We start from the raw sequence: 57671 nt of genomic DNA, 5'->3' as shown, positions 1-57671 counted from the left end.
AAGGCATGCAGTGGTCAGTGTCAGGTGAGCTGGCCGGTAGTGCCGAGATCTGGCTGGAGCCGTGGCGTGATGGTGTCGTCGTCCACTGGTTCTTGCGTGCCGATCCGGTAGCGGGCACGCGCCGCTGGTTCGGGCTCCGCCGTCCGGATCCGGCACGGATACGCCGTGCGTATGTGACGTCGTTCAAACGGCATATCCATGCCCTGAAAGACGAGGTGGAACGCGACCGTGCTCCGGGCACCTCGCGCGCGGCAGCGGCGGAGCGCGGCAGCGGCGAGTCCATCATCTAGGGTTGGCCTCATGGCTGCACAGACCACGTCGAGCATCACGATCGCCGCGCCGGCGGCCGACGTGATGGAGGTGATCGCCGACCTGGAGGCATACCCGGAGTGGACGACGTCGATGCGCTCGGTCGAGGTGTTGAGCGTGGGTGACGACGGCCGTCCGGAGCGGGCGAGGTTCGTGCTGGACGCGGGCCCCATCAAGGACACGTACATCCTGTCCTACGAATGGGATGGTGACGACGAGGTTCGGTGGAGTCTGGTCGAAGGCTCCTTGATCAAGGCGATGGAAGGCTCGTACCGGCTGGTCGAGTCAGATTCCACGACAGACGTTACCTACCAGCTAACCGTGGATGTGGCCATTCCCATGCTCGGGATGATGAAACGCAAAGCCGAGAAGGTCATCATCGACACGGCACTGAAAGAGCTGAAGAAGCGGGTGGAGAGCGGGTCGGCCGAGTGAGCAACAGCATAGGCGTAGACGTTGGCGGAACCAAGATCGCGGCCGGTGTCGTCGACCAGAAGGGTGACATCGTCGCCCGTACGCGGCGGGATACGCCATCCCAGGATGTCTCCGGCATCGTCGGCGCGATCATCGACGTGACCCGGGAGCTGGCGGCAGAACACGAGATCGGCGTCGTTGGCGTCGGGTCGGCGGGGTTCGTCGACGCCGGGCGTTCGCGCGTGATGTTCGCGCCGAACCTGGCCTGGCGTGATCTGGATCTCAGGGATCGCGTGGAGGATGCGACCGGGTTGCCGGTCGTCGTGGAGAACGACGCGAATTCCGCCGCATGGGGGGAGTTCCGCTTTGGCGCGGCCTCCGATGTCGAGGACATGGTGTTGCTCACCATCGGTACCGGTGTCGGTGGGGCCGTGGTCAAGGATGGCGCGCTCTACCGCGGGGCGAACGGAATCGCTGGCGAGCTGGGCCACCTGCGCATGGTGCCGGATGGCCAGCTGTGCGGATGCGGGTTACGCGGCTGCCTGGAGGCCTACGCCAGTGGCACGGCGTTGGTGCGCAACGCCCAGTCGGCGGCTACCAGCGCGGCCGTGACCTTCTCCGGATCGGCGGAGCGTCTGCTGGAGATGGCGGCGGGTGACCCCGGCAACATCACTGGACCCATGGTCACCGCTGCCGCGAACGACGGCGACGAGCTGGCTCGTGAGCTCATCGCCGACCTCGGACGCTGGCTGGGCGAGGCCATGGGGTCGCTGATCGCCGTGTTCGATCCCGCGACCTTCGTCCTCGGGGGTGGCGTTGCCGAGGCGGGCGACATGCTGCTGGAGCCGACGAACGAGGCGATGCGGCGTAGCGTGACTGGAGGAGCGCACCGGCCACACGCCACCGTGCGCTTCGCCACGCTGGGCAACGATGCCGGAATCGTCGGTGCCGCTGACCTCGCCCGCCTCTGAGATGGAGACCGGCCTGGTGACACCCGTGCGGATCGTCACGTACAACATGCGCGGCTCGCGCGGTATCGGTATGCGCGGCTCACGCGAGGTCGCCGCCGTCGGGGCACTGTTGCGCGAGCTGGACGCCGACGTGGTGTGCCTGCAGGAGGCCCCGCGCCGGCTGGCGTGGCGGGACCGATGTGCGGCTCTCGCGCGGCGTTCGCATCTCCTCTACACCGCGGGCGGCGGGACGACCGGCGGCACGGCCATGTTGACCGCTGCGCGAATCGACGTCCGCGACGTGCGGGAGTCGCGCCTGCAACCAACGCCCGGCCTGCGCAAGCGCGGCGCGGTCCTCGCCGTGCTGAGCAAGGGCGGAATCGGCTTCTGTGTCCTGGCCATGCACCTGGGACTCGACGCCGCCGAACGAGCGCGCCATGTTACGGAGATCACCGGAATTGTGCATCGTGCCGCCGCGCCGGGCGGTGTGCTCGCGGGTATCACGGGCACGTCCCGGGAACCGGTGGCGGTGATCGCGGGTGATGTCAACGAGACCCCACACGGTTCCACCTGGTCGCGGCTGGCCACACAGTATGCCGACGCCGGGGCGGGGGATCCCACACCCACCCGTTATTCGAATGGCCGGGCGAACCGCATGGACGGGGTGTTCGTGCGCGGACCAGCGGAGCTCGTGTCCTACCGGGTCGCCGACCCGCCGCGCGGGGCCGGAGCGCACGGCCACCGTCCCGTCGTGGTGGATCTTCTCCTGCCGGGCTGACCGCATCGGCGACGTACCGACATAGACGTACCGACATACCGGGGTCGGCCTGCCCGCGTTGCCAGGACCGTCGCGTTTAGACCACGGCGCCGTCGTCGGGATCGTGCGGATTGCGGCCACGCATGCGCGCCACCAGCGTGACGAACCCGGCGATGAAGCCGCCGACGAGGACGAGCATGAGCTGGTCCGGTGGAGTCCACTGCAGGATGGCGGATAGCAGGAGCACTGACGGTGCGGCGATCAGCCCGGTCCATGCCCACCGCGATACGCGGTCACCACGGGGGAGGGGAGGTGGCGCCGGAGGAACGAAATGATCGTCGTCGCTAAGCTGGGTACCTGCGGGCTCCTGTGGCGTGGCGCGCCACGGCCGGGCTGCGGCGGGGGTGTCGTCGCCTGGCTGGCCCTCTACTGGATCGTCGGTGGCGTTCTCACCCCAGGTGTGTGACGCGCCCGGATAGGTATTCGTCGGGCCGGTGTCCACGTCATCAGGATCGAGATCCTCGGCCTCGGGCCAGCGTCGTTGGGCGTCGTCGGGGTCTGGTTCGGCGTGAAAGGCCTCGACGAGCTCGGACCAGGTTTGGTCGTCGTCGCGTCCGGTACTCATCGGCGAATGCCACCTCCTTTCCCGAGACGACGCCGCATCGGGTGCTGGTATTCCGCCGGGAACTCGCGTTCGGGCGCTGACCGGGACGTTACCCACCATGGATACACGAGGTGTTCCCTCATGGTGACCATCGTCCCATGTTTGCCGCCCATTGGCCCGGGCCCGGTGTCTTGTGCGAGCGGTGAGCGCCCGGGGTGGCGCGGCGCGGTCGCCGTCGTTGTAGTGTTCGGGCGTGCTCTATTGGCTGCTCAAGAAGGTCTTGCTCGGCCCTCTGCTGCGGGTCTACTACCGGCCGTGGGCCGAGGGTGTGGAGAACGTGCCGACGGAAGGTCCGGCCATTCTCGCTGGTAACCACCTCACCGTGGTCGACTCTTTCTTCATGCCACTCGTTCTTGACCGCAAGGTGACGTTCTGGGCGAAGAGCGACTATTTCACCGAATCCGGGGTCAAAGGGTGGTTCAAGCGTTTCTTCTTCTCCCGTACCGGCAACCTGCCCGTGGACCGATCCGGCGGTCGCGCGAGCGAGCAGGCGATGCGCAGCGCGGAGCGAGTCCTCCGGGAGGGAGAGTTGCTGGGGATCTATCCCGAAGGCACGCGCTCGCCCGACGGTCGCCTCTACCGGGGCAAGACGGGCGTCGCCCGCCTGGCGCTCGAGGCGAAGGTTCCCGTCATTCCCGTCGCGATGATCGGCACGGCCGAGATGCAGCCCGCAGGCAGGCTCATTCCCAAGCGGATGCGTCCGGGAGTCCGTTTCGGCAAGCCGCTCGACTTCAGCCGCTACGAAGGCATGGAGACCGACCGCTACGTCCTTCGTTCGGTCACCGACGAGGTGATGTATGCGCTGATGCAGCTTTCCGGCCAGGAGTACGTGGACGTCTACGCGGCCACCGTCAAGGCCAAACACGCCGCGGAACGGCGGGACCGCGGAGAGACGTGAGCCCGTGGCCGGAAGGTGCCGGCAGGTAGGGTGCGAGCTGCCGGCGCCGACGGTGCCCGCTCGAGTCGCCGGCAGCGCACCGGTTCAGCCGTGGCGGCCGGGTGTGTGCTCCGGCTCGGGCTCGGCGGGCTGAACGCTGTGGCTGGGGAAGTCTTCCAGCTTGCCGGTCGGTCCCTCGTCCCACTCGCCGAACGTGAGCGGGCTGGAGAGATAGATGGTCAGCAGTTCGGCCAGCCGGCGCAGCCCGTCGAGGTGTGTGCGCTCGTGGCCGTGGCTGGAATCCACACCGAAGCCGACCAGGGCGGCGCGGCACTCCAGCCCGGACTCGATGGCCGGTGCCGCGTCGGAACGGTAGAAGCGGTAGACGTCGCGCCGATAGGGCACCTGGTGCTGCTCGCAGAGCGAGATGAGCCGCCGGGTCAGGTGGTAGTCGAAGGGGCCGGTGGAATCGAGCATGCCGATGTTGACGGTGTCCTCCCGCGACTCCTGACCATCGCTGACGACGGCGTTGTCGACAGCGACGAGCTCGGCCACGTTCTCGTCGAGGCCGTGGGTGGCACCCATTCCGACCTCCTCGCCGATGGTGACCAGCAAGTATGCCGTGACCGGCAGGAGGGCACCGTGGTCGCGTAGCGCCTTGACGGCAGCCAGACACGCGGCCACGCCGGCCTTGTCGTCGAGATGGCGGGACTTGATGAAGCCGTTGCGGACGATCTGCGGTGCCGCGTCCAGCGCGACGAAATCGCCGACTTGGATGCCAAGGTCGATGAGGTCCTGGCGGGTGGTCACGGGCTCGTCGATCCGGATTTCCACCTGGTGCCAACCCACGCCCTGCGTGTCGACGTCGTCGCCGAAATTGTGCCCGCTGGACTTCAGCGGCAGCACGGTACCGGTATAGATCTGGGTGAGATCGTCGACGAAGACGGTGACCTGTGCGCCTTCGGCGAACCGGGCGCTGTGAGTGCCGATCGGCACGACCTCCAGCCGCCCGTTCTCCTTGAGTCGCTTGACCATGCAGCCGATGGTGTCGGCGTGAACCGCCACGGCGCGGCTGGTGTCGTCGGTCTCACCGGCGAGCGTGCTGCGCAGCACGCCGCGGCGAGTCAACCGCATCGGGACACCCAGATCGGCGAGATGATCACCGATGATCTGCATCACCGCGTCCGTACGGCCGGACGGGCTGGGAGTGCGCAGGAGCTCCAGCATGACGTCGCGCAGGTAGTCTTCGTCGATCTTGAGGCGGTCCATGGCTTCAAGGTTCGCACACCTGGTTCGCCGACCCGTCAGGCGGACTCCCGGGGGGTGCACGCGCCGCGCCGACCACGACGTTCGACACCCATCCTATCCGTGACCGGCGACGACCGGGTGATCAGCCTACTCGGCTCGCTCGGAGTGTGGCGGTGGCTGCCAGGCACTGGGGGTGGCACGCGTCTCGGGGAAGAGAAGGTCGATGAACTTGGCAGCCGTGGGCTGGGGTTCGTGGTTGGCCAGGCCGGGACGCTCGTTGGCCTCGATGAGCACGTAGTCCGGCCCGTCAACGGCAGGAACGATCATGTCGAGGCCGGTGACCGGAATGTCGATGGCCTGGCTGGCAGCGACAGCCGCATCGGCCAGATCGGGGTGCAACTCGGCCGTAACGTCGTGGATGGTGCCGCCGGTGTGCAGGTTCGCCGTGCGACGGACCTGCAACGATGTGCCTTCGGGGAGGACGTCGTCCAGCGTGTATCCCGCCGACTCGACCGTGTCGGAGGTGAGCTCGTCCAGGGGGACCGCCGACTCGCCACCCGTGGCGGCCGAGCGCCGCCGGCTGTGCCGCTCGATGAGCTGCCTGATGGTGTGCCGCCCGGTTCCGATCACCGTGGCCGGCTTGCGCACCGCCGCAGCCACGACACTGTGCCCGATGACGACGATACGCAGGTCCTCGCCCTCGACACACTCCTCGATCAGGACGTCGGGACAGAAGGCGCGGGCGAGCTCGACGGCCTGGCGCAGCGACGCGGCGTCGCGTACCCCGACGGTGATGCCCCGGCCCTGCTCACCTCGAGCCGGCTTGACGACGACCTCGCCCACCTGGCTGAGGAAGGCCTCGTTGGAGGCGTCGTCGGTGGCGTTCTTCCCCCGGGGAAGCTTCAGGCCGGCGTCGCCGAAGATGCGGCGGGTGACGCGCTTGTCGTCGCAGCGGCTCATGGCCACCGCCGTGGTCAACTCGGAAAGCGACTCCCGCGTCACGATCTTGCGCCCGCTGTGTACGAGGCGCATCTCGCCCCACGCCGGGTCAAGTACCTCGACGAGGATGCCGCGCCGGCGCGCCTCGTCGGCGATGATGGTCGCGTACGGGTTGAGATCGGAGAGGCCGGCCTCGGGCTCGGGCACGAACAGCGGTTCGTTGATGATGTTCTTCCGCTTGACCGCGAAGACCGGCACCCGCCGGAAACCCAGCTTCTTGTACAGCCGGATTGCGGGGTCGTTGTCGTGCATGACCGACAGATCCAGGTGGTCCCGTCCGCGGCCGATGTAGCGCTCGGCGAGGGCACGGACCAGGGCCTCGCCGACGCCGGGAATCGGCGTCTGCGGATCGACGGCCAGGCACCACAGGCTGGTGCCGCGGTCCGGATCGTCGAACGCCAGGACGTGATCGACGCCCGTCACGGTGCCGATCACCGCTCCGGTGTGCTCGTCTTTCGCGATCAGGTAGGTGAACGTGCGGGTGCGCTGATTCGACCACATCAGCTCCGGATCGGCGGGAACCATGTGCCGGGCCGCATAGATCCGGTTGACCTCCTCGGCGTCGCTGGCGTCGGCCATGGTGCTGACCACGACATCCGGGATGAGCTCGCGGCGCGGGCGGTAGTGGTGCAGCTCCAGCCGGTACGTCATCGACGGATCGATGAACAGCTCGTCCGGGGCCCGGGAGACGAGCACGTGCGGGTCCGGCACGTACATGGCGATGTCCCGGCGGCCCTCTTCTTCAGCACGTAGGAGGTCGATGATGTCGTCGTCGTTGTCGAAGGTCTGCGCGAGGATCAGCCGCCCCCACCCGCAATCGAGAGCGACATTGCGTCGCATATCCCGGACCAGGTGCTCCGGTGCCTCTTGCCAGGGTCTGGTCCACAGCGGGCGGCGCGGTTCGTTCCCGCCTCTGCGCCGAGCGTCGGTCACTGGGCGTTACCTGTTCTCCGGGAGGTGGGTCTGTAGCCACATCTCGAGCAAGCCGAGCTGCCACAGCCGGTTTCCCCGAAGCGGTGTCAGCTCGGAATTCGGGTTGTCCAGCAGGTAGTTGACATAGGTCTCGTTGAACAGGCCGCGCTCGCGGGCTGCTGGCGCGTGCAGGGCGTCTCGAACCCGTTCGAGGTAGGGGCCCTGGAGATACTTCAACGCCGGCACCGGGAAGTACCCCTTGGGCCGGTCGATGACCTCGTTGGGCAGCACGCGCCGGCCGGCTTCCTTGAGCACGCCCTTGCCTTCCTGGGCGAGTTTGAGCTCCGGTGGGCACTGCGCGGCCAGCTCGACGAGTTCGTGGTCGAGGAACGGGACCCGGGCTTCGAGTCCCCAAGCCATGGTCATGTTGTCGACCCGCTTCACCGGGTCGTCGACGAGCATGATCTGCGTGTCGAGCCGCAGGGCGGCGTCGACGGCGGTCTCGGCGCCGGGGCGCTTCATGTGCTCTTCCACGAACTCCAGGCTCACGGGCGAGCCGGCACGGTGTTCGGGACGCACGACGTCACGCATGCCGGCGTGATCGCGGTCGAAGAACGCCCTGGTGTAGACGTCGACGGCGTCGTCGCGGCCGGCACCGAGCAGCGGCGGATACCAGTGGTAGCCGGCGAATACCTCGTCGGCGCCCTGCCCGGACTGGACCACCTTGACATGCTTGCTGACTTCCTCGCTGAGCAGGAAGAAGGCAACGGCGTCGTGGCTGACCATCGGCTCGCTCATGGCGCGGATGGCGTCATCCAGCGCCGGGAGCATCCGCTCGGTGGGGATACGGATCTGGTGGTGTTCCGTGCCGAACTCGCGGGCGACGACATCGGAGTACTTGAACTCGTCGCCCTCCTCGCCACCGACCGCTTCGAACCCGATGCTGAACGTGTTGATCCCGTGCTGGCCTTCCTCGGCGAGCAGGCCGACGACGAGGCTGGAATCGAGCCCGCCGGAGAGCAGCACGCCCACGGGGACATCGGCGACAAGACGGCGGCGGACCGCGACCCGGAGCGATTCGAGGATGGCCTCTTCCCAGTCGGTCTCGCTCCAGCCGGCCTTCTGCGGGTCGCGTACGGCGGTGAGATCCCAGTAGGTGTGATCGTGGCTGGTTCCGTCGGGCTCGATGGTGCGCACCGTGGCCGGCGGAAGCTTGCGCACCCCCTTGAGGATCGTGTGCGGCGCCGGAACGACGGCGTGCCAGGACAGGTAGTGGTGCAGGGCCACCGGATCGATGTCGGTGTCGACCCCGCCGGCGCGCACCAGCGCCGGCAGGCTGCTGGCAAAGCGGATACGGCGCGAGTTCTCGGTGACGTAGAGCGGCTTGATGCCGAGGCGGTCCCGGGCCAGGATCAGCCGGCCCGTGTCGCGTTCGTGGATCGCGACGGCGAACATGCCCTGGAAGTGGTCGACGAAGTTCGCTCCCCACCGGTGATAGGCCTTGGCCACCACCTCGGTGTCCGACGTGGAGAAGAACCGGTACCCGGCCCGGGCCAGATCCTCGCGTAGTTCCTTGTAGTTGTAGATGCAGCCGTTGAAGGCGATGGTCAGGCCGAGCTCGGAATCGACCATGGGCTGGTGACCGTGCGAGGTGAGATCGATGATCGACAACCGGCGGTGGCCGAACGCGAGCGGCCCGTGAGCGAAGGCGCCATAATCATCCGGACCGCGTGCCACCATCGCGTCGCACATCTGCGCGACCGCCGCGAGATCGGCGTGGCGACCGTCGAACGTGTACTCACCAGAGAGTCCGCACATGTAATTCGAGCCTACACGTCGTAGACACCACGGCGGCAAGTTGTGAGGTCCGCGGCAGCTGGAGCGGTGACTTCTTGGGTCTGTGGAACGTCCAGTCGCACATCGAGGGCTCTGGACGTTCCACAGACCCAACAAGTGAGCTTGTGGCGACCCCGGCTGCCCCTCGCGCAGCCGCCTTGTCAGTGCGTACGGTGTGCATATGGATGTCACGAGCGTGGACATCCGGTTCTATGGCGACCTGGCGGAGATTGCAGCGCGTCGCGGCGGTGCCGGGCTGGTGTCCGTTCCGGTGGGCGAGCCGAGGTCGGTCAAGGACGCGATCGAATCCTGTGGTGTCCCGCACACCGAGGTGGACCTCCTGGTGGTGGACTCCACGAGCGTCGGGTTCGACTACCTGCTGTCCCCTGGCCAGCGTGTCGCCGTGTACCCGCGGTTTCACGCCATCGACGTCGCGTCCGCCACGCGTGTCCGGCCCGAACCGCCCGCGCAGCCACGCTTCGTGCTCGACGTTCACCTGGGCCGCCTGGCCGGGCTGTTACGCCTGGCTGGCTTCGACGCGACGTACAGTACGGACGCCAGCGACCACGCCCTGGCGGCGACATCGGCGGCAGAACGGCGATGGCTGCTGACCCGCGACCGGAGGCTGCTCATGCGCCGCCGCGTGGTCCACGGCTACCTCGTCCGGTCCATGCACCCGCCGGACCAGGCCGTCGAGGTGGCCCGGCGCTTCGATCTCGCCGATCGTCTCGCCCCGTTCACCAGATGTGCCCGGTGCAACGGTGTGCTGGAGCACGTGGACAAGGATGACGTCCTGCATCGGCTGCCACCGGCGACCCGCGTGGAGCGGGACACGATCGTGCGCTGTGCTGGATGCCACCAGCTCTACTGGCGAGGTTCGCACGCGTCGGCTCTTGAGAAGCTGGTCTCGATGATGCGCGGCTGACGTCGCCGGTTCCGGTGGTGCGTGCAGACCGCCCGCCCCTCCGCTGATCATGAACACTAAGCGACCTATGTGGTCGCTTAGTGTTCATGATCAGCGGGAGAGGGGGAGGCAACGTCGTCGCGTCAATGTCGCATTCGCCGGCTGATCAAGGTTTGCAGCACCAGAGAGATGATGATCACCATGCCGAAGAAGAGCTGCGTGTAGAAGCCGTCCATGCCGGCGCTGATGACACCGGCCTGGATCGAGCCCACCATGAGCGCTCCGAGGAACGACCCGAAGACGGTGCCGATTCCGCCGAACACCGAGGTGCCGCCGAGGAACACGGCGGCGATGGGTAGCAGCAGCGACCCCTCGCCAAGCGTGGGCCAGAGGTAGGACGACTGCATGCTGGCCACCAGGCCGCTGAACGCCGCGACCACGCCCAGGGTGCCGAACGCGGCGATCTTCACCCGCGCCACTCGCACCCCCATCATCCGGGCACTGTCGGCGTTGTCGCCGACGACGAACAGATGGGCGCCGAACCGGGTGCGGTTGAGGACCAGCCACAGCACGACGCCGATCACCACCATCCACACCATCTCGTTGGGTATGCCGGCCGTCTGCCCGTTCAGGGCGTTGCGCAGCCCGGTGAACTCGTCGCCGGTGAGCGCGACGCCACTGCCGTCCAGCAGGACCATCTCGATGCCGCGGAAGAAGAACATCGTCCCGAGGGTGATGACCAGGGACGGTATTCCGAGGATCGCCACGAGGAACCCGTTGAAGCATCCGCAGGCCAGCCCGACTATCAGGCACGCCAGGATCGCGAGAAAGACATTCCCGGTCCAGTCGAACACGCGGGTGAACCCGACCATGCCCAGCGCCATCACCGAGACGAACGACAGGTCCATCTCCCTGGTGATCACGACGAAGGTCAACGCCAGCGCCATCATGCCCCACAGCGGTGTCGTGGTGGCGAAGGCGTTGTAGATCGACGAACTGAGGAACACGTCCGGTGCTGCCGTGACGAAGATGGTCCACATCAGGATGGCGATGACGACCGTGCCCGTCGTCAGCGCATGGCGACGCAAGAACAGCCGGGCGCTGATGCGGGGTACTGCGTCGACGGCGGGATGTTCGTCCACCGACGGCGGGATATCGGTCTTCGCCATGTCACTCCTCCATCTGTCCGGTCCGCGCGACGGTGCGCAGGCGATCCGTCAGCTCATCGAGAGTGATCTCCGACGGTGAGAACTCGCCCGCGATGCTGCCCCGATCGAGCACGACCAGCCGGTCGACCACCGGGTAGACGTGGTTGATGTTGTGATCGATCAGTACGGCCGAGTGCCCGGCCTCCTTGATGGACCGGACGAAGTCCAGCGTCTTCTGCGTCTCGGACAGCGACAGGCCCATCGTCGGCTCGTCCAGCAGGACCAGCCGGGCGTGAAAGTGCAGCGCCCGGGTAATCGCCACGCCCTGCTTCTCGCCTCCGGACATCGTCTGTACGACGTTGTCCGGGTGGACCGCGCCGGAGGTGAATCCCATGTGCCCTTTCATGAGGGCTGCCGCTTCGCGACGCATCCGGCGGGTGTCGAGCAGGCCGAACCGGTTGACCGGCTCCCGGCCCATGAACATGTTCCGCCACACCGACTGCAGATCGGCCAGCGCGCGTTCCTGGTACACCGTCTCGATTCCCAGCGATCGAGCCTTGGCCACGGACCAGCCCCGCACCGGCTCATCGTCGAACCGGACCTCACCACCGGGATCTGGCTGGTGATATCCCATCATCATCTTGACCATGGTCGATTTGCCGGATCCGTTGTCGCCGAGCAAGCCGACGATCTCGCCCTGCCGCACGTGAAAGTTCACGTCGCGCAGTGCCTGGACCTCGCCGAACGTCTTCGAGACGTTGTGCAGCTCCATCACCACCGGCGCGGTCTCGTCCATTCAGCACCTCCCGTCCTGCGCGCTATCGGATGTCCTGCATCGCCAGATCTTCGATGGCATCGACGTTGTCCGCGTCGATGAACGAGCCCGCCGTATCGACGAACAGGCCGGAGAATCCGTATGTCTGGGTCAGGCAGATCTGCAGGATCGGCAGGTAGCCCTGCAGGAAGGGCTGCTGGTCGATCAGCAGGTCGAGATAGCCGCTCTGGATCGCATCGACCGAGGCCGGGTTCAGATCGAATCCGGCGAAGTACACATCGTCTTGGTCCAGATCCGCCGCTTCCATATAGGTCTGGGCCGTGGCGGTCAGGTCACCGTGGTCGGTCACCACGATGGAGATGTCCGGGTTCGACGCCATCACACCGGTGAACGTCGGCGTTCCGGCCGGCGCGTCGGCGTTGGTGGCCTGGTCGATTTCCTGGTACACGACCTCCAGCCCGGCGTCCTCGAAGCCGTCGACGACGCCCTCGGTCCGCTCGCCCCGGCCTTCCTGGGAGAGCAGCCCCCACACGAAGGCTTCGTCTCCGGACTCGGCTTCCGCACGTTCGACGGCCTCTTCGGCGAGGCGCCGGCCCGCGTCGTAGTTTGACGCGCCGACGTATCCGGTGCCCTGCGGCCCGTACTCCTCCTGGGACTCGGGCAATTCGACATTGACGACCGTGACCTGGATGCCCTGCTCGTAGGCCTCGTCGATGAGCGGCCCCATGGCCTCCTCGCCCGGGTGGCCCATGACCGCCATACCGTCGGGGTCCAGGGCCATGGCCTCCCGGAACTGCTGGACCATCTGCTCCTCGCTCCATTCGGAGAAGAAGTAGGTCACGTCCGCCCCCAGGTCCTCGGCGGCAGCCATGTAGCCGTTGTGGACGTTGTTGGTGAACGGCGTGCCCTGGCCCCCTCCGGGAAACGCGGCGATGCTGACGTCGGAGCACCAGCCCTGACCCATCGGTGGGCCGTCGCCGTCCTCACCGTCCTGGTCGGCCGCGTCCTCACCGTCCTCACCGTCCTGGTCGGCCGCGGCTTCACCATCCCCGTCTGGGGTGTCGTCGGTTTCGTCGGCTGGCGTACAGGCCGCCACCAGCGCGATCACCGCGGAGACGGCCAGCCCGGATCGCACACCACGGCGTGCCCCCGGTCGCCGTCCGGCCTGCATTCGTATCGTCATCATCGGCTCCTTTCACGGACCAGCGGTTATCCCCGCCGCCGGCGTCAGCGCCCGCGTTTGCGGGGCGAGAACTGGTAGATCGTGGTGGTCTCGTAGACCTCGCCGGGCCTGAGGACGGTCGAGGGGAACTCGTCCTGGTTGGGCGAGTCGGGGAAGTGTTGCGTCTCCAGCGCCAGGCCGTCGCCCTGCCGGTAGCTCTTGCCGCCGGTGCCGACCAGCGTGCCGTCCAGGAAGTTCCCCGAGTAGAACTGAATGCCGGGTTCGGTGGTGTGGACCGACAGGGTCCGCCCGCTTCGCGGGTCGTGCAGCCGTGCCGCCAGCTCCAGGCCGTCGCCGTTCCGGTCGAGCACGAAGTTGTGGTCGTAGCCGAGCCCGTATCGCAGCTGTTGATGATCGTCCCGGATCCGGTCACCGATGGCCGTGGGGGTGCGGAAATCCAGCGGGGTGCCGGCCACCGGCGCGATCTCCCCGGTGGGGATCAGCGTCTCGCTGACGGGCGTGTAGTGGCTGGCGTTCAGCTTCAGCCGGTGCCCCTCGATGCTGCCGCTGCCCTCGCCCGCCAGGTTGAAGTAGGCGTGATTGGTCAGGTTGGCCACGGTCGGTGCGTCGGTCGTCGCGTGGTAGTCGATCTGGATCTCGTTCTGGTTGGTCAGCGTGTAGGTGACCGTCGTGTCGAGCTCGCCGGGGTAGCCTTCTTCGCCGTGCGGGCTCGTATACGACAGCGCGATACCTGCGCGATCGCGTTCTTCGAACGTGTCAGTCGGCTCCCAGATCCGCTTGTCGAAGCCCACCTCGCCTCCGTGCAGGTGGTTCGGCGGGTCGTTGACGGCAAGCTCGTACTCGACGCCGTCCAGCGTGAACGTCCCATCCGCGATCCGGTTCGCGTAGCGACCGGTGATGGCACCGAAGTAGGGATCGTTGTTCTCGACGTAGTCGTCGAGATTGTCGAACCCCAGGGTCACGTTGTCGAGGTTGCCCCAGCGATCCGGGACGTTGATCGATTGCAGGATCCCGCCGTAGGTCAGGACCGTGACCTCCATGCCGAGGGAATTGGTCAGCGTGTAGATCTCGACCTCGGTACCGTCCTCCAGGGTTCCGAATACGTCGCGCTCTATCGTTGGTGCGGGCGGTTTGCCCCATCCGTGCCCACGGTCGTGGCCGTGCTCGCCGGGCTGTTCTGCTCCGGATGACGGTGCGGCGATCAATCCCGCGGCCACCACCATGGCAGCGGCCGCTCCCGTGCGAATCGCGGCGCCCGTGCGGCTCGCGATCCGGTCCCCCGTGCCTCCTTTGCGATCCTCGAACATGTCCACCGCTCCTCTCCATCGACGGTGTGCGGCCGTGGCGTTCGATATGTCGGCAATGTGTTAGCGCTAACATACGCGCTTCGAAGGGCGCGATAAAGAGTCCTGTCGCGGAGGTTACGAAATCCTGATACCGCGTACGGGCGAGGCCGGGCGAGAGGTCACCCCGGATGGTTGGTCACCAGGTGTAGACATCGGAGAAGCTCTCCCCGCCGTCGTCGGAGACGACGATCGACCGCTGGAGAGCGACATAAATCGAGCCATCCGGGGCAACGGTCATCGCTTGCGGACGCTCACCGAGGTCGGCGCGTTCCTCCCACGAATCGCCGCCGTCGGCGCTGTGATGCACCACGCCTTGGGGTCCGACACCGTACAGTTCGTCCGGACGTGGCCAGTCGATCAGCAGCAGAACGTGCGCGCCGTCAGCGACGAGTTCGAAGCTCTGGCCCGCATCCGTGCTGCGACGTGGCCCGTCCTCCGTCGTGACGAGCACGGTGTCGGGCTCGTCGGGGCTGATCGTCAAGTCCGCCATCGGAACCTGCCCGAGTGAATCCCAGTTCTCCCCGTCGTCACTCCTCATGAGCTGTGCGGTGCCGCTGTCGAAACCGAAGATGACGTCATGCTTGGCATCGAGAGCGTGGAAGTCGACCTCGCCGGACAGGGACAGCGTCTCCCACGTCTGCCCGTTGTCGGTGCTTTCGAGCAGGCCGAGGTTCGCAGGCAGATCATCCCGGCTGTTGGGATGCCCGCTGGCCAGGAACGTGGTGTCGTCGACCATGGTGAAACCCATGAAATCGTGATCGTCCTCGCTGCTCCTGGTGAGCTCGCCGTCCGCCCAGGTGAACAGCCCATGGTGGGTGGCGATGTAGAGCGTGTCGCCGTCGACACCGAGCCCGTGGACGTGGCCGAAGTCGTCGCCTCCATGGTCGTCGGCGTGATCATCGTCGTGCGCGTGCTCGCCGTCGTCGTCGTGCGTGTGCTCGTCGGCATCGCCGCCGGTCTCGCCGCTCGTATCGGCCATGTCGGTGTCGCCGGTGTCGTTGGTGTCGTCGGCACAGGACACGAGGGCCACGCCGGCGATAGCGCAGCCGGACAGAGCGGCGACGATCCGGGTCGGAAGAGCACGGGAGTACAAGCGCATGGGAATGCCTTTCGGGCGTCCGTCAAGTTCGACGGCTGTCGTGACGGGGCGCGCCGAGCTCCGTACCCTACGGCATTCGCCGCCCCAGATAGTCGAAAGATACCCCGATCCAGGGGCGGTTTTCGCATCCTTGGGTATCGAACGGCAGCGGGCAAGTCCGTGGCCAGCCATAGCGGCACCACGGAGTCATCTGAGGTGAGCGACCGCCAGTTTGGCTGCCTGAGCGATCGCGGTCTCGGCGGCGGGGAGGATCAGGCGTGCACGGGTGGACGTCGTGAACACGGCAACGGCGTAGGCCTCGCCGTTCGGGTATTCAACGACACCGGCTTCATGTCGCAAGCCGACAAAGGTCCCGGTCTTGCCTGCGACGATGACGTCGTCGAACGGGAAGCCGGCGGATATCCGCTGCGTCCAGACTTGCTGGGCCATGATCGTGCGGAGGAACTCGCACTGCTCCGGAGATGCGGCACGATCGGTCCACAGGGAGCTCAGCAAGCGGGTCATGTCGCGACACGTGCCGATGCTGTTGTGCGGATTGGCAGGATCGAACGTGGCGAGGTCGGCCAGCGAGTCCAGGTCTCGCACGTGGGTGATCGCGTCTGCCAGAGAGGTGCTGCCGCAGTCGTCGACGAGGGACGCGTAGAGATCCCGGATGCCTCCGGTGATGCGGGTGGAGGCCAGGCCCAGATCATCGAGCACATCAGCCAGCCGTGTGATACCGACGACGTCCAGCAGAGCGTCGGCGGCGGCATTGTCGCTGACGGCCATCATCGACCGAACGGCGTCTCGCCACGTGACCGTGACCGGGTCGGTCATGGCTGCAAAGCCGGTGGCGCCGTGCGTGCGAGTCTCCGGGTCGAGCATGACGGTGGCGCGCGGATCGAGCCGCCCGGCATCGACCATGCGCGCATACGCGACGGCGAGCGGGAGCTTGTAGACAGAGGCGAGCACGGCGGGTTCGTCGGAGAGCACACCGATCTCCCCGTGGTCGTGCAAGGCGATCGCGTGTACCGATCCGAGTATGCCCGCGTCGTCGAAACAGCGCTGTATCCTGTCGGCCGTGGTCCCGGTCATCGCGGCTTCCTGCCGTCCACGACGTGCTGCGCGTCGCGGTGTGCTGGGAGTTCGGAGGCGGCACGGGGCTGATGTATGTCGGCTGAGCGAACGTGACCGTTGTGGCTGGTCAACGCCGCTGCAATGGCTGCTGGCAACGCCTCGGCCGGTGGGCTGAGCGCGTCGAGCCAGGCCAGGCGAACGGCCATGGCCAGCACGTCACCCTCGATGGGGACGACATCGACTCCGCCGTACCGGCCGGGTTGCTCCGTCGTCAGGCCGACGTAGCCGCCCGAGGCCACGAGGCCCCACGCTGCCCGTTCATCGGTGACCTCGCGTACGTTTTCCGGCAGGAACCCGTGCCGCTCGCAGGTAGCGACGAGGTCGTCATGTGCCGCGGGAGCATGTTCTCGGGGTGGCGCGAGCAGGCCGCTCCCGCCGAGGTCACGGAGCCGAACGGGTACGGATCCTGCGACGGGGTGGTCACCGGGGACGACGGCGTTGAGCGGCAGGTCTATTCGGGCGCCGAAATGCAAGGTGCGCGCTACGACGGGTTCGCGTAGCAGGCCCAGGTCGGCGGTGCCGTCGGCGAGCTCCGCGACCTGTACCGGGCTGGCCTGTTCGGTGACGTCGACGTCGGCCTCCGGTGCGGCACGGTGACACGCGGCGACGAGGGCCGCATAGTGGCCCGCGCCCATGCCTGGCGTCACCCGGATGACGACGCGTGTGCGCACCGACGTGTCCTGGCGACGCGCTAGCAACCGGAGCTGTTCGACCTCGTCGAGCACGCGATGTGCCGCAGGCAGGAGTGCCTGGCCGGCATCGGTGACCGTGACCGATTGGCTGTCCCGCTCGAAGAGGCGGACTCCCAGTTCTGATTCGAGTCGTCGGAGCCCTTGGGACAGCGGTGGCTGGCGGATGCCGAGACGTTGTGCGGCAAGCCCGAAGTGCCGTTCGTGAGCGATCGCGATGAAGTACTCGAGGTGTCGAACGAGGTCCACAGCCAGTAACGATATCCAAATTGTCAGCGAGCGGCACTGATATCCGTATTGGACCGGCGAGTGCGGACATGGTTGGGTCGTGGACGTGAATCAGCGTGGAAGAGAAGTGGGCCGCCGTCGGTTCGTCCAGATGGCGGGAGTCGTGTCCCTGGCGCTCGCCGTCGCGGCATGCAGTGACGAGACGCCCGAACCGGATCCAGTGGCGGAGTCGCTGGCACGCACGCTGGAAACCGGTGCGGCCGATGTCACGTTCACGAACGCGGCTCCGGACGACGTCGAATCCGAGCTGGAGGAGGTCGTCGGCAACATGGGGGAGGTGCCGCGCTCGGTCGAGGTCACCGATCTCGAACCGGTGGAGGACGAGAACGCGTACACCGCCACGTTCGACGTCGAGTGGTCGCTGGACGGCGCGACGGAGAACGCCGGCGATTCCGAGGACGCCGAGGATTCTGGCGACATTGACGATTCTGGCGACGCCGCGGACGGCGAGAACGCGGGGGATGCCGCCGACGATCCCGATGGCTCCGACGATGCCGGAGGCGACCTCCGGTGGTCCTACACGAGCACGGCACGGCTGTCGCTCGTGGAGGATGGCGAGAACGGCGCCGGGGCATGGCAGGTCGAGTGGACTCCTGCCGTCGTCCATCCCGATCTTGAATCGGGCGATCGTCTCAGGATGGACCGCGAACAGGCGGAACGAGCCGACATCATCGGAGCCGACGGCGAGCCGCTGGTGACCGAGCGCGATGTCTATCGCATTGGCGTCGACAAGACACGGTTCGACGACGACGCCACCGAGGACGAGATGGTGAGCGTGGCACGGGAGCTGGCCGAACTCGTCGGCGTCGACGGCGAGAGGCTGGCAGAGCGTGTGCGAGCCACCGGCGAGCGCGCGTTCGTCGAGGCGATCACGTTTCGCGAGGACGACGCGGCCCCGGTGCTCGACGAAATCGATGCGATCGACGGCGCGGTGGCGCTGCCCGACATGCAACCGCTCGCTCCCACTCGCGAGTTCGCACGCCCGCTCCTGGGAACCGTGGGGAAAGCCACAGCGGAGATCATCGAAGAATCGAACGGGAACATCCAGACCGGTGATGTCGTCGGGCTCTCCGGACTGCAACAGGCCTACGACGAGCAACTGCGCGGTACGCCCGGGGTGAGCGTCGAGATCGTTTCCGAGGACGACGATGCCGAACCCTCCGTCGTGTTCGAGCAGGAACCCGAGCCGGGGGAGCCGCTGGCGATCACGCTGGATGCCGGGTTGCAACAGCGTGCCGAGTCGGTCCTCGCGGACGTGGGGCCGCCGAGCGCCATCGTCGCGGTCGAGCCGTCGACCAGCAGAATCCTGGCCGCGGCGAGTGGTCCCGGAGGCGAGGGGTACTCGACGGCCACGGCCGGTCAGTACGCGCCGGGATCGACGTTCAAGATGGTGACCGCGTTGGCACTGCTGCGCGCCGGCTTGGATGGGGAGAGCACGGTGGTGTGCCCGTCGACACTGACCGTCGACGGGCGCGAGTTCGGGAACTACAGCGGCTACCCGGACAGCGCGTTGGGAGATATCTCGCTGGAGACCGCGATTGCCGAATCGTGCAACACGGCCCTGATGGGCGAGCGTGATCAGGTGTCGCAGGAAGACTTGGTGGACGCTGGCGCCGCCCTGGGATTCGGGTTGGAACACCAGTCGCACATCGGGGCATTCGGCGGCTCGATGCCCCGTGAGGCGGAGGGCACGTCGCACGCGGCGTCGATGATCGGCCAGGGAGAGGTTCTCGCATCGCCGCTGGCCATGGCCGGGGTGGCCGCGTCCGTTGTTGCCGGGGAGGCAATCGTGCCGCACCTGCTGGATGACGACACGAGCGCGGACGCCGATTCCGAGGAGTTGGCGGCCCCGTCGGAGCCACTCTCCGGGGGCGAAGCAGCGCAGCTGCAGAAGATGATGTACGCCGCTGTGGAGTACGGGAGTGCCTCGTTCCTGCAAGACGTGCCCGGCGAGCCGGTGGGCGCCAAGACAGGGACCGCAGAGTACGGGAGCGGCGACGAAGCCGGAACCCACGGGTGGATGATCGCCTTCCAGGGCGATCTCGCCGTCGCCGTCTTCGTCGAAGAGGGCGAATCGGGCGCGCGGGCGGCGGGACCGCCACTGGAAGACTTCCTGTCGGGACGCTGAGGACCGTGGCGCTCGTCGCGCCCGTCCGGCTGGTCGGCTGGCTGGCCCGTCGTCTTAGCTGGTCGGCTGCCCGATCGCGCCGAGCAGGTCGGCGAACCAGGACGTGGACGGATCGAACTGCTTTCCGCCCTTCACCCGGTCGAGCTCGATGGCACGCAGCTGGCCGCCACGCTCCTCGTCGTGCCCGATCAGCCCACCCTCGCGGCGCAGGGCACTCTCCACGGCGAAGTCGGTGCAGCTCTTGATCAAGCGGAGGTCGTCGCCGTTCGCGGCTGCGGACCGGCTGAAGTAGCCGCTCTTCTGGACGTTGACCTTTTCCGCGCCCACCAGGTCGGCGAACTGCTTGGCGAACCACTGGCCCGGGTTGACCTTGTCGAGCTGCACGTGGCCGAACGGGTCGCGCGGGACCTCTTCACCCCGGGACTCCATCTCGGTCACGATCGACTCGACGCCGGCCCCTTCGGACAGGAAGATGTTGACACAGCCCGTCTGGTCCATGACCTGGCGAAGCCGGCCCGCTTCGGTCTCGATGTCCAGCCCGAGCTCGGGCAGGTACACGCCGTGGATGTCCCAGCGGCGCGGGTCTAGTCCGATCTCGGGTGCCCACTCCTGCGTGGCGAGCCAGCTCCGGTAGGCGCGGGCAGTGGCCGCGGTCAGCCAGCCACAGTTTCGCCCCATGACCTCGTGGATCATGAGCATCCGCGGGTTGGACGAGTGCTCGGCGATCACGTTGCGAGCAAACCGGGCTCCCTGTTCGGCCGCCGTCCACGCACCGAGGCTCTGCCGTACCGGGACGATGTCGTTGTCGACCGTCTTCGGCAGGCCAACGACGGTGAGCTCGTGGCCGTGTTTCCTGAGGTAGGTGGCGAGTTCGGCCGCGGTGGTGCTGGTGTCGTCGCCGCCGATGGTGTGCAGCACATCCACGCCGTCGTTGGCGAGCTGATCTGCGGCGACCTCGAGCGGGTCCTGGCCCTCCTTCACGAAGCCGCGCTTGATCGCGTCGTCAACGTTGGTCAGCTTGACGCGGCTGTTGCCGATCGGGCTGCCGCCGAAACGATGTAGCCGGTGTGCCGTGGCACGGATGTCGGGTGTCGCTTTGACCGAGCGGCCCGTGAGGAGCCCGGCATAGCCGTCCAGGTAACCGATGATCTCCACGTCGGGCGCCACTTCGGTATACCGCTCGATGAGGCCCCCGACGGCCGAGGACAAGCACGGTGCCAGCCCTCCGGCGGTGAGCATTGCGACCTTTCGAATCGGCTGTTCAGGCATGACATTGACCTTTCCGCACGCTCAATTTCCTCGACGACGGCCGGCACCTCGTCGTGCTGCGGTCCGAACGGACACACTACAGTCAATCCTAGGTACGGTGGGATGCGGTTGGCCGACGGGAACGGCTTTCGTGACGCGGCGACGAGTCCGGAGAGTGGGATGTCTTCGTGAGATCACGAAGGATCGCTTACGCTAGCTCCGTGACGTCGCATGCTGATCATGAGCTCCTTACCGAGCTGAGGTCGGCGCTCGCCGAGCTGCCTGCGGCTCAGCAACCCGAGTGGGGAGATGCGAGCCGGCTGGCCGACGCGGTCGCCGAGTTGCGGGCGATGCCCCCGCTGGTGTTCGCCGGTGAATGTGATCTGTTGAAGCAACGCCTCGCCGCCGTTTCCCGGGGCGAGGCGTTTCTCTTGCAAGGCGGTGACTGCGCCGAGACGTTCGACGGCATCACCGCGGACAACGTACGTGCCAAGCTCAAGACGTTGCTGCAGATGGCGGTCGTGTTGACCTACGCCGCGAGCATGCCCGTGGTGAAGGTGGGCCGGCTCGCCGGGCAGTACGCCAAGCCCCGGTCAAAGCCGAGCGAGACTCGTGACGGTGAGACGCTGCCCGCGTTCCGTGGCGACATCGTTAACGGTGTCGAGTTCACCGAGCAGGCACGAACGCCGGATCCCGCGCGGATGGTGCGGGCGTACAACGCGTCGGCGGCGGCCCTGAACCTCACCCGGGCGTTCGTCGGTGGCGGGTTTGCCGACCTGCACCAGGTGCACGCGTGGAACACCGATTTCGTGCGGACCTCGCCGGCAGGCCAGCGCTACGAGCGCATCGCGGGCCGGATCGACCAGGCACTGCGCTTCATGCGGGCCATTGACGTCGACTCCGAGAACGTGCGCAAGGTCGAGCTGTACTCCAGCCACGAGGCGCTGCTGCTCGACTACGAGACGGCACTCACGCGTGTGGATTCGCGTACCGGCGCGCCCTACGACGTCTCGGGGCACTTCCTGTGGGTGGGCGAGCGCACCCGCCAGCTCGACGGTGCGCACATCGAGTTCGCGTCCCGGATCCGCAACCCGATCGGGGTGAAGGTGGGACCGAAGACCACCTCCGACGATCTGATCGCCCTGGCGGAGAAGCTCGATCCGGAGCGCGAGCCCGGCCGCCTGACATTCGTCACCCGGATGGGCGCGGAGAAGATCCGTGACGGGCTGCCACCGTTGATCGAAAAGGCGATGGCGAGCGGGTTGGTGGCCTCGTGGGTGTGCGACCCGATGCACGGCAACACGTACGAGGCTCCCAGCGGCCACAAGACGCGTCGCTTCGACGACGTGATGGACGAGGTGCGCGGCTTCTTCGAGGTGCACCGATCGCTGGGTAGCCATCCCGGAGGGCTGCACGTCGAGTTGACCGGCGACGATGTCACCGAATGCGTCGGCGGGGGAGACCCGATCGCAGAAGACGGCCTGTCGAGGCGGTACGAGACGGTCTGCGACCCGCGCCTGAACCGGACACAGTCGCTGGAACTGGCCTTCCTGGTCGCCGAGCTCCTCGAAACCACCCACTGACCGGGGCGCGGGCGGCTGACGCCCGGATGCCGGCGCGACATTAGAGTGGTGAGCCATGACCTCGGGCTCGATCGACCTTCGCAGTGACACGGTGACACGGCCGGCTCCCGGGATGGTGGCCGCCATGTCCGCGGCGGATGTGGGCGACGACGTCTATGGCGAAGATCCGGCGGCCAATGCCCTCGAAGAGCGGGTCGCCGGGCTGCTGGGACACGAGGCGGGCCTGTTCACGGTGACCGGATCGCTGGCCAACGTGCTCGGTGTCCGCGCATGGGTGGCTCCCGGGCAGGAGCTCCTCTGCGAGGCGCGGGCGCACGTCGTGCGTGCGGAACTCGGGGCGCACGCCGCGCTGCATGGCGTCACCACGCGCACCTGGTCGCATCCGCGCGGCCGGGCTGACCGCGAAGCGATCCGCGAGCTGATGTCGCCGGGTGCGGGCCCGTATCTGGTCTCGACGGCGGCCATCGGTGTGGAGAACACGCACAACTTCGCGGGCGGTACCGTTCACCCGGTTGCCGACATGGCGGCGCTGCGTGACCTGGTCCAGGGGACCGGTATCCGGCTGCACCTCGATGGCGCCCGGTTGTGGAACGCGCAGGTCGCCACGGGAGTGTCAGCTCGCGAGTATGCCGAGCATTTCGACACCGTCTCGGTGTGCCTGTCGAAGGGCCTGGGCGCGCCGATCGGTTCGGTGCTGGTCGGGCCGGCGGATGTCATTGCCGAGGCCAGGCAGTGGCGCAAGCGGCTTGGTGGCGGATGGCGGCAGGCTGGCGTCCTGGCGGCGGCAGGATGGTACGCGCTCGACCATCGCGTGGACCGGCTCGCCGACGACCACACCAACGCCCGGCTCATCGCCGACCTGATCCACGAGGCCGCCGGCAGCGTGGTGGATCCGGAGAGCGTCGAGACGAACATCGTGCTGCTGCACGTGGGGCGGCAAGCCGAGCGATTCGTGGCGCGGGCGCGGGCGCAGGGCGTCCTCGTGGCGTCGGTGGCGCCCGGCGTGGTGCGGCTCATCACGCACCTGGACGTCTCGGCCGCTGACGCCCGGAAGGCCGGGGAGACGCTGGCGGCCGTAGCGCGAGACGCCGGCGCCTGATTCCCCGTTCCTGCGGGGTGATGAGCCCGGGCGCCGGTCGACGGGCGCTTGGGAAGCTGGTCGCTGGTCGCCGGGTAGCTGGCCTCACTTCGATACTCAGACGTGCGTTTATCGGGCCGAGGCGGCTGATAAGCGCACGTCTGAGTATCGAAGTGAGGCTATGGGCCGGACTCAGCGGCTGTTGATCGGGCATCATCGATGCACATCTTGTGATTCGAGACGATTTGTCTCTTACCTTGACACAGCCCGGCGTTGGTGACGATAGTAAAATCCTACTGAATCGATAGGAATAGTGGGAAGGTCGCCGCCGAGATGCAGGTGCTCGTCATGCTGGGCCTGATCGGCTTCGGGGCGCAGATGATCGACGGCAGCCTCGGGATGGGTTTCGGCGCGACCTCGGCCACCATGCTGCTGGCCATCGGTACCAGCCCGGCCCTGGCGTCCGCGACGGTGCATCTGACCCAGGTGGGAACGACGCTGGCCTCGGGACTGTCACATTGGCGTTTCGGCAATGTCGACTGGCAGGTGGTGCGCCGGATCGCCGTGCCGGGTGGCATCGGCGCGTTCGCCGGAGCGACGTTCCTGTCGAGCTTGTCCACCACCGCCGCCACCCCGCTCGTGGCGGGTGTGCTGCTGGTGCTCGGTACCTACATCCTGCTGCGGTTCACCACCGCGGGTGTGCCCCAGGGCAAGTTGGGCCAGCCACTGAAGAAACGGGTGCTGGCACCACTGGGCGTGGTGGCCGGGTTCGTCAACGCCACGGCCGGTGGCGGCTGGGGGCCGATCAACACGTCGTCGTTGCTGGCCAGCGGCCGGCTCGAGCCTCGACGCGTCGTCGGATCGGTGGGAACGAGCGAGTTCATGGTCGCCGTCGGCGCGAGCACGGGGTTCGTCTTCGGGCTCGGCCTGGGCGGGATCCAGCTGAGCTGGGTGGCGATGATGCTCGCCGGCGGCATCGTCGCGGCGCCGATCGCCGCGTGGCTGGCGCGACACGTCCCGGCCCGCGTGCTGGGCTCCGCGGTCGGCGGGTTGCTCGTGCTGCTCAACGTCCGCACGCTCGCCTCCGAGCACGCGTTCGCGTTGCCTGAGGGCGCACGTGCCGTGATCTACACCGGGGTGGTCCTGGTGTGGGCCACCGCGCTGCTGTACACGGTGCGGGCCCACCGCCAGCAGTCGCGTTCCGACGTCGCCAATCGTGTTCCCGCCCGTCCCCCTTCCCCATGATCATGAACACTAGGAGGCCTCACAGGCCGGAGAAGTGTTCATGATCATGGGGAAGGGGTGACGCCAGGAGTTTGCCGGTCCACCAGGGGCGCCATTCGCCTGATCGCGGCAGCGAGTTCCCGGATTTCCGGACCGGCGAGCGCCTGCGGGCCGTCGCACAGGGCCGACTCGGGGTCCGGATGGATGTCCACGAGCAGGCCGTCGGCGCCAGCGGCGATCGCGGCGCGGGACAGGGGGAGCACGAGATCGCGCCGTCCGCTGGCATGTGTCGGGTCAACGAGAACCGGAAGGTGCGACAGCCGCTGGACCGTCGGTACCGACGAGATGTCGAGCGTGGCCGGGGTCGCAGACTCGAAAGTACGGATGCCACGTTCACAGAGCACGATATCGAGATTTCCGCGCTGTGCGACGTATTCCGCCGCCATGAGCCACTCCTCGATGGTGGCCTGGATGCCTCGTTTCAGCAGCACCGGCTTGCGCGTCGCGCCGACGGCATTAAGCAAACCGAAGTTCTGCATGTTGCGTGCCCCGATCTGGAGCATGTCGGCGTGCTCGGCCACGAGTGCCACGTCACTGACCTCGGTGACCTCGGTGACGACGGGAAGCCCGGTGGCCGCGCCGGCTTCGGCGAGGATTCGCAACCCGGACTTGCCGAGCCCGTGGAATGCGTACGGTAACGTCTGCGGCCGGAAGGCACCGCCACGCAGCAGGGTGGCGCCGGCCGCCTTGGCCATCTCGGCGGATTCGAGAGTCTGGTCGAGTGACTCCACCGCGCACGGCCCCGCCAGCAGCGTGAAGTGATCGGGACCGATGGGGACACCCGCCCGCGTGGCGTCCCGGCCAACCACGACGGTGCTGCGCTCTGGTCCCTGATCGCGGCTGACCAGCTTGTACGGAGTGGAGATCCGGATCACGTCGGCCACCCCGGCCATGCGGCGCAGATTCAGCGATCGGAACTCGTCGACGTCGCCGAGCAAGCCGATGATCGTACGGTGCAGGCCACGGCTGACGAATGCCTCGCCACCGGCCCGGTGCACGCGCGAGATCACGTCGTCGATCTGCGCCTCGGTTGCGTCGGATGTCATGATGACGACCATGGCCAGACTCCTTCCGCCACACAGACGGTAAGGCAGCAGGTCGGCGAGATGGACTCGGCGTCCGGGTGATAAGACGATTGGTTACGGATCGGTCACTGTCTTTGTCATATCCGGCCGCTGATCGGAAAATTCGGTGCAAAATGCGGTCCGGGTCAGCATCGGGGAGCCATCCTCGCCCGGTCACCGCAGCTTTCGAAGCAGCGCGAGGTCTTCAGCATAGGCAGGCGGGCCGCCCGGCGTTTCCAGGACGACGGGGAGGCCGGCGACGGCCGGGTGGCGCAGCAGTTCGGCGAACGCCGCGCTCCCGATGTGCCCGGCGCCGATACGCTCGTGCCGGTCACGGAACGATCCGCGGACGTCTTTGGAGTCGTTCGCGTGGATAGCGGCGAGCCGGCCGGGACCGGCGACGCTGACCAACGCGTCCAGGGCTGCCGTCATGCCACCGGGCTCGGCCACGTCGTGCCCGGCCGCGAACGCGTGGCACGTGTCGAAGCAGATGCGCGCGCGTGGGTGGTGATCGAGCACGTCGAGGTAGGACGCGAGATCGTCGATGGTCGCGCAGAGTGACTGTCCTTGCCCCGCCGTCGGTTCCAGCAGGAGTGCCGGCCCGTCGTCGTCGATGCCGTCGAGCACCGGCAACAACGCCTCGCGTACCTGCTTCATGGCGGCATCACGGCTGCCCTGGGCGACGCAGGAGCCGGTGTGAACGACGACGCCGGAGGCCCCGACCTCGTGGCCCCGCCGCATGGCGTGAGCGACGCTGGCCTTGGAACGCTCGTAGGTCAGCGGGGTCGGGCTGCCCACGTTGACCAGGTAGGGCGCATGAACCAGCACCGGCATCGATCGTGCCGCGGCGCAAGCCCGGAAGGCGGCGTCGCTCGCCGGGTCACCGGGCGTCGTGGCCCACCCCCGGGGGTTGCCGAGGAACACCTGCACGCTCTCGGCGCCGAGGTCGGCGGCGCGTTCCGGAACGGTGGCCAGTTTCCCGGCCGTGGCCAGGTGGGTGCCGATCAGAGCGGGTTGCCGTGGCGTCGTGTTGATGGTTCGCACTCCCTGAGGGGCGGCTCACCTGACGTGGATGGTGACCGTGGAGCCTTGCGGGGCCATCGTGCCACCGTCCGGCTCTTGACGCTCGACGGTGGGCCGGTATAGCCAGTCGGCGCGTGGAAACACGCGATCGATTTCCACCGCGAACCCGGCTTCGGCGAGCCGGCGTTCCGCATCCTGCGGCGACTCGCCGACGACGTCGGGAACCTTGACCTTGACGATTTCGGGTCCCTTGGAGACGGTCAAGGAGATGGTGTCACCCTCGTGCACCGTGCTCCCGCCCTGGGGCTCTTGGGAGATGACGACCCCGGGCGCGACCTCGTCGTGGAACTCTTCGGAGGATTCGACCTGGAGGCCGGCGTCTTCGAGCGCAGCCGTGGCTTCGTCGAGCGAGCTTCCCGTATGGTCGTCGAGCTCGATCGGTTTCGGTCCGAGGCTCAAGGTCGCCGCGATCTCGGTGTCCGGGCGAACCTCCTCGCCCGGCTCGTAATCTTGCGAGATCACTTGTCCTTCCTCGACCTCGGCATGGTGTTCTTCGGTGAACGAGACAGCGAGGTTGCGATCTTCCAGGGCCTGTTGCGCCTGATCCTTCCGCATACCTGTGATGTCAGGAACCTCGTATCGCTCCGGACCCTGGGAGATGATCAACGTGATGGTGTCGCCACGCAGGATCTCTTCGCCGGGTGCCGGTTCGGTGTCGACCACCAGTCCCGGTTCGACGCTCTCGGAGTACGCTTCCCCGTCAGCCGAGGCGTTCAAGCCAGCTTCCTCGGCTGCGGCGATGGCTTCCTCGGGTTCCAGGTTGATCAGTGCGGGCGTGGAGGTCCACCGTCCCGCACCGAACCACCAGGCAGCGATGGTGACCGCCGCCGTCACGAGCACGACCAGCGCGAAGACGAGCGGTCCGCGCCAGCTCCGGCCCTGGCGTTGGCGCTGGCGGCGCGCGGATCTGCGTGCTTCCGGGCTGTCGGCGTCGGGGGACTCCGAATCGTGGGAGGTGTCCTCCAGCTCGTCGGGAACGGGGCTGATCACCCGGGTACGGTTGGTCTTGGGCGGCATCGGCGCCGCCTGAGCCGATGAACCGGCCTCGTCGGCGAGCGGCTGGTCATGGTAAAAGGCGGTGGCGACGTCGATGGGGCTGAGCGCATCCTCGCCGCGCTGTGCGGGCCCGTGACCGTTCACCGCTGGGTCGGCGTCGGCGTCCGGGCCGTGCCCGGGTAGCTGTTCGACGAGATCGTCGGGAGCCGCGGGAACGCTGCCACTGGCGGCGCCGGCCGCGTCGCTCCCGGGAGGGGGTGGCGGAGGGGGAGGCGTCGACGTCGGCGTGGGGCGGGAGGCGTGCCGGCCGGCCCTGGCCGGTACCGCACCCTTCGTGACGGCGGTGCGCGCGAAACGTACGGCAGCCAGGAACGTCCCGGCGTCGCTGTAGCGGCTGTCCGGGTCGCGGGCCGTTGCGGTCGCCACCAGATCGTCGACGACTGCCGGTACCGGCACGGATTCCGAGGGCGGCGGTACGTCCTCGTCGATGTGCGCCCGGACGACGACGAAGTCGGTGGCGCCGGTATGCGGTGGTGAGCCGGTCAGCAGCTCGTAGAGCATGGTGCCGGCGGCGTACACGTCCGAGCACGGCGTCGCTTGGTGGCCGAGGGCCTGCTCGGGTGAGATGTAGTTGACCGTCCCCAGCAGTAGCCCGCGGGCCGTGGTGTTGGGGCCGCGAGGGGCGCGGGCGACGCCGAAGTCGGTGACCTTGACCCGCCCGTCGTCGCTGATGAGCACGTTCTCGGGTTTGACGTCCCGATGCACGATGTCGGCCTCGTGCGCGGCGCGCAACGCCGAGAGCACGGACTCGAGGATTTCGAGGGCAAAGGCAGGCTGCAAGCGCCCCTGCTCGTTGAGCATGTCGCGCAGGGTGCGGCCCTCGACGTACTCCATGGCGAGGAACACCGCGCCCTCGTCCTCGCCCTGGTCGAAGACGCTCACGACATGGGGGTCGGTCAGCCGTGCGGTGGAACGTGCCTCGCTGATGAACCGGGCGACGAAGTCGTCGTCGGCAGCGAGCTCGGCGTGCATGACCTTGAGCGCCACCGTGCGCTCGAGACGCGTGTCGGTGGCCAGGTATACCGTGGCCATTCCGCCGCGTGCGAGCAGCGAGTCGACGCGGTACCGGCCGTCGATGAGGCGGCCTGCGGGTGCATCGGAGACGGAAATGTCCACAGCTAGGCAGTGTACGGTCGACGGCGCCGTGCCGGTGCAGCCGACACGGACATGATCACAAAAGTGAGTTTACCGGCCTATTGTGCGAATCGGGACGGCGGTCTGTGAAGTTGTATGCAACGAACCGGTTCCGGGGTCTGGCATCTGCGGGCAAAGCGAGCTAAAGTCACGCTCCGTGACTTCGGATTTGAGTAGGACGTTGCCAACGACGGCGTTCGGTGACGATGAGGGCGCGGCTGATCCACTTCTGGAGGCCGCGTTGTCGGCCTACGAGCGGGGCGAAGGTGGGCCCGCCGACGTGCTGTCCGCGCTGTCCAGCGCCCGGCTGCTCGTCCCGGTTGTAGCCGTGTCTCATGCGTCCGACGCCACTATCGTCGAGCGCGGACCATCGGGTGGGGATGAAGAGAAGACGTCACACATGGCGGCGGTGAGCACGATCGGCCGTGACGGCCGGCGTGGGCTGCTGGCCTTCACGTCGCTGGAGTCCATGTACCGGTGGGATCCCGATGCCCGGCCGGTGCCGGTCACCACCCGGGCGGCAGCGGAGGCTGCCGTGGCCGATGGTGCTGATGCGCTGGTCATCGATCTCGCCGGACCGGTGCTGTTCTCGGTGGATGCCGAGGGCCTGCGTACTCTGGCGTCGGGGTGGCGGCCCGTGGTCGCCTGGGGAAGCGACTGAAGCAGCGGGCGCGGCGAGCTCAGCGGCTGTATGGGAACGCCAGTTCACACGTGATAGCCTGGCATACTGACCGGTTCACTCGAGCAGGGCACCACAAGGTCCTGTGAGGGTGGAACGCAAGCGGAGACCCTCCCACCCGCCACGGTCATCATGGTCGTCGGGTTCCAGGTCTAGCATCAAAGCGATGCTTGTGTGGCATGCGGCGCGGCTGCTGATCGCGTCGGGTGCCACGTGCTGGAAGGCCTCCGCTGTGCGCAGTGGGGGCCGTTTTTGTGGCAATCACAGCGTAAATGGCAGTCGATCTTATACAACCCCTAGGCATCAGGAGGATGGCATCAGCGTCGAGCCCCGTATCAATGACCGGATCCGGGTACCGGAAGTCCGGCTCGTCGGCCCCAACGGTGAGCAGGTCGGCATCGTCCGTATCGAGGACGCTCTGCGTCTGGCAGCGGAGGCTGAGCTCGATCTGGTAGAGGTGGCGCCGACGGCCCGGCCTCCCGTGGCCAGGCTCATGGATTACGGCAAGCACAAGTACGAGTCCGCGATGAAGGCGCGCGAGGCTCGGAAGAATCAGTCGCATGTCCTGATCAAGGAACAGAAGCTCCGTCCCAAGATCGACAACCATGACTACGAGACCAAGAAGCGCAACGTGGAGCGCTTCCTGGCCGACGGGGACAAGGTCAAGGTCACGATCATGTTCCGGGGCCGCGAGCAGTCCCGGCCGGAGCTTGGTTTCCGGCTGCTGCAGCGGCTGGCGGAAGACGTCGACGAGCTGGGTTTCGTCGAGTCTGCACCGAAACAAGATGGCCGGAACATGGTCATGGTGTTGGGGCCGCACAAGAAGAAGTCGGATGCCAAGGCCGAGCGGCAAGCCGCCAAGGCGGAGCGGCAGGCAAAGCGCGAAGCCGACGCCGAGGCAGAGAAGGCGGAACGGGCCGCGAACCGAGCCGCCGCGGAGAAGGAGCGCGCCGAGAAGCCCGCACGCGGGCAGGCCGCCGAGAACGAGGAGTAGAGGAGAGTACGGCAATCATGCCGAAGAACAAGACGCATAGCGGTGCGAGCAAGCGGTTCCGTGTCACGGGCACCGGCAAGGTCTTGCGCCAGCGTGCCAACCGGCGCCACTACCTCGAACACAAGAGCAGCACTCTCACTCGCCGGCTCGACGGCACGGTCGAGGTGTCGAAGAACGACCGCAAGCGAGCAAGGAAGATGCTCGGCAAGTGAGCTCGGTGGCGGCCGATCGTTGCGGGCCGCATCCCGATGAGAATGACAGACGACGCCTGGCCGCCAGCCGGCCGGACTTGACAAGGAGTTTCAGTGGCACGCGTGAAGCGGGCGGTCAACGCCCAGAAGAAACGTCGGGAGGTTCTCGACCAGGCCAAGGGATATCGCGGACAACGTTCGCGGGTCTACCGGAGGGCCAAGGAACAGGTCACGCACTCGCTGGTCTACGCCTACCGCGATCGCAAGCAGCGCAAAGGTGATTTCCGCCAGCTCTGGATCACCCGGATCAATGCTGCTGCGCGGGCCGAGGGCCTGACGTACAACCGCTTCATCCAAGGGCTGCGGCTGGCAGAGGTCGAGGTGGACCGCAAGATTCTCGCCGATCTTGCCGTGAACGACCCCGCCGCATTCAAGTCGTTGATCGAGACCGCTCGGGCGGCGCTTCCGGAGGACCGCAACGCCCCGGCAGCGTGACACTCCGGGGTTCATCCGCCCCGTCAGAATGATCATGTTTGGTACGTTTTCTCGGGCCGTAACACGTCTACAGACCTGTTGCGGCCCGAGAAGACGTGTCATCGTTGCGGCCACCCATGATCATGGCCATCGGGCGGGGTGATCGTCGGTCGTGGAGTTGACGGAGCGTTCCGGGCGAATCCGTCAGGCTCGCAAGTTGACCCGCCGGGCCGGGCGCGAGAAGGCGGGGCTCTTCCTCGCCGAAGGAGCCCAGGCCGTTCGGGAGGCGGTAGCTACCGGAGCGGACCGGATACGGGACGTGATCGTCACCGCCGACGCCCGTGACCACCACGCCGACATCGTCGACGACGCGGTGCGCTCCGGGATCGAGGTGCACGTGGCCGACACGGCCGCGCTCGCATCCCTCTCCGAGACCGTCACGCCGCAGGAAATCGTGGCCGTGTGCCGCCGCGTCGTCGTGCCCCTCGACGACCTTCCAGCCGGAGCGCTGATCGCGGTTCTGGCCGACAGCCGTGACCCCGGAAACGTGGGCACGGTCATCCGCTGCGCCGACGCCGCCGGAGCCGACGCCGTGGTGCTCACCCACGGGTCCGCCGATCCCGAAGGCGGCAAGGCCGTGCGCGCCTCTGCGGGCAGCCTCTTCCACCTGCCGGTGGTAACGGGATCCCCGCTGGATGCCGTGATCGACCGCCTTCGCGGCCTGGGCATGACCGTTCTGGCCGCCGACGGCTCCGGCGAGCGCGATCTCGACGACGCTGCGGCCGCCGGCATGCTGGCCAGGAACGCCGCCTGGGTGTTCGGCAACGAGGCGTGGGGGCTGCCCGACGACGCCAGATCCCGCGCCGACCACGTGGTGCGGGTTCCGATCTACGGACGGGCCGAGAGCTTGAACCTCGCGACCGCGGCCGCCGTCTGCCTCTACGCATCCGCTCGCGCCCAGCGCCGGGCTCGATGAACCGCCGGACCTGCCCGCATTCATCCGACGACCTGGCGATCTTCCCGTGCCTTCGGGACGAAGCAGCGGCCGGCGATGTGATAGCTGAGACGTACCACGCGCCGTCGGGGTGCCGACGCCGCGAGGTGCGATCGGCAGCGTGTCTCTAGGATGGACGCGTGAAGATCGCCACGAACACCGATGTCGACCTCGACGGTCTCCTGGAATTCGTCCGGCCGCGTCACCACGCGGTGCTGATGACGTTCCGTGCGGACGGGTGGCCACAGGCATCGCCGGTCACGTGCGGCGTCGACGACGATGGCCGAATCGTGGTCTCCACCTATCCGGATCGGGCCAAGGCCGGCAACGTCCGGAAAACGCCGCGGGCCAGCGTTGTCGTCCTGTCCGACGAGTTCGGTGATGCCTGGGTGCAGCTCGATGGCCAGGCGGAGGTCCTCGACATGCCGGACGCGCTCGAGCCGTTGGTAGAGTATTACCGCAACATCGCTGGTGAGCATCCGGATTGGGACGAGTACCGGGAGGCGATGCGCCGGCAGGGCAAGTCGCTGATCCGCGTCACCCCGCAGCGCTGGGGCCCGATCGCCACGGGAGGGTTCCCGCCCCGGTTGGTCGATGGCGACGCGTCCTGATCCGCTCGCCCGACGGCCGCATCCAGCTCGGCCCGGCACGACGTCCACGCGCCAACGACGACGTGAACCGTGGCGCCGGGAATCTCCCGGGCGAACGACAGACGCGGAGTCGTAGAATCGCGGGGTTGTCACCCAGCACCGAAAACACACCCAGGTAGCGAGGAATATGTCCGCGCCGAACAGGCAGTATGATCCGGTCGCTGTCGAGCCGCTGCATCCGGACGAGGTCGCTCGTATGCGCGACGAAGCGCTCGCCGCGATCGCGGCGGCCCGGGACCTGGACGAGCTCAAGCAGGTCAAGGTCGCGCATACCGGTGATCGCTCGCCCTTGGCCCTGGCCAATCGCGAGATCGGAGCGCTGCCGCCGCAGGCCAGGAAGGAGGCCGGGCAGCGCGTCGGTGGCGCGCGTAAGGAGGTCGCCCGGGCCCTGGAGGCCCGCCAGCAGGAGCTGGAGGCCGAACGCGACGAGCGGGTTCTCGTCGAGGAAGCGGTCGACGTCACGCTGCCGTGGGACCGCGCCCCGAAGGGTGCACGGCATCCGCTGACCACCATCCAGGAGCGCATCGGCGACGTGTTCGTCGCGATGGGCTGGGAGATCGCCGAGGGCCCGGAGGCCGAGGCGGAGTGGTTGAACTTCGACGCGCTCAACATCGGGCCGGACCACCCGGCGCGCACCATGCAGGACACGTTCTTCGTCGAGTCCGAGGAGTCGGGGCTGGTGCTGCGCACGCACACGTCGCCGGTGCAGGCGCGCACCATGCTCAGCCGCCGCCCGCCCATCTACGTCATCTGTCCCGGCCGTACTTTCCGCACCGACGAGCTTGACGCCACGCACACCCCGGTGTTCAGCCAGGTGGAGGGGCTCGCCGTGGACGAGGGCCTGACGATGGCCCACCTGAAAGGCACGCTCGATCATTTCGCGTCGTCGATGTTCGGGGACGGCATCTCCACCCGCCTGCGCCCGTCGTATTTCCCGTTCACCGAGCCCAGCGCCGAGATGGACCTGCAATGTTTCGTGTGCCGTGGGGCGTCGGTGGGTGATCCGGAGCGGCCGTGCCGCACGTGTGGCTCGGAAGGCTGGATCGAGTGGGGCGGTTGCGGCATGGTGAATCCTCGCGTGCTGGTGGCGTGTGGCGTCGATCCCGAGCGCTACACCGGTTTCGCGTTCGGGATGGGCCTGGAACGCACCCTGATGTTCCGGCACGGTATCGAGGACATGCACGACATGGTCGAAGGTGACGTCCGTTTCACCACGGCATTCGGGATGGAGATCTGATGCGTACCCCCCTGTCCTGGCTGCGGGAATACGTGGACCTGCCGGCGGGGGTCGACGCCCGCGACGTCGCGGCGCGGCTGATCCGCGCCGGGCTGGAGGTCGAGACCGTCGACGAGGCGGGCGCTGACGTCACGGGCCCGCTGGTCGTGGGCCGAGTGGCCGAGTTCGTCGAGGAGACCCACAAGAACGGCAAGACCATCCGCTGGTGTTCGGTCGACGTCGGCCCCGAGCACAACGAGGATCGGCCGAGCATTCATGACGAGTCCGTGCGGACGCGGACCCGGGGCATCGTGTGCGGCGCGCGCAATTTCGGCGTCGGTGACCTCGTCGTGGTCGCGCTGCCCGGGGCCGTGCTGCCCGGTGGATTCGCGATCTCCGCACGCAAGACGTACGGCCACGTGTCGGATGGCATGATCTGCTCGGTGCGCGAGCTCGGCATCGGCGACGACCACACGGGCATCCTCGTCCTCGGCCCCGACGAGGGTGTGCCCGGCGACGACGCGGTGCCGCTGCTGCACCTGCGCGACGACGTGCTGGACATAGCCGTGACACCGGACCGTGGATACTGCCTGTCGGTCCGCGGCGTCGCCCGGGAGGTCGCCATCGCCTACGGCGTTCCGTTCCGCGATCCCGCGGACGTGGCGTTGCCGCCTGCCGACGCACCCACCAGCTATCCGGTGCGCGTCGAGGACACCGAACGGTGCCCGGTCTTCGTCGCACGCCGGGTTTCCGGTTTCGATCCGGCCGCGCCCAGCCCGCGCTGGCTGCGGCGGCGCGTGCAGCTCGCCGGGATGCGGCCGATCTCGCTGGCGGTCGATGTCACCAATTACGTCATGCTCGAATTCGGTCAGCCCATTCACGGGTACGACGGCGACCTGCTGCGCGGGCCGATCGGGGTGCGCCGCGCCGAGGTGGGGGAGAAGCTCACCACGCTCGACGACGTCGTGCGCACCCTCGACGAGGACGACCTGCTGATCACCGACGAGTCCGGGCCGATCGGCCTGGCCGGTGTCATGGGCGGCGGAACCACGGAGATCGGTCCCACCACCACGTCGATCGTCATCGAGGCGGCACACTTCGAGGCGACCGGCGTGGCCCGCACGGCCCGGCGGCACAAGTTGCCCAGCGAGGCGTCCCGGCGTTTCGAGCGCGGTGTCGATCCGGCGTTGCCAGCGGCGGCCGCCAGCCGGGTGGCGCAGCTGCTCTCCGAGCTGGGCGGGGCCACCGTCGAGCCGGGCATCACCATCGCGGGATCGGTACCGGTTCCGGCGGCCGTGGAGATCGACACTGACCTGCCGGGCCGTGTCGTCGGGGTCGACTATCCCGCCGACGAGGTCAGCCGCCTGCTCGCAGCTGTCGGGGCGGAGGTGACCACCCCCGATCCGTACCGGTTCCGCGTCGTTCCCCCCACCTGGCGGCCGGACCTGACGGATCCCTACGACCTGATCGAGGAGGTCGCCCGGCTGTACGGCTACGACGCCGTGCCGTCGACGCTCCCGGTGGCCCCACCCGGGCGCGGGGTGAGCGCCCGGCAGCGGCTGCGCCGCCGGGTGGAACGGGCGGTCGCCGCGGCCGGATTCGTCGAGGCGCCGTCATACCCGTTCGTCGGTGAGGCGGAGTTCGACGCGCTGGGCCTGGCTCCCGACGATCCGCGACGCCGGGCGTTGCGGCTGGCCAATCCGATCTCTGACGAGCAGCCGCTGCTGCGCACCACGCTCGTTCCTGGCCTGCTGGCGACGCTGCGGCGGAACGTGGGCCGCGGCGCCACCGATCTCACCGTGTACGAGTCGGGACTCGTGTTCCGGCCGGGTCCCGACGATGCGCCGGTGGCGCCCCGGTTGCCGGTGGATCGCCGCCCCACCGACGAGGAGCTCGCCGTGCTGGAGTCTGCGGTGCCGGAGCAGCCTCGCCACATCGCGGTCGCGCTGTGCGGGCGCTGGGAATCAGCCGGCTGGTGGGGCCCGGGCCGCGCGGTGTCCTGGGCCGACGCGGTCGAGGCGGCACGCGTGGTCGGGGAGGCAGCCGGTGTCCGGTTGCGGATCGAGCAGGCAGAGCAGCCGCCGTGGCATCCGGGACGCTGCGCCGCTGTCTACGCCGAGGCGACGCTGCTGGGATACGCGGGTGAACTGCACCCGCGCGTGGTCAAGGCGCTGGGGCTGCCCGAGCGCACGGCCGTCATGGAGCTGAACGTGGACGCGTTGCCGGTCTCCGACGAGCCCGTGCCGGCGCCCGACGTATCGACGTTCCCGGTGGCCACGCAGGACGTGGCGCTCGTCGTCGACGAGTCGGTGCCCGCGGCGGAGGTGGAGAGCGCGCTGCGTGCCGGTGCGGGGGAGCTGCTGGAATCGGTGCGCCTGTTCGACGTCTACAGCGGCGAGCAGATCGGGGAGGGGCGCAAGTCGCTGGCCTACGCCCTGCGTTTCCGGGCGCCGGATCGCACCCTGACCGTCGACGACACGTCGGCGGCGCGGGACGCGGCGGTTGCCGCTGCGGCCGAACGGACCGGGGCCGTGCTGCGCGGCTGATGCGCGTTCGAGGTAGCCGGGTGCGACGCCGCGAGTTCTTGATCGCCGGAGCGGCGCTGGCGTCGTTGACCGGCTGCGCGCGGGGCGCGACCGAACCGATCGCGTCGGGCCGCAAGGTCCGGGGAGGACGTCCGGGCGTTGCGGGCGGGGACGGCGCGGATTCCGGTGTACAGGAGAGCCCCGAGCCGACCGAGGAGGAGCTCCAGGCCGAGGCCGCGCGCGCCCGCGTCGATCCGGCGGGCTACCCGGACTCGGCCACCGAGTGGGGTGAGGACGTGTCCGGGGTGAAGACACGATTGGCCACGGACGAGCGGGTCGTCGCCTTGACGTTCGACGCGTGCGGGGGAGCCGGCGGTGACGGATACGACGAGGAACTCGTCGAATTCCTGATCAGCGAGGATGTCCCGGCGGCACTGTTCATCAACCGGCGCTGGATCGATGCCAACGAACGCGTCTTCGACGACCTGGCCGGAGAGCCGCTGTTCGACATTGCCAACCACGGCACCGAGCACCTGCCGCTTTCCGTCAGCGGACGGGAGGCGTACGGCGTGCGCGGAACCGCGAGCCCGGCCGAGGTCGTCGAGGAGATCCTGGTCAACCAGGAGACGATCGAGCGGCGCACCGGGCGCTGGCCGGAGTGGTTCCGGGCGGGCACCGCGCACCATGACGAGGTTGCCGTGCGTATCGCGGCAGATCTGGGGGTGCAGGTCGTGAACTACGACGTCCTCGGGGACGCCGGTGCCACGTTCGATGCCGCGCAGGTGGCGGCGGCGCTTGAGGCGGCCCGGCCGGGCTCGATCGCGCTACTGCACATGAATCATCCGGACAGTGGTACCGGGAAGGGAGTACGGGAGGCCGTGCCCCGGTTGCGGGAGCGCGGTTTCGAGTTCGCCCGGCTGAGTGATCACGAGCTCGTGTGATCGGCGGAGGGTGAGCGGCGCGATCAACGTGCCGGGCGGCTCCTCGGCCAGCGGCGCGTGATGCCGGCCGGGCAGGCGAGAGTATCCGAGATGTGTGGAGGCGAACGGGGCGATGACGGTCGCAGGGCAGCGAGTATTGATCACGGGTGCGAACCGGGGGATCGGCCGGGAGCTGGCACTCGGGTTGGCCGGGCACGGCTGGGAGATCGGCCTGCTCGGTCGCGACGAGGAGGCGCTGGAGCGCGTGGCGCGGGAGTGCCGGGAGCGGGGGAGGGCGGCGGTGTCCGCGGTGGCCGACGTCGTCGATCGGGATGCCGTTGATGCTGCCGTCGAGCGCGTCGCCACGGCACTCGGCGGGCTCGACCTTCTGGTCAACAATGCCGGGGTCATCGAGCCCGCCGAGCAGGACTTCGTCAGCGCCGACCTGGAGGAGACGTGGCGGGTGATGGAGGTCAACGTCCGGGGGCCGATGGTGGTCAGCCACGCCGCGTTGCGACGCATGCTGCCGGCCGGGGGCGGCCGGATCGTGAACATCAACAGCGGTGCCGGGCACAAGGTGATGACCGCCTACACCGGTTATGCGGTGAGCAAGGGTGCATTGATGCGGCTGACCACGCAACTCGACGCCCAGTATCGGGACCGGGGGATCTACGTCTTCGATGTCGCGCCGGGCCACGTCAAGACCGACATGACGGCACCGATGCCGATGCACGCCGGGCGCACGGACTGGACCCCGCCGCAAGCCGTCGTCGATCTCGTTGCGGGAATCGGCAGCGGGCGGCTCGACGAGCTCGCGGGGCGGTATGTACGCGCTGGCGCCGACACCGTCGAGGCGTTACTGGAACGGCGCGCCGAGATCGTCGAACGCGACGCCCGCGCGCTGCGCCTTTCGTCGTGACTAACTATGCCTCGCCCCGTACTAACTGCGCCCGGCCCCGCACTAGCTGCGCCCCGCCCCGTGATCATCGGCGTTTTTCCCACCCGTGAGAGCGCGAAACGTCGATGATCACGGGCTTCGCCCGCCGGCGTCCTCGAGCATGCGTGGACGTGCGGCGTGCAGACCCGCTATGACCATGACGACCACGGATGCCATCAGGGTGAGGATCGGTACGGTCCATGCGCCGCTCAGATCGTGCAGGATGCCGAACACGAACGGCCCGATCATCGCCATCGTGTACCCGATGCACTGGGCGAACGCCGACAACGCGGTGAGGCCGGCCAGCGTGCGCGCGCGCAACGTGATCATCATCAGCATCAGCGGGAACGTGCCGCCGCCCATGCCGATCACCACCGCCCATGCCCACGCTCCTTGCGCCGGCCAGAGCAGCAGTCCGGTGTACCCGATCAGGTAGGAGACGCCGAGCGAGACGATCAAGACGGGAATGCGGCGCTCCCGGCGTGCCAGCGGGGGGATCACCGTGGCCAGCGGTAGCCCGGCGGCCACGAACACTGCCACTGCGCTGCCTGCCACGGCGAGGTCCATGCCGGCATCCACGAGGATCTGTGACAGCCATCCGGTGACCACGTAGGCCTGCATGGACTGCATGGCGAAGAGCAACGCCATCGACCAGGCCACGCGGTTGCGAAGGAGGGTGCGTAGCCGGAGGGTGGTGGTGGGCTGGCGGCGCCTCTCGGTGCGGGTCGTGACCAGCATCCCGATCCACGGGATCAGCGCGAGTACGGTCAGCAGCGCCCAGCTGCCCATGCCGGCACGCCAGTCTCCGTCCAGGCCACGCCCGATGGGCACGGTGAGGCCCGATGCCGCGGTCGCGCCGCCCAGCATGCACGCCGTATACATCCCGGTGATCGCGGGCACGTGCCGCGGGAACAGGGTGCGGACCAGGCCGGGCAGCAGGATGTTCCCCATGGCCATCCCGGCCAGGGCGGTGACCGAGCCCGCGAAGACGATCCCGACAGCGGGCACCGATACCCGGATCAGCTGCCCCGTCACCATGGCGATCAGCGCCAGGACGAGGGTGCGCTGGACGCCGAGACGCGCGCCCACGGTGGGTGCGGCCAGGCCGAACACGACGAAACACAGGCCAGGCGTGGCGTTCAGTATTCCGGCCGCCGTCGCCGACAGGCCGAGATCCTCTCGGATGGCGGGGATGACGGCACCCAGGGAGTTCGCGGCAGGGCGCAGGTTCAAGCTCATCAGCGCGATCGCCGCGATGGCGAGAACGTGCGCGCCCCGGCCGCGCAGCGGGCCCGGAGATGTCCCGGGTGAGCCAGGGCTGCCGGCGCCGGAGGTAGCCGCGGATGTCACGCCCCGATTCTCCCCTCGGGCACGCGCTGATGGTCATCCGGTGCGAGGCGGTCGTCGACGACGAGTTGCCCGCCTGGACGACGAGTTGCCCGCCTGGACGACGAGCTGTCCGCCCGGACGACGAGTTCACGGCTCGCAGGAGTGCATGCACCGGGTGTGTCGTCTAGACCTCTTACCGGAGATGTTTGTACGGTAAAGCGTCGCTCGGTTGGCCCCGGCATCCGTCCATGCCGCCAGTGAAGCCGTCACGGACGAATGGCCGCATCACGCCGCTGGAGGGTGGATGACCTCGTCTCAAATCGTCGCTGATCCGGAGCGGGTATCTCGCAAGCAAACCGTGGCGCTGGGCTTGCTGGTGGTCGCGCTGGTCACGGCCGTGATCGTGAACGTCGTCGCCGACGAGCTCGGGTGGTGGGGCCTGCTGCCGGTCGCGGTCTACGCGGTACTCGTCGTCCTCGAACTCAACGTGGTGCTGGCCACCGGCGCGGCAGTCGTCGTCGGGATCGTGCTCACCGGGGCGGGACCGCTCGAGATCGGCACCATGATGTCGGAATCGCTGGGCTCGTTTATCGCGACCATCGGTTTGATCATCATGCTGGGCGCCGGGCTGGGACGGGTCGCCTCCGATACGGGTGCCGCGCAGACGTTGGTGCGAGTCCTGTTGCACCGCGTAGGGATCGACAGCCCGCTACGGATCCAGATCGGGATCATGCTCGCCTCGACGGTGCTGGTCGGGGCCCTCGGCACGCTGGCCGGGGCAAACGCGATTCTCGCGCCGATCGTCATCCCGGTGGCGGCTGCCGTGGCTCGCAGTCGGACATCGGTCGCGGCCATGCTGCACGCCGGGGGAGCGGCGGGACTGATCACCGGGCCGTTCACCCCGCCCGTCGTCACCATCTCCGGAGCCGCCGAGATCAGCTACACCCAGTACCTCTTCTCCGCCGGCCTGCCCATGGCCGTCGTGACATGGGTGACCGGCTTCCTGATGGCGCGCTTCATCCAGCGCCGCACTGCCGGTACGGAACAGTACTCCGAGCTGGAACTCTCCGGTCTGGACACGGCCACGGCGGAGCCCACCCGGCGGGAGAAACGGGCCGCTGGCGCGTTCATCGGCACCATCGTGGCCCTGGCCGTGGTGGGCGTCATTCTCGAGGCAGGCTTCGCCTACGCGATCATCGTCATGATCGTTACGTCGATCGTGACGGCACTGGCCGGCGGGATGCGGCCCACCGACGCGCTCACGTCCTTCTACAACGGCGCGGCCCAGCTCCTGTGGCTGTTCTTCCTGTTCTGGCTGTTCAATCCCCTCCTGGTGATGATGGAGGAGTCGGGCGCGTACGATGCCATGCTCGAAACGCTGCAGCCCACGCTCGAGTCGCTCGGTGCCTGGCCCTTCCTCATGCTCGCGCTGGTCATCGGCTGGATCGGGGTAGCGGGTGCGGCCGTCGCGCAGGTCGTTCTGATCGACGAGCTGCTCTGGCCGCTGGCAGCTCCCCTCGGTGTCACGCCGGTGGCCTGGTCGGCGGCGCTACTGGGTGGCAGCCAGATCGACTGGTTCGGGCCGTTCCCCAACGCCGACATGATCGGGCAGATGGGCTTGGCGAGGTCGTCGAACCTGCGGATGATGCTGTTCAACGGGTGGGCGATCATGGGCGCTAATCTGGTGCTCTTCGCACTCCTGTTCACGGTGCTGTAGAGGACGAACTGATGACGACGAGATGGCCGGCCCAGAACGTTGCGGCACTTCAGCGGGACATCGGCACGTTGGCGACGTCGGCCCCGGGTCGATGGGGTTTCGCGATTCGCGAGCAGGGCCGCGCGGTGGCGTCGATCAACGGCGCCACGGCGATGCCGGCGGCCAGCACCATCAAGGTGGCGTTGCTGATCATGGCACTGCAGGAGGTGGCTGCCGGGCGATGCGAGCTTGACCGTTCGCTGCCGGTTCCCGAACGGCGGGTCGGCGGGACTGGCGTCTTGAGGCTGATGCCATCGGTGGGGGCACTGCGCCTCGACGAGACCCTGGAGCTGATGATCGGCGTCAGCGACAACACCGCATCCAACATGGTGCTCGACATGCTGGGCCTCGACGACGTGACCGGCCGGATCAACGCGCTCGGCGCCCGGAACACGCGCCTCGAACGCCACATGATGGACTTCGAAGCGTCTCGCTCCGGCCGGGACAACACGACCACCGCAGACGACCAGGCGCTCCTCCTCGACCTGCTCACCGGGCCGGATCTGCTTCCGGACCACCTGCGGCAGCTCGCGCTGGACATCCTGGGGCGCCAGCAGTTCAACGATCGTATCCCGGCAGGACTCGGCCCCGACGTCGGCTGCCGGCACAAGACAGGGGAGCTGGCCGGTGTGCGGCACGACGTCGGGATCCTGGATTTCGACGGGCGTTCGGTGGCGTTCGCCGCACTGGGGTCGGAGCTTCGTGACCCGGTGTCCCAATCCACGGGCACCGGGCCGGCGGCCGACGTCATTGCCCGTGCCGCGCGGGCCGTGGTCGATGCCGCCCGCCTGTGACGGCTGTCGGTCGGGGAGACGGGGCATCCGGTGGCCGCTACGTCACCGGATACGCTGATGCCGGTCGTCCGTGTACGTGTCCCGGAGGTGTGCGAGGGTGAGTGAGTTCGAGATCGTCATCCGGGGCGGCGCCGTGCTGGACGGCACGGGATCCGAGCCGGTCGTCGCGGACATCGGCATCAGCGACGGCGTGATCCAGGCAGTTTCCGGCCCGCGTGCGGCAGACGGGACGAACCCGCCGTCGCGAGCAGAACGGCTGACCGGACACCGCGTCATCGACGCCTCGGACCGCGTCGTCGCTCCCGGGTTCATCGACCTGCACTCGCACGCCGACTTCACCCTGGAGGGCTGGCCTGCTGCCACGACGGAGCTGCACCAGGGTGTCACCACCTTGCTGACGGGCAACTGCGGCTTCTCGCCGTTCCCGGTGGGCGATGTCGAGGAGGCGAAGACGGCATCGGCGTTCCTGGCACCCGAGCTCAGCTGGAGCTGGAGGGACCACGACGGCTTCGCTGCGGCTCTCGACAAGGCCCGGCCCGCGATCAACGTCGCGGCGCAGACCGGCCATTCGTCGCTGCGGCTGGCGGCCATGGGAGGCGCGGAACGCGAGGCATCACCCGACGATCTCGCGCGCATGTCGGCGCTGCTCGCCGAGGCAGCCGGGTCCGGCGCGCACGGTTTCTCGACCGGCCTCATCTACGCGCCCGGCACGTACTCGAACGAGGAGGAGGTCAGGCAGCTGGTCGGCGTGGCTGCGGACGCCGGGCTGCTCTACTCCACGCACATCCGCAACGAGGCCGAGCACCTGCACGAGGCGATCGCCGAGGCGATCCGCGCGGCGGAGGCGACCGGTGCGCGGCTGCAGATTTCCCATCTGAAGGCGGCCGGTCCGCGCAACCACGGCGCCGTCACGGGGGCGTTGAGGTTGATCGACGACGCCGCGGCTCGTGGCGTCGACGTGGCGGCCGACGTCTACCCGTACACCGCGTCCAGCACCACGCTCACCACCCGGCTGCCGGCATGGGCGCTCGACGGCGGCCCGCCCGAGCTGCTGCGACGGTTGCGCCACTCCGGAGAACGGGAGCGGATCGCCGCCGAACTCCGGCACGAGGCCGACCAGACGCTCGGCCCGGAGAACGTGGTCATCGCCGACCTCGGAGACGGCCGCTATCGCGACGCCGTCGGCTCCAGCCTGGCCGATGTCGCCCGTCGTGAGGGTACGGACCCGGCCGAGGTCACGCTGCGGATCCTCGAGGAACACGACGCGGCGGTGGCGGTAGTCATGCACGGTATGAGCGACGATGACGTGGAGACGGTCCTACGGCACCCGCGCGTGGCCGTGGCGAGTGACGGGTGGGTGATGCGGCCCGAGGGTGCCGGCAAACCACACCCGCGGAACTTCGGCACCTTTCCGCGCGTCCTGGCACGTTACGTCCGCGAGCGTGGCGTCCTGTCGTTGCCCGAGGCGGTACGGAAGATGACGTCGTTGCCGGCGTCACGCCTGGGGTTGGACGGCCGCGGCATCATCCGTCCCGGCGCGGCCGCCGATGTCGTCGTCTTCGACCCGGACACGGTGACCGACAGGTCGACGTTCGCCGACCCGTGGCAGCTCTCCACGGGTGTCAGCACCGTTCTCGTGAATGGCCAGATCGCTCTGGAGGGCGATCCGACCGGCAGCCGCGCCGGCCGCGTCCTGTTCCGGTAGCCGCGCCGGCCGCGTCCTGCGCCGGTAGCCTGCCCGGTTCCCGCGAGTGACCCGGCCAGTCCCTGCTGAGCCCACACGCCGTGCACGCTGAATCCACGTCGATGCAGGCCGGAAAGCGCTTGCCGACGTGGAATGGGCGTGCATGGCATTCCGCCCCACGAGTTGCACGACCGGCAGCGCCCGGCCGGCAGCTGTCGCCCGGCACTCGGCACCCGGCCCCGGCAGCTGTCACCCGACCCCGACGCCGGCATCTGGCAGCCGTCAGCCAGGAGGGGCCGGGTGTCGAGCTTCGACTTCGATACCGAGACGTGCGGAAAACCCGCTATATCGGCCTGTAAGTGCACGTCTCGGCATCGAAGTCGGCTCGGCGACGAATCAGATTGCATGATGATGCAGAAGAATGCATACTCATGTGTATGGTCATGACGGTAGCGGTGGCAGGGGCCAGCGGATACGCGGGCGGTGAGCTGCTGCGCCTGTTCACCGCGCACCCGGAGTTCACGGTCGGAGCGATCACCGCGAACACCAGCGCGGGTTCCACGCTCGGCTCGCATCACCCGCATCTCGTCCAGCTCGCGGACAAGGTCATCCAGCCCACTACCCCCGAGGTCCTGGCCGGGCACGACGTCGTCGCGCTCGCGCTCCCGCATGGCGCGAGTGGCGAGATCGCCGGAGAGCTGCCGGCCGGGACGCTAGTGCTCGATTGTGGTGCCGATCATCGGCTCGCGGATCCCGTCGCCTGGAAGCAGTTCTATGGCACCGAGCACCCCGGAAGCTGGCCCTATGGCCTGCCGGAACTGATCCGTGCCGATGGCGGGAAGCAACGGCAGGCTCTCCTGAACACCCGCCGCGTTGCCGTTCCTGGCTGTAACGTCACCGCGGTGACGCTGGCCCTGGCGCCGGGTCTGGCGGCCGGAGTCGTCGAACCGGAAGACATCGTGGCGGTGCTGGCCAACGGCCCGTCCGGTGCTGGTAGGTCGTTGAAGACGCCCCTTCTGGCCAGCGAGATCATGGGTGCGGCCAGCCCGTACGGAGTGGGTGGGGGTCACCGCCACGTGCCGGAGATCGAGCAGAACCTTGCCCTGGCAGCCGGTGCACCAGTCAGCCTGTCGTTCACACCCACCCTGGTGCCGATGAGCCGGGGGATTCTGGCGACGGTCACCGCGAAGCTCACCAGTACCTTCACCGGCGAACTCGACGGCACGGCCTCCGCGGGTGTCCGGAACGCCTGGGACGATGCCTACGCCGACGAGCCGTTCGTCCATCTCCTTCCGGAAGGCCAGTGGCCGACGACGGCCGCGACGTTGGGTGCCAACACGGCACATGTTCAGGTCACGGTCGACGAGCGCGCCGGACGGTTGGTGGCGGTCGCCGCCATCGACAACCTCACCAAGGGAACGGCGGGCCAGGCCGTCCAGTGCGCGAACATCGCGTTCGGCTTGCCCGAAATGTCAGGTCTGCCGATGACAGGAGTGGCACCATGAGCGTGACGGCAGCAGCAGGCTTCCGGGCCGCGGCGGCGACGGCGGGGCTCAAGGCGAGCGGCACGCCCGACGTCGCTCTCGTGGTGAACGACGGGCCGCGCCACGACGCCGCGGCGGTCTTCACCTCGAATCGTTGCAAGGCCAATCCCGTCCTGTGGACCGAGCGCACTATCACCGACGGCCGGCTGCGCGCCGTGGTTCTCAACTCGGGTGGCGCGAACTGCTACAACGGCCCGGAAGGGTTCCAGACCACGCATTCCAGCGCCGAGCTGGTGGGCGAGCTCCTGGACGGCGGCGCGTTCGACGTCGGTGTCTGCTCCACGGGCATGATCGGTCCGTTGCTCGACCGCGAGAAGCTGGAGTCGGGTATCCGGAGTGCGCACGACGCGCTGTCCACCGGCGACGACGCGGGCACGGCAGCGGCCACGGCGATCATGACTACCGACACCCGGCCCAAACAGGCGGCGAGTGCCGGCGACGGCTGGACGGTCGGCGGTATGGCCAAGGGAGCCGGGATGCTGGCACCGGGCCTGGCGACGATGCTGGTGGTGATCACGACCGATGCGGTCGTCGACGCACCGGTGCTGGACGCGGCCCTACGGGAAGCTACCCGGACGACTTTCGATCGGCTGGACACCGACGGGTGCATGTCCACCAACGACACCGTGATCCTCATGGCCAGCGGCGCGTCGGGCGTCGAGGCGAATCACGATGCCCTCGCGGCATCGGTGACTGCCGTGTGCGCGGACCTGACGGCGCAGTTGTGGACCGACGCCGAGGGCGCGCACCACGACATCGAGATCGTCGTCACGGGCGCGGCCAGCGACGACGATGCGGTGACCGCGGGCCGCGCGGTGGCACGCAGCAACCTGTTCAAGGCGGCGGTGTTCGGCAAGGACCCCAACTGGGGCCGGGTGCTCGCGGCTGTGGGAACCACGGATGCGGTGTTCGATCCGCACGACATCACCGTGACGATGAACGGCGTGATGGTGTGCCGGGCCGGCGGTACCGAGGCGGGCGATCCGGTGGACGACGTCGACATGTCCGGGCGGCACCTGCGTGTAGGGGTCGATCTCGGTGCAGGAGAGGCGTCCGCGACGATCCTCACCAGCGACCTCACGCACGAGTACGTGCACGAGAACTCCGCGTACTCGACATGAGTGCGGTGGACATGAGCGACAGCAATCCCCAACGGGAAGGACGGCACGTGACGGGGCAACAGGACGCCCTGACGAAGGCCGGCGTGCTGATCGAGGCGTTGCCATGGATGAAGCGGTTCCACGGCAACGTCGTCGTGATCAAGTACGGCGGCAACGCCATGACCGACGACAAGCTCAAACGGGCCTTCGCCGACGACATCGTCTTCCTCCGCATGGCCGGCATCAAACCCGTCGTCGTTCATGGTGGTGGTCCGCAGATCTCGGAGATGCTGACCCGGCTCGACATCACCAGCGAGTTCCGGGGCGGGCTGCGCGTCACCACGCCTGAAGCCATGGACGTGGTGCGCATGGTTCTGGTGGGGCATGTCGGGCGGGAACTCGTCGGCATGTTGAACGCGCACGGGCCGTTCGCCGTCGGCCTGTCGGGTGAGGACGCCGGCCTGTTTACGGCCGAGCGCCAGTCGGCGCTGGTGGATGGCGAGGAGGTCGACATCGGGCTCGTCGGGGATGTCGCCGAGGTCAGCCCGGATGCCGTGCAGGACCTGATCGCGGCCGGCCGGATCCCGGTGGTGTCTTCAGTGGCGCCGGATACGGACGGCGTGGTGCACAACGTCAACGCGGACACGGCAGCGGCGGCGCTCGCCGTAGCGCTCGGTGCGGAGAAGCTGGTGGTGCTCACCGACGTCGAGGGCGTGTACCGGGATTGGCCGGAGAGTACGGACATCATCACCGAGCTGACCGGGAACGAGCTCGCCGAACTCCTGCCGGATCTCGATTCGGGCATGGTGCCCAAGATGCGGGCCTGCCTGCGGGCGGTCGAGGGTGGCGTGCCCGAGGCGACAGTGATCGATGGGCGGGTGCCGAATTCGCTGCTGCTGGAAGTGTTCACCGATGAGGGAGTAGGAACGATGGTGGTGCCGTCATGAGCACGTCTACCGAGCTGGCCGAGGTTCCGGGGCTGTCTGGTGACCGCCCGGTCACGGGCGGCGATGCCTGGATGCAGCGATATGGCCAGGCGCTGATGAACACCTTCGGCAGCCCGCAACGCGTGCTGGTGCGGGGAGAGGGCTGCTACGTGTGGGACGCCGACGGCCGGCGCTACCTGGACATGCTCGGTGGGCTCGCGGTGAACGCGCTGGGCCATGCGCACCCGCTGCTGGTGTCCACGGTCACCGCGCAGCTGGCCACCCTCGGTCACGTCTCCAACTTCTTCGCCTCGGCGCCGCAGGTCACGCTGGCCGAACGGTTGCTGTACCTGCTCGGGGTGCCGGGCAAGGTGTTCTTCACCAATTCCGGTACGGAGGCCAACGAGGCGGCATTCAAGCTCGCCCGCAAAACCGGGCGGGCCAAGATGGTGGCCGCGGACGGCGGGTTTCACGGCCGCACCATGGGTGCGCTGGCGCTGACTGGCAAGCCGGCGATCCGCGATCCGTTCGAGCCGTTGCCGCAGGGCGTGGAACACGTGCCGTTCGGTGACGTGGAGGCGCTGCGTACCGCCGTCGACGACGACACGGCCGCCGTCGTTCTGGAGCCGATTCTCGGTGAAGCCGGCATCGTTCCCGCCCCACCTGGGTATCTCGCGGCTGCCCGCGAGATCACCGAACAGCATGGCGCCTTGCTGATCATCGACGAGGTGCAGACCGGGATCGGCCGTACCGGCGCGTGGTTCGCGCATGCCGGGGAGTCCGGGGACCGCATCGTCCCGGATGTGGTGACCGTGGCGAAGGGACTCGGGGGCGGACTTCCCGTCGGGGCGTGCGTGGGGCTGGGACCGGCGGCCGAGCTGCTCGGTCCCGGCTCGCACGGAACGACGTTCGGTGGCAATCCGGTGGCCGCCGCGGCCGGCCTGGCCGTTCTGCACGCCATCGATCGAGACGGGCTGCTGGCCAACGCCGAGAAGGTGGGCCGCCGGTTGGCCGACGGGGTGCGCACACTCGGCCACGACCTGGTTCGCGAGGTACGCGGGCGGGGTCTGCTGCTGGGCATCGGGCTCGCGTCACCGGTGGCACCGGCGGTGGCAAGCGCAGCCCTGGAATCGGGTGTGATCGTCAATCCGGTCACCCCGGACACGATCCGGCTGGCCCCGCCCCTCATCCTCACGGCAGCGCAGGCGGACGAGTTCCTTGCCGCGCTGCCGGCGATTCTGGACGCTGGAAAGGAGACCTGATGGTCCGGCATTTCTGCACCGATGACGACCTCACGCCGGACGAGCTGGTTGACGTGCTCGATCTCGCCGATGCGATAAAGGCGGAGCGGTTCGCCTATCGACCGCTCGAGGGCCCGCGCAGCGTCGCCCTGATCTTCGACAAGCCGTCGACCCGGACACGGGTGTCTTTCAGCGTCGGAGTCGCCGAGCTCGGCGGTTACCCGCTGGTGATCGACGCCCAGTCTGCGCAGCTCGGACGGGGCGAGTCGATCGAGGACACCGCACGGGTGCTCGATCGCCAGTGCGCGGCGATCGTGTGGCGAACGTTCGAGCAGGATCGCCTGGAGGCGATGGCGTCGGCGTCGGCGGTACCGGTGGTCAACGCGTTGACCGATCTGTACCACCCGTGCCAGCTGCTGGCCGACCTGCAGACGGTTCGCGAGCGCAAGGGCGAGCTCGCGGGGCTGACGCTTACCTACGCGGGCGACGGTGCGAACAACATGGCGCATTCATACCTGCTCGCCGGCGCCCTCGTTGGGATGCACGTCAGGATCGCCGCGCCGGCCGCGTACGCTCCGGACGCGGCCATCCTCACGCGCGCGACGGAGCTGGCGCGGAAGACGGGCGGGTCCGTGGCGCACGTGTCCGACCCGGCCGACGCGTTCAGTGATGCCGACGTGCTGGCCACCGACACGTGGGTGTCGATGGGCCAGGAGAGCGAGTCGGCCGAGCGGGAGGCGCCGTTCGTTCCCTATGCCCTGACCGCACGGGCCCTGGGCCTGGCGGCGTCCGAGCCCGTCGTCCTGCACTGCCTGCCCGCCTATCGTGGCAAGGAGATCGCCGCCGAGGTCATCGACGGCCCGGCCAGCGCCGTCTGGGACGAGGCGGAGAACCGGCTGCACGCCCAGAAGGCGCTGCTCACCTGGCTGTTGCGGCAGTCCGGCGACACGCGGGGGCCGGCGTGATGACGGACCGGTCCGGGCATCAGCCGATGCGGCACTCGACGCGGCACCCGGCAACGCGGGCGGCACGGCACGGCCAGATCGCGCAGATCCTCGCGCACACGCCGGTCCGCTCCCAGACCGAGCTTGCCGAGCTGCTCGCCAGCAACGGGTTCGAGGTGACCCAGGGGACGCTCTCGCGTGATCTGGACGAGCTCGGTGCGGTGAAGATCCGAAATTCGCAGGGGTGGCTGGTCTATGCCCTGCCCGGCGAGGGCGGGGACCCGACGCCGCGGGCCGCCACCTTCGCTGGTGAGGGTGCGGTTGATGCCCGCCTGATCCGGGTGTGTGAGGAGATCTTGCTTTCGGCGCGGAGCTCCGCGAACCTCGTCGTGCTGCGTACGCCGCCGGGGGCGGCCCAGTATCTGGCGTCGGCCATCGATCACGCCGCTCGCCCGGAACTTCTGGGCACCATCGCAGGTGACGACACCGTGCTGGTGATCACGGCCGATCCGGCTGGGGGTGAAGCCGTCGCCACGTGGTTCCTCGAACTCGCCGAGGGCCAGGTCCCCGAATCCGACGCTGATCATCCGAACGCATATTCGTAGGTTTTCGACATTCGAGGGAGCTCCCCATGTCCGATACGCCAGTCACCTCTACACCGCCCGGCCCTGCCGGCCCGTCGGACGCGTCGGGCTCGGCCGAGCGGATCGTCCTCGCTTATTCGGGCGGGCTCGACACCTCCGTGGCGATCGGCTGGATCGCCGAGGCCACCGGCGCCGACGTGATCGCCGTCGCCGTCGACGTTGGCCAGGGCGGCGAGGAGCTCGATACCATCCGCAAGCGGGCGATCGAGTGTGGTGCCGTCGAGGCCTACGTGGCAGATGCCCGTGACGAATTCGCCGACGAGTATTGCCTGCCCGCGCTGAAGGCGAACGCGCTGTACATGGGCCGCTACCCACTGGTGTCGGCACTGTCGCGTCCGGTGATCGTCAGGCACCTGGTTCAAGCGGCGAGGCAGCACGGCGCGAGCACGGTGGCGCACGGCTGCACCGGCAAGGGCAACGACCAGGTGCGGTTCGAGGTGGGCATCACGGCGCTCGCGCCGGATCTGACGTGCATCGCCCCGGTGCGTGACCTGGCGCTGACCCGGGACAAGGCGATCGAGTACGCGGAGAAGAACGAGCTGCCGATCGAGACGACGAAGACGAATCCGTTCTCGATCGACCAGAACGTGTGGGGCCGGGCGGTGGAGACCGGATTCCTCGAAGACATCTGGAATCCGCCCACCGAGGAGGTCTACAGCTACACGCAGGATCCGGCCGGGCCGGCCGATCCCGACGAGGTCGTGATCACGTTCGACGCCGGCCGTCCGGTCGGCATCGACGGCGAGACGGTGACGATGCGGCAGGCGATCGAGATCCTCAACCGGCGCGCCGGTGCCCAGGGCGTCGGGCGGCTGGACATGGTGGAGGACCGGCTGGTCGGCATCAAGAGCCGCGAGGTGTACGAGGCGCCGGGAGCGCTCGCGTTGATCACGGCGCATCAGGAGCTGGAGAACGTCACGATCGAGCGGGAGCTGGCCCGGTTCAAACGGTCCGTCGACCAGCGCTGGGCCGAGCTGGTGTACGACGGGCTGTGGTCGTCACCGCTGAAGAAGGCGCTCGACGGGTTCATCGCCGAGGCTAACCAGCACGTGTCCGGTGAGATCCGGATGACCCTGCATGGCGGCCGGGCCGTCGTCACCGGCCGGCGTTCCGAGCAGAGCCTGTACGATTTCGGCCTGGCCACGTACGACACCGGCGACACCTTCGACCAGTCACATGCGAAGGGCTTCATCGAGCTGTTCGGCATGTCGACGAGGCTCGCCGCCATCCGTGACCAATCCCGATCGAGCAGTCCAGCTGATCATGAACGCTAGCTGGTTCTGACGAGGGGGTTAGTGTTCATGATCACGAGACTGTGCAACGAGACTGTGGAGGAGATCAGGTGAGCCTGTGGGGCGGGCGATTCGACGGCGGCCCGGCTGACGCCCTGGCGGCATTGTCGAAATCGACCCAGTTCGATTGGCGGCTCGCACCGTACGACGTCGCCGGTTCGAAGGCACACGCCAACGTGTTGCATCGGGCCGGGTTGCTAAGCGACGACGAACTTGCCGGCATGATTCGCGCGCTCGACCGGCTCGCGGCCGATGTCGCGTCGGGCGAATTCGAACCGGAACTCGCCGACGAGGACGTCCACACCGCCCTGGAACGAGGTTTGATCGAGCGTGCCGGTCCGGAGCTCGGCGGCAAGCTACGCGCCGGTCGCTCGCGCAATGACCAGGTGGCCACGCAGTTCCGGATGTACATGCGGGACGCGGTGCGCGTCGTGGCCGGCCAGGTCCTGGACGTCGTCGAGGCGCTGACCGGGCACGCCGACACGCACCTGGGCGTCGCGATGCCCGGGCGCACACACCTGCAACATGCGCAGCCGGTGTTGCTCTCGCATCACCTGCTCGCGCACGCGTGGGCGCTGATGCGCGACGTCGACCGGTTACGCGACTGGGATCGCCGGACCGACACGTCTGCCTACGGTTCGGGTGCCTTGGCCGGAACGTCACTAGGGCTCGATCCCGAATACGTGGCGCGCGAGCTCGGCTTCTCCGGCTCGGTCGAGAACTCGATCGACGGGACGGCCGCGCGTGATTTCGTCGCCGAAGCGGCATTCGTGTTGGCGATGATCGGTGTCGACCTGTCCCGCCTGGCCGAAGAGATCATCCTGTGGGCGACGAAGGAGTTCGCGTTCGCCGAACTGGACGACGCGTGGGCGACGGGATCGTCGATCATGCCGCAGAAGAAGAACCCCGACGTCGCCGAGCTGGCGCGGGGCAAGGCCGGGCGGCTCGTCGGGAATCTCTCCGGATTGCTGACCACGTTGAAGGCACTGCCGCTGGCATACAACCGTGACCTGCAAGAAGACAAGGAACCCGTCTTCGACTCGGTCGACTCGCTCACCGTGCTCCTCCCGGCGTTCGCCGGCATGGTGGCAACCCTCCGGTTCAACACATCGCGGCTCGAAGAGCTGGCACCGCAGGGGTTCTCGCTGGCCACGGACATGGCGGAGTGGCTCGTGCGGCAAGGCGTGCCGTTCCGGGAAGCACACGAGATCACCGGGGCGTGCGTACGACGCTGTGAGCAGCGCGGCATCGAGCTGTGGGAGCTCGACGACGACGAGCTCGCCGAGATCTCAGGCCATCTCACCCCCTCGGTGCGCGAGATCCTGTCCGTGCCTGGTGCGCTGGCGGCGCGCTCCGCCAAGGGTGGTACGGCACCGGAGCGGGTACGCGACCAGCTGTCAGCCATCCGGGCCGAGGTGGCGGCAGCACGTACGTGGGCCGGTCACCGGAACCACTGACGAAACCTTTGACTCGCGTGTGAGCGTTGCGCCGCCTTAAGAGATGGTCTGGCTCAGATCCGCCGCGGCGAGCATGGTGTGTCGGGTCACGTCGTCGGGCATGGCCTCACCCCGGTTGGAGACGACGACGGCCCACGGCTGGTCGCCGGATTCCTCGGTGTGCACCAGGGCGGCAACGCAGGCGACCCCGTCCCGGAACTGCCCGTGTTCTTTGATGGGCTGGCTGGACGTCGTGCACGCGAGCTCGTATTCGAGCTCGTCGGGATTGGTGACGGTTCGCGAGGTATACGGCCGCATGCCATTCTCCGCCAGATAGTGCCGCCGGGTATCGCGTGAGAGCGCTTTCAGCAGGGCCTTGCCGACGGCGGTTGCGTGCGCGGACGTGGAGAGGCCGACCTCGAGATCTTCCAAATACGGCGACTGCGGTCCCTCGACGAGATCCATGATCACGACCTCGCCGGAGATCAGGCGTCCGAGGTAGGCCGAGCGGCCCGTGGTGGCCGAGAGATGGGAGAGCACGGCGTGACGGTCGGGCCGCCGGCGCAGCGAACCCAGCAGATCGTGGAAGCGATGTGCGATGGACGCGCCGAGCGAGTAGCGGCCGTCGGGCTGGCGTTCGAGGTAGCCGTCGTAGGCGAGGGTCCGGACGAGGTGGTACGTCGTCGAGAGATTCAGGCCGGTACGACGGGCGATGGCCTTGACCGGGAGTGCCGATGGGCTCGCTCCCACCTCTTCGAGTAACCTGAGGGCGCGTGAGACGCTGCGAACTTGATCGCTAGGTCTGTCGCCGTTTCGTTTCACACCACTGTCACCGCCCGTATGTACCTCCGGTGACCTTCGATTATGCCATTGCCTGTCAGCTGCGCGTGACGGGTGACCGGGTCGTCGCTTTCGTCATCTGAAATTTCCGGGCTTCCATGAGCGCCGTGCCAGTGGCACCGTCGACCCGTGGCTTGTCGTATCTCCCGGTGCTGTCGTGTGAGATCCGGTGCAGACCGGACTGAGGTATCGGCGTGGACATCGACGGAGCCAGGGCACGGGCGGCCGCGCATCGGAAGGCCGGCCGCGCGTGAAGGGCGGAGCACCACCACTCCGGCTGTGTCCTGCAGGCCGTGCCACGGCGCGCGCACTGCAGGACACATCGGAGGGTCTCTAGACTCGGGAAGGTGCGTGACGAGACAGCTCGACGGCTTTCGCGGCTCCACGCGGTCCTCTACCGGATGACGGGAGGTCTGGTGGGCCGGCGCCTGGTGGGAAATGACATGCTATTGCTCACCACGCGTGGACGCCGAACCGGCAAGATCCACACCGTGCCATTGCTCTACCTGTTCGATGACGACACCCCGGTGGTGATCGCCTCGTGGGGCGGCCGGCCCAGCCACCCGCATTGGTATCAGAACCTGCAGGCGGACCCGCGCGCGATCGTGCAGGTTCGATCGGAGCGGCGGCTGGTGCGCGCCCGGACCGCCGAGCCGGCCGAGCGCGATGCGTGGTGGCCCCGCGTGCTCGCGGCGTACCACAAGTACCGGACGTACGAGGCCAACACGGACCGGATCATTCCGGTGGTCTTTCTCGAACGTGAAACGCCCCGCCCCGACGCGGTTGACGACTGGAGAGCGGCCGCGGGTTGAGTTCGTGGCGATACGTTCCGACGCCGCTCACCGTTTCGCCGGGCGGTACGTCGAGACGGTGGGATCGCCGTCGATCCAGTACCGCCAGGGATAGCGCGCACCATCTCCGCCGTCTCCACTGACACCCACCCGTGGCCCGGTCATGATTGTCGGGCTCGCCGGCGTGCCGACCGATGCCTCGGCGAGCTCGAGCGTCACCGGCCCGTCGCCGAGAACGTCGACGCCGTCGAAACGGAGGTCGATGCCGAGCGCCACCGCGAGCCGGGCAGGCCCGCGGGCGAGATCGTCGACGGAGCGGCTCACGCCGCGTGCCGTCCTGCGTCGACGGGCGAGTTCGTGGCCCTCGATGATCGCGCCCGCGCGGAGGAGCAGCGCCGAGGCGTGCCCGGCGGGGCGGCAGACAAGGTTGATGCAGTGGTGCAGGCCGAGATGGCGGTAGCAGTACAGATGTCCAGCATCGCCGAACATCGCGCCGTTGCGTTTCGTCCGGCCGCGATAGGCATGCGACCCCGGGTCATGCTGGCCCTCGTACGCCTCCACCTCGGAGATGCGCACCGCGACCGCGCCGTCGGACGTGACGTGCCGGAGCACGCTTCCGAGCACGTGCGCCGCGATCGAGGTGGCGGGCTCTCGCAACAGCTCACGGGCCTCGTCGACGGCTGGCACACGGCCAGCCTAGCGACGGCTCGGCGCTGCCCGTAGAACTCGTGTGACGGTCACGCGTGATATGGGGGATCATAGAGGCGTCACCGGAGGAACGACGCCGGGCGGATGCCCGGGCGAGAGCCGAGGGCGACATGCATGCCCGATGCGTTCGACGAGGCATCGAGTCCGTACACAAGCCGCACAGAGGAGACCTGACATCGTGACCGACATCATCGACGAGCTGCAGTGGCGCGGCCTGATCGCGCAGTCTACGGACGAGCAGGCACTTCGTGCCGCTCTGGCAGCTGGTCCGGTCACGTATTACTGCGGCTTCGACCCCACCGCCCCGAGCTTGCACATCGGTAACCTGGTCCAGCTGCTGACCGTCCGCCGCCTGCAGGATGCGGGCCACAACCCGCTGGCGTTGGTCGGCGGGGCGACGGGACTCATCGGCGATCCCAAAGAGACGGCCGAGCGCGCGCTGAACGATCCAGAGGTTGTCGCCGGATGGGTCGACAAGCTGCGTGCCCAGATCGAGCCGTTTCTCGATTTCTCCGGGCCCCACGCGGCACGCATGGTCAACAACCTCGACTGGACGGCGGATCTGTCGGCGATCGAGTTCCTCCGGGACATTGGCAAGCACTTCCGGGTCGGGAGGATGATCAGCAAGGAGACCGTCGCGGCTCGGCTGAACAGCGAGGAGGGCATCAGCTACACGGAATTCAGCTACCAGATCCTGCAGGGTCTGGACTTCCTGGAGCTGAAGCGTCGGTACGGCTGCGTCCTGCAGACGGGGGGAAGCGATCAGTGGGGCAATCTCGTCAGCGGTGTCGATCTCATACATCGGGTGGAGAAAGAGACCGTGCACGCGCTGGCGACACCGCTGATCACCCGTGCCGATGGCACCAAGTTCGGCAAGACCGAAAGCGGCACCGTATGGCTCGACTCGTCGATGACGAGTCCGTACACCTTCTACCAGTTCTGGTTGAACAGCGATGATCGCGATGTCATCCGATACCTGAAGGTCTTCACCTTCCGGGGGCACGAAGAGATCGCACAGTTGGAGCAGGAGGTGACGGAGCGGCCCGCCGGCCGGGCGGCGCAACGGGCGCTGGCATGGGACGTCACGGCACTGGTGCATGGCCGGCACGAGGCCGCGCAGGCCGAGGAGGCTGCCCGCGCGCTGTTCGGCTCGGGCGTCCTGGCCGAACTCGAGGAGCGGACGTTGGCGGCCGCACTGCGCGAGGCGGGAGCTCCGCGTCTGGAAGCGGGTGCGGAACTGCCGACATATGTCGACATGTTCGCCGAGGCGGGGCTCGTGTCGTCACGATCGGCGGCACGGCGAGCGCTGGCCGAAGGCGGGATGTACGTGAACAACGTGCGCCTCGATCCGGGGCTCGGCCCCGACGCGCGTCCCGGGCGCGAGGACCTTCTGCACGGCCGTTGGCTGGTGCTACGCCGGGGCAAGCGGACCGTAGGCGGTGTCGAGCTGGCCTGAGCCGTATCCACCAGCCGTCGGAATGGCGTCTGTGCAGCGTTTTCGTTCACGGAGCTGCGACGTGGCGCGGGTCACGCGGGATCGGTTTGACTTTGGTCTGGCCCTGGCCGTAAGTTTCTATCTGTTCGCGGGATGCGGGACGCCAAGAAGGGCGGCCGGCTCGCGAGCGCCCCACCATCTCGATCGTCGTCATCGGCGTCATCATGTCGATGAGCGGCGGCCGGATGGAGCTTGCGGGCTGCGGATGTCGGAATTTGATTCCGAGGTCCGGGGACGGTAAGCTGAAGTGGTTGTCCTCGATGGGCCCAGCACGGGCTCTAGAACCCTTCCACCGGATCGTTGATTCAGTGGATCAGTTTGTCGAGGGACACCAGCATCGGTTGCGCTTTGTGTGTGTCCGATTCTTGAGAACTCAACAGTGTGCTGACTTACTT

General features: G+C 68.1%; 51 protein-coding genes (1 of these 51 running past the window's edge). 33 read left to right on the top strand and 18 right to left on the bottom strand.

The features are described 5' to 3' along the window. The 4 genes in view from DPM12_RS17080 to DPM12_RS17065 are tightly spaced (at most 10 nt apart) and all read left to right on the top strand, a layout consistent with a single transcriptional unit that may run on beyond the window. Positions 1-290: the 3' portion of a polyketide cyclase / dehydrase and lipid transport gene (locus DPM12_RS17080; RefSeq protein ID WP_112259554.1), read on the top strand. It extends 145 nt beyond the left edge of the window; only the last 290 of its 435 coding nucleotides appear in the window; its start codon lies beyond the left edge, outside the window; the stop codon is at positions 288-290. Positions 291-300: 10 nt separating this feature from the next. Then, on the top strand, positions 301-744 hold the full coding sequence (locus DPM12_RS17075; protein WP_112259553.1) for an SRPBCC family protein: 444 nt from the start codon (positions 301-303) through the stop codon (positions 742-744). Further along, a complete protein-coding gene (locus tag DPM12_RS17070) occupies positions 741-1694 on the top strand; it encodes an ROK family glucokinase (RefSeq protein ID WP_112259552.1) in 954 nt (317 codons plus the stop codon). The genes DPM12_RS17075 and DPM12_RS17070 overlap by 4 nt, the downstream gene beginning before the upstream one ends. After that, the gene (locus DPM12_RS17065) at positions 1654-2451 is read left to right on the top strand and encodes an endonuclease/exonuclease/phosphatase family protein (RefSeq protein ID WP_112259551.1); all 798 of its coding nucleotides are present in this window, start codon (positions 1654-1656) and stop codon (positions 2449-2451) included. Before DPM12_RS17070 ends, DPM12_RS17065 begins: the two co-directional genes overlap by 41 nt. Positions 2452-2527: 76 nt before the next feature. Here the strand turns inward: DPM12_RS17065 and DPM12_RS17060 are convergent, their stop codons facing one another. Continuing rightward, positions 2528-3055 carry a hypothetical protein gene (locus tag DPM12_RS17060; protein WP_112259550.1) on the bottom strand — a complete coding sequence of 176 codons (528 nt, stop codon included), beginning with the start codon at positions 3053-3055 and terminating at the stop codon, positions 2528-2530. Between the two features lie 232 nt (positions 3056-3287). On the opposite strand from DPM12_RS17060, the gene DPM12_RS17055 reads away from it, so the two are divergent. Continuing rightward, positions 3288-3992, top strand: a complete 705-nt coding sequence (locus DPM12_RS17055; protein WP_112259549.1) for a lysophospholipid acyltransferase family protein — start codon at positions 3288-3290, stop codon at positions 3990-3992. An 84-nt stretch (positions 3993-4076) separates the two neighbouring features. Here DPM12_RS17055 and DPM12_RS17050 read toward each other — a convergent pair whose 3' ends face one another. From DPM12_RS17050 to DPM12_RS17040, 3 genes are all read right to left on the bottom strand, one after another. Beyond that, positions 4077-5240: an osmoprotectant NAGGN system M42 family peptidase gene (locus tag DPM12_RS17050; RefSeq protein WP_112259548.1), complete on the bottom strand. Its 1164-nt coding sequence runs from the start codon at positions 5238-5240 to the stop codon at positions 4077-4079. Between the two features lie 126 nt (positions 5241-5366). Continuing rightward, a complete protein-coding gene (gene ngg / locus DPM12_RS17045) occupies positions 5367-7106 on the bottom strand; it encodes an N-acetylglutaminylglutamine synthetase (protein WP_342778806.1) in 1740 nt (579 codons plus the stop codon). Between the two features lie 51 nt (positions 7107-7157). Further along, positions 7158-8948 carry an N-acetylglutaminylglutamine amidotransferase gene (locus DPM12_RS17040; protein ID WP_112259546.1) on the bottom strand — a complete coding sequence of 597 codons (1791 nt, stop codon included), beginning with the start codon at positions 8946-8948 and terminating at the stop codon, positions 7158-7160. 199 nt (positions 8949-9147) lie between these two features. Here DPM12_RS17040 and DPM12_RS17035 point away from each other — a divergent pair, with 199 nt between their 5' ends. Beyond that, positions 9148-9891 carry a Mut7-C RNAse domain-containing protein gene (locus tag DPM12_RS17035; protein WP_112259545.1) on the top strand — a complete coding sequence of 248 codons (744 nt, stop codon included), beginning with the start codon at positions 9148-9150 and terminating at the stop codon, positions 9889-9891. 122 nt (positions 9892-10013) lie between these two features. Here DPM12_RS17035 and DPM12_RS17030 read toward each other — a convergent pair whose 3' ends face one another. The 7 genes from DPM12_RS17030 to DPM12_RS17000 form a co-directional block, all read right to left on the bottom strand. Then, complete coding sequence (locus DPM12_RS17030) at positions 10014-11039, bottom strand: ABC transporter permease (protein WP_112259544.1); 1026 nt, start codon at positions 11037-11039, stop codon at positions 10014-10016. A gap of 1 nt (position 11040) precedes the next feature. Further along, a complete protein-coding gene (locus DPM12_RS17025) occupies positions 11041-11814 on the bottom strand; it encodes an ATP-binding cassette domain-containing protein (protein ID WP_112259543.1) in 774 nt (257 codons plus the stop codon). A gap of 22 nt (positions 11815-11836) precedes the next feature. Beyond that, positions 11837-12976, bottom strand: coding sequence for a sugar ABC transporter substrate-binding protein (locus DPM12_RS17020; RefSeq protein WP_158542931.1), 1140 nt, complete (start codon positions 12974-12976; stop codon positions 11837-11839). A 44-nt stretch (positions 12977-13020) separates the two neighbouring features. Further along, positions 13021-14283 carry an aldose epimerase family protein gene (locus DPM12_RS17015; protein WP_211659078.1) on the bottom strand — a complete coding sequence of 421 codons (1263 nt, stop codon included), beginning with the start codon at positions 14281-14283 and terminating at the stop codon, positions 13021-13023. A gap of 175 nt (positions 14284-14458) precedes the next feature. Then, positions 14459-15421, bottom strand: coding sequence for a F510_1955 family glycosylhydrolase (locus DPM12_RS17010; protein ID WP_112259541.1), 963 nt, complete (start codon positions 15419-15421; stop codon positions 14459-14461). 186 nt (positions 15422-15607) lie between these two features. Then, complete coding sequence (locus DPM12_RS17005; protein ID WP_112259540.1) at positions 15608-16495, bottom strand: serine hydrolase; 888 nt, start codon at positions 16493-16495, stop codon at positions 15608-15610. Continuing rightward, complete coding sequence (locus DPM12_RS17000) at positions 16492-17475, bottom strand: LysR family transcriptional regulator (protein ID WP_112259539.1); 984 nt, start codon at positions 17473-17475, stop codon at positions 16492-16494. Before DPM12_RS17000 ends, DPM12_RS17005 begins: the two co-directional genes overlap by 4 nt. 130 nt (positions 17476-17605) lie before the next feature. On the opposite strand from DPM12_RS17000, the gene DPM12_RS16995 reads away from it, so the two are divergent. Next, positions 17606-19642, top strand: coding sequence for a penicillin-binding transpeptidase domain-containing protein (locus DPM12_RS16995; RefSeq protein WP_123788496.1), 2037 nt, complete (start codon positions 17606-17608; stop codon positions 19640-19642). A 54-nt stretch (positions 19643-19696) separates the two neighbouring features. Here DPM12_RS16995 and DPM12_RS16990 read toward each other — a convergent pair whose 3' ends face one another. Beyond that, positions 19697-20911, bottom strand: a complete 1215-nt coding sequence (locus DPM12_RS16990) for a pyrophosphate--fructose-6-phosphate 1-phosphotransferase (protein ID WP_112259537.1) — start codon at positions 20909-20911, stop codon at positions 19697-19699. A 200-nt stretch (positions 20912-21111) separates the two neighbouring features. Between DPM12_RS16990 and DPM12_RS16985 the strand changes: the two genes are divergently transcribed. From DPM12_RS16985 to DPM12_RS16975, 3 genes are all read left to right on the top strand, one after another. Beyond that, on the top strand, positions 21112-22473 hold the full coding sequence (locus tag DPM12_RS16985) for a class II 3-deoxy-7-phosphoheptulonate synthase (protein ID WP_211659077.1): 1362 nt from the start codon (positions 21112-21114) through the stop codon (positions 22471-22473). Positions 22474-22528: 55 nt separating this feature from the next. After that, a complete protein-coding gene (locus tag DPM12_RS16980; protein ID WP_112259536.1) occupies positions 22529-23572 on the top strand; it encodes a threonine aldolase family protein in 1044 nt (347 codons plus the stop codon). Between the two features lie 312 nt (positions 23573-23884). After that, the gene (locus DPM12_RS16975) at positions 23885-24796 is read left to right on the top strand and encodes a sulfite exporter TauE/SafE family protein (protein ID WP_112259535.1); all 912 of its coding nucleotides are present in this window, start codon (positions 23885-23887) and stop codon (positions 24794-24796) included. Positions 24797-24840: 44 nt separating this feature from the next. On the opposite strand, the gene aroF is transcribed toward DPM12_RS16975, so the two are convergent. The 3 genes from aroF to DPM12_RS16960 form a co-directional block, all read right to left on the bottom strand. After that, complete coding sequence (gene aroF / locus DPM12_RS16970; RefSeq protein WP_112259534.1) at positions 24841-25893, bottom strand: 3-deoxy-7-phosphoheptulonate synthase; 1053 nt, start codon at positions 25891-25893, stop codon at positions 24841-24843. 180 nt (positions 25894-26073) lie between these two features. After that, positions 26074-26943: a deoxyribonuclease IV gene (locus tag DPM12_RS16965; RefSeq protein WP_211659075.1), complete on the bottom strand. Its 870-nt coding sequence runs from the start codon at positions 26941-26943 to the stop codon at positions 26074-26076. 15 nt (positions 26944-26958) lie between these two features. Then, positions 26959-29154, bottom strand: coding sequence for a Stk1 family PASTA domain-containing Ser/Thr kinase (locus tag DPM12_RS16960; RefSeq protein ID WP_112259533.1), 2196 nt, complete (start codon positions 29152-29154; stop codon positions 26959-26961). 175 nt (positions 29155-29329) lie between these two features. Here DPM12_RS16960 and DPM12_RS16955 point away from each other — a divergent pair, with 175 nt between their 5' ends. From DPM12_RS16955 to DPM12_RS16910, 10 genes are all read left to right on the top strand, one after another. After that, positions 29330-29833, top strand: a complete 504-nt coding sequence (locus tag DPM12_RS16955; RefSeq protein WP_211659074.1) for an SseB family protein — start codon at positions 29330-29332, stop codon at positions 29831-29833. A gap of 334 nt (positions 29834-30167) precedes the next feature. Beyond that, complete coding sequence (gene infC, locus DPM12_RS23960; RefSeq protein WP_342778805.1) at positions 30168-30845, top strand: translation initiation factor IF-3; 678 nt, start codon at positions 30168-30170, stop codon at positions 30843-30845. A gap of 17 nt (positions 30846-30862) precedes the next feature. Continuing rightward, complete coding sequence (gene rpmI, locus DPM12_RS16945; protein WP_112259531.1) at positions 30863-31057, top strand: 50S ribosomal protein L35; 195 nt, start codon at positions 30863-30865, stop codon at positions 31055-31057. Between the two features lie 93 nt (positions 31058-31150). Then, positions 31151-31531 carry a 50S ribosomal protein L20 gene (gene rplT, locus DPM12_RS16940; RefSeq protein ID WP_112259530.1) on the top strand — a complete coding sequence of 127 codons (381 nt, stop codon included), beginning with the start codon at positions 31151-31153 and terminating at the stop codon, positions 31529-31531. A gap of 151 nt (positions 31532-31682) precedes the next feature. After that, entirely contained in the window at positions 31683-32486 is an 804-nt protein-coding gene (locus DPM12_RS16935) for a TrmH family RNA methyltransferase (protein WP_112259529.1), read from the top strand. Between the two features lie 158 nt (positions 32487-32644). Then, on the top strand, positions 32645-33115 hold the full coding sequence (locus DPM12_RS16930) for a PPOX class F420-dependent oxidoreductase (protein ID WP_211659073.1): 471 nt from the start codon (positions 32645-32647) through the stop codon (positions 33113-33115). A 166-nt stretch (positions 33116-33281) separates the two neighbouring features. Then, on the top strand, positions 33282-34391 hold the full coding sequence (pheS, locus tag DPM12_RS16925) for a phenylalanine--tRNA ligase subunit alpha (protein ID WP_112259528.1): 1110 nt from the start codon (positions 33282-33284) through the stop codon (positions 34389-34391). Next, the gene (gene pheT / locus DPM12_RS16920) at positions 34391-36916 is read left to right on the top strand and encodes a phenylalanine--tRNA ligase subunit beta (protein WP_112259527.1); all 2526 of its coding nucleotides are present in this window, start codon (positions 34391-34393) and stop codon (positions 36914-36916) included. Before pheS ends, pheT begins: the two co-directional genes overlap by 1 nt. Positions 36917-36936: 20 nt before the next feature. Next, complete coding sequence (locus tag DPM12_RS16915) at positions 36937-37836, top strand: polysaccharide deacetylase family protein (protein ID WP_112259526.1); 900 nt, start codon at positions 36937-36939, stop codon at positions 37834-37836. Between the two features lie 112 nt (positions 37837-37948). Further along, entirely contained in the window at positions 37949-38734 is a 786-nt protein-coding gene (locus DPM12_RS16910; RefSeq protein ID WP_112259525.1) for an SDR family NAD(P)-dependent oxidoreductase, read from the top strand. Between the two features lie 108 nt (positions 38735-38842). On the opposite strand, the gene DPM12_RS16905 is transcribed toward DPM12_RS16910, so the two are convergent. Further along, positions 38843-40102: an MFS transporter gene (locus DPM12_RS16905; RefSeq protein WP_112259524.1), complete on the bottom strand. Its 1260-nt coding sequence runs from the start codon at positions 40100-40102 to the stop codon at positions 38843-38845. 283 nt (positions 40103-40385) lie between these two features. Between DPM12_RS16905 and DPM12_RS16900 the strand changes: the two genes are divergently transcribed. From DPM12_RS16900 to argH, 11 genes are all read left to right on the top strand, one after another. Beyond that, the gene (locus tag DPM12_RS16900; RefSeq protein ID WP_112259523.1) at positions 40386-41798 is read left to right on the top strand and encodes an SLC13 family permease; all 1413 of its coding nucleotides are present in this window, start codon (positions 40386-40388) and stop codon (positions 41796-41798) included. A gap of 11 nt (positions 41799-41809) precedes the next feature. Next, positions 41810-42631 carry a serine hydrolase gene (locus DPM12_RS16895; protein WP_112259522.1) on the top strand — a complete coding sequence of 274 codons (822 nt, stop codon included), beginning with the start codon at positions 41810-41812 and terminating at the stop codon, positions 42629-42631. Positions 42632-42728: 97 nt separating this feature from the next. Continuing rightward, positions 42729-44336, top strand: coding sequence for an N-acyl-D-amino-acid deacylase family protein (locus tag DPM12_RS16890; RefSeq protein WP_112259521.1), 1608 nt, complete (start codon positions 42729-42731; stop codon positions 44334-44336). A 410-nt stretch (positions 44337-44746) separates the two neighbouring features. Then, positions 44747-45820, top strand: a complete 1074-nt coding sequence (gene argC / locus DPM12_RS16885) for an N-acetyl-gamma-glutamyl-phosphate reductase (protein ID WP_112259520.1) — start codon at positions 44747-44749, stop codon at positions 45818-45820. Next, positions 45817-46980, top strand: coding sequence for a bifunctional glutamate N-acetyltransferase/amino-acid acetyltransferase ArgJ (gene argJ, locus DPM12_RS16880; protein WP_112259519.1), 1164 nt, complete (start codon positions 45817-45819; stop codon positions 46978-46980). The genes argC and argJ overlap by 4 nt, the downstream gene beginning before the upstream one ends. Positions 46981-47087: 107 nt before the next feature. After that, the gene (gene argB, locus DPM12_RS16875; protein ID WP_342778804.1) at positions 47088-47906 is read left to right on the top strand and encodes an acetylglutamate kinase; all 819 of its coding nucleotides are present in this window, start codon (positions 47088-47090) and stop codon (positions 47904-47906) included. Further along, the gene (locus tag DPM12_RS16870) at positions 47903-49147 is read left to right on the top strand and encodes an acetylornithine transaminase (protein WP_112259517.1); all 1245 of its coding nucleotides are present in this window, start codon (positions 47903-47905) and stop codon (positions 49145-49147) included. The genes argB and DPM12_RS16870 overlap by 4 nt, the downstream gene beginning before the upstream one ends. Then, positions 49147-50091 (top strand): ornithine carbamoyltransferase, encoded by a 945-nt coding sequence (gene argF, locus DPM12_RS16865; RefSeq protein WP_112259516.1) that lies wholly within the window; start codon positions 49147-49149, stop codon positions 50089-50091. The genes DPM12_RS16870 and argF overlap by 1 nt, the downstream gene beginning before the upstream one ends. Beyond that, positions 50091-50675 (top strand): arginine repressor, encoded by a 585-nt coding sequence (locus DPM12_RS16860; RefSeq protein WP_245951306.1) that lies wholly within the window; start codon positions 50091-50093, stop codon positions 50673-50675. Before argF ends, DPM12_RS16860 begins: the two co-directional genes overlap by 1 nt. A 26-nt stretch (positions 50676-50701) precedes the next feature. Further along, a complete protein-coding gene (locus DPM12_RS16855) occupies positions 50702-51988 on the top strand; it encodes an argininosuccinate synthase (protein WP_112259515.1) in 1287 nt (428 codons plus the stop codon). 41 nt (positions 51989-52029) lie between these two features. Next, positions 52030-53463 carry an argininosuccinate lyase gene (gene argH / locus DPM12_RS16850; protein ID WP_112259514.1) on the top strand — a complete coding sequence of 478 codons (1434 nt, stop codon included), beginning with the start codon at positions 52030-52032 and terminating at the stop codon, positions 53461-53463. A 36-nt stretch (positions 53464-53499) separates the two neighbouring features. Here the strand turns inward: argH and DPM12_RS16845 are convergent, their stop codons facing one another. Continuing rightward, complete coding sequence (locus DPM12_RS16845) at positions 53500-54264, bottom strand: IclR family transcriptional regulator (protein WP_112259513.1); 765 nt, start codon at positions 54262-54264, stop codon at positions 53500-53502. A 365-nt stretch (positions 54265-54629) separates the two neighbouring features. On the opposite strand from DPM12_RS16845, the gene DPM12_RS16840 reads away from it, so the two are divergent. After that, a complete protein-coding gene (locus DPM12_RS16840) occupies positions 54630-55094 on the top strand; it encodes a nitroreductase family deazaflavin-dependent oxidoreductase (protein ID WP_211659071.1) in 465 nt (154 codons plus the stop codon). 27 nt (positions 55095-55121) lie between these two features. Here the strand turns inward: DPM12_RS16840 and DPM12_RS16835 are convergent, their stop codons facing one another. Then, the gene (locus DPM12_RS16835) at positions 55122-55760 is read right to left on the bottom strand and encodes a DNA-3-methyladenine glycosylase (RefSeq protein ID WP_211659070.1); all 639 of its coding nucleotides are present in this window, start codon (positions 55758-55760) and stop codon (positions 55122-55124) included. A 199-nt stretch (positions 55761-55959) separates the two neighbouring features. Here DPM12_RS16835 and tyrS point away from each other — a divergent pair, with 199 nt between their 5' ends. Then, a complete protein-coding gene (gene tyrS / locus DPM12_RS16830) occupies positions 55960-57237 on the top strand; it encodes a tyrosine--tRNA ligase (RefSeq protein WP_112259512.1) in 1278 nt (425 codons plus the stop codon). Positions 57238-57671 lie beyond the last annotated feature (434 nt).

The sequence above is a fragment of the Phytoactinopolyspora halophila genome (assembly GCF_003287285.1).
In the GTDB taxonomy this organism is placed as follows: domain Bacteria; phylum Actinomycetota; class Actinomycetes; order Jiangellales; family Jiangellaceae; genus Phytoactinopolyspora_A; species Phytoactinopolyspora_A halophila.
This window is presented reverse-complemented; position numbering and strand designations above follow the sequence as displayed.

Excerpts from the sequence above, each read along its gene's own strand:
- pheT (WP_112259527.1), top strand. The coding sequence starts at position 34,391 with ATGCGTACCCCCCTGTCCTGGCTGCGGGAATACGTGGACCTGCCGGCG.
- argB (WP_342778804.1), top strand. The coding sequence starts at position 47,088 with ATGAAGCGGTTCCACGGCAACGTCGTCGTGATCAAGTACGGCGGCAAC.
- argC (WP_112259520.1), top strand. The coding sequence starts at position 44,747 with ATGTGTATGGTCATGACGGTAGCGGTGGCAGGGGCCAGCGGATACGCG.
- DPM12_RS17005 (WP_112259540.1), bottom strand. The coding sequence starts at position 16,495 with ATGACCGGGACCACGGCCGACAGGATACAGCGCTGTTTCGACGACGCG.
- DPM12_RS16980 (WP_112259536.1), top strand. The coding sequence starts at position 22,529 with ATGACCTCGGGCTCGATCGACCTTCGCAGTGACACGGTGACACGGCCG.
- DPM12_RS16855 (WP_112259515.1), top strand. The coding sequence starts at position 50,702 with ATGTCCGATACGCCAGTCACCTCTACACCGCCCGGCCCTGCCGGCCCG.
- aroF (WP_112259534.1), bottom strand. The coding sequence starts at position 25,893 with ATGGTCGTCATCATGACATCCGACGCAACCGAGGCGCAGATCGACGAC.
- DPM12_RS17065 (WP_112259551.1), top strand. The coding sequence starts at position 1,654 with ATGCCGGAATCGTCGGTGCCGCTGACCTCGCCCGCCTCTGAGATGGAG.
- DPM12_RS16910 (WP_112259525.1), top strand. The coding sequence starts at position 37,949 with ATGACGGTCGCAGGGCAGCGAGTATTGATCACGGGTGCGAACCGGGGG.
- DPM12_RS17075 (WP_112259553.1), top strand. The coding sequence starts at position 301 with ATGGCTGCACAGACCACGTCGAGCATCACGATCGCCGCGCCGGCGGCC.
- DPM12_RS16895 (WP_112259522.1), top strand. The coding sequence starts at position 41,810 with ATGACGACGAGATGGCCGGCCCAGAACGTTGCGGCACTTCAGCGGGAC.
- DPM12_RS17060 (WP_112259550.1), bottom strand. The coding sequence starts at position 3,055 with ATGAGTACCGGACGCGACGACGACCAAACCTGGTCCGAGCTCGTCGAG.
- DPM12_RS16975 (WP_112259535.1), top strand. The coding sequence starts at position 23,885 with ATGCAGGTGCTCGTCATGCTGGGCCTGATCGGCTTCGGGGCGCAGATG.
- DPM12_RS16990 (WP_112259537.1), bottom strand. The coding sequence starts at position 20,911 with ATGCCTGAACAGCCGATTCGAAAGGTCGCAATGCTCACCGCCGGAGGG.
- DPM12_RS16860 (WP_245951306.1), top strand. The coding sequence starts at position 50,091 with ATGACGGACCGGTCCGGGCATCAGCCGATGCGGCACTCGACGCGGCAC.
- DPM12_RS17050 (WP_112259548.1), bottom strand. The coding sequence starts at position 5,240 with ATGGACCGCCTCAAGATCGACGAAGACTACCTGCGCGACGTCATGCTG.
- DPM12_RS17040 (WP_112259546.1), bottom strand. The coding sequence starts at position 8,948 with ATGTGCGGACTCTCTGGTGAGTACACGTTCGACGGTCGCCACGCCGAT.
- argJ (WP_112259519.1), top strand. The coding sequence starts at position 45,817 with ATGAGCGTGACGGCAGCAGCAGGCTTCCGGGCCGCGGCGGCGACGGCG.
- DPM12_RS17020 (WP_158542931.1), bottom strand. The coding sequence starts at position 12,976 with ATGACGATACGAATGCAGGCCGGACGGCGACCGGGGGCACGCCGTGGT.
- DPM12_RS17035 (WP_112259545.1), top strand. The coding sequence starts at position 9,148 with ATGGATGTCACGAGCGTGGACATCCGGTTCTATGGCGACCTGGCGGAG.
- DPM12_RS16870 (WP_112259517.1), top strand. The coding sequence starts at position 47,903 with ATGAGCACGTCTACCGAGCTGGCCGAGGTTCCGGGGCTGTCTGGTGAC.
- DPM12_RS17015 (WP_211659078.1), bottom strand. The coding sequence starts at position 14,283 with ATGTTCGAGGATCGCAAAGGAGGCACGGGGGACCGGATCGCGAGCCGC.
- pheS (WP_112259528.1), top strand. The coding sequence starts at position 33,282 with ATGTCCGCGCCGAACAGGCAGTATGATCCGGTCGCTGTCGAGCCGCTG.
- rpmI (WP_112259531.1), top strand. The coding sequence starts at position 30,863 with ATGCCGAAGAACAAGACGCATAGCGGTGCGAGCAAGCGGTTCCGTGTC.
- DPM12_RS16995 (WP_123788496.1), top strand. The coding sequence starts at position 17,606 with ATGGCGGGAGTCGTGTCCCTGGCGCTCGCCGTCGCGGCATGCAGTGAC.
- DPM12_RS16900 (WP_112259523.1), top strand. The coding sequence starts at position 40,386 with ATGACCTCGTCTCAAATCGTCGCTGATCCGGAGCGGGTATCTCGCAAG.
- argF (WP_112259516.1), top strand. The coding sequence starts at position 49,147 with ATGGTCCGGCATTTCTGCACCGATGACGACCTCACGCCGGACGAGCTG.
- DPM12_RS17030 (WP_112259544.1), bottom strand. The coding sequence starts at position 11,039 with ATGGCGAAGACCGATATCCCGCCGTCGGTGGACGAACATCCCGCCGTC.
- DPM12_RS17025 (WP_112259543.1), bottom strand. The coding sequence starts at position 11,814 with ATGGACGAGACCGCGCCGGTGGTGATGGAGCTGCACAACGTCTCGAAG.
- DPM12_RS17010 (WP_112259541.1), bottom strand. The coding sequence starts at position 15,421 with ATGCGCTTGTACTCCCGTGCTCTTCCGACCCGGATCGTCGCCGCTCTG.